Genomic DNA, 54,294 nt, shown 5'->3' with positions numbered 1-54,294 from the left:
GATACTAGGGGTGGCCCGGTGAAGAGCGAGTATTCCAGCTGCGCACAATGGGGACCAAGTCCCGTAAACGAAGGTGACGATCAACGGCGCAGTTTGTCGCAATTCAAAAGATGAAACGAGCTTTCCATTTGCCTCGGGGAGAAGGAAATCGGGGGCAGGGTCATTCGCCCTCAGCGCGCCATCAGGAACGCACGCCTCTCGCAGCCATGATGAAAGCAGCTGGTCGGCTTGGATGTCTAGCGTGCGAAAGCCGCTCAAGGTCCCTGTGGAGGCTTCGATCGGCGTACTGACCGGGCGCCCCTTCAAAACTTCGTCGTCCATTCTCGTTCTCCCCCCAACGGTGCCCCTCGCGGCGCCCGTCCGCATATGTTTCTTGCATGGTGACCGTGCGTTCTCGAAAACGAAAATTCAAATTTGGAATGGTAGTCGTTGACGAATAATCGCTAGGAATAGTCGGCGGCCGCAGATATCGCGATGTACTGCGGCGCACACGAAGCACCAAGCGCCGCTTCCGTAGAGGAAACCACGACCGATGACTCCTATAGTCACCGCGCCCGTGCTCCCGCATACCGAGCGACAGAATGAGGAGGCAGAAGCCAACCATAGAACTGGACAAACTGGTACACCATGACTAATCCTCCGAACCGACGTCCATATGGAACTTCACGGCGAATAGCTTCGAGCGAAGACGATAGGCATCGTAGCAAAGATGAAACGATATCGTGAAGTCATCGTGAAGTCGGACTGAATTCGTAGGAGCTTGAATGTGGTAAGTCCAGACATTGCTCAGTCGTTTTCCTTAGTCTGCGGCTTTCCGTTCGCGCTCTCTGTCCCAGCCAGCAACGCCGCGTGTCAGGCACGCGCTTTTTTGCGTTACGGCACCTACGAACGGCGACAGGCCCGCCTTCCTACCGCGAGATGTATCCGGCAGCGAAAGAGCACTTCTCGGATAGAAAACTGAAGAAGGCGACAGAAGCAAACTACGTTCGCCATCTGGAGTCGTCTATTAAAAGGATAACTAGAAAGAATTTTGGCCGGGTACCCAAGAACAAGCGCGACGACCTTTTCGGCTGGTATTTCGCAGGGAGTCCTCGCCCGACCTCAGCCGGTAACGGTTGAGGCTGACGACGTCGCCGCCGCGCGAACAGGCTCGTCCGCTTTCGGTCGCGAGGCTTCCGCACGGTGACGCAGTACCGCCGCCCCTCGTGCATGCCTTCGCCGTTGCCGCTCGGCATCGCGGAGAGCGCCGATTCAAAGTTCTGTTCCAGCAGTGTCAGACCCGTCGCCTGGGCCAATGAATCGACCCGGCAGATTGAAGCGCGTCCGGTGTCGATCCGCATGGCATCGTTTCGATAGCCGGCGGTAATTGGACGGTCGACCACCCGGTGCCTATCTCAAATACTGAACAAAGGAGCTTCGCGAATGCCTACCTACAGGAAAAACCCCGAAGCGGTCTCGAAGTTGACTCCCGAGCAATACCGCATCACGCAAGCTGACGGGACCGAGCGCCCCTTCGCCAACGAATACTGGGACAACAAGGAGCCGGGCCTCTACGTCGACGTGGTTTCCGGCGAGCCGCTCTTCGCATCCTTCGACAAGTTTGACAGCGGGACGGGATGGCCGAGTTTCACGCGGCCTCTCGAGGCCGCGAACGTCGTCGAGAACGCGGACAGCTCGCACGGCATGACACGGACCGAGGTTCGCTCCAAGCACGGCGACAGCCACCTTGGCCACGTTTTCTCGGATGGGCCGCGCGACAAGGGCGGGTTGAGGTACTGCATGAACTCGGCCTCCTTGAGGTTCATCCACCGCGACCAGTTGGAGGGCGAGGGGTACGGCGAGTACGCAAAGCGCTTCGCAAAGCAGGAGGCTTGACGATGACAGCGACTACAGAACGCGCGATCCTGGCAGGGGGTTGCTTCTGGGGAATGCAGCAGCTGGTGCGGCGCTTGCCCGGCGTCGTCTCGACGCGGGTTGGGTACTCGGGCGGCGACGTCAAGAATGCCACGTACAGCAACCATGGCACGCACGCAGAAGCGATCGAGATCACGTTCGATCCGAGTCAGACGAGCTTCCGCGACCTGCTGGAGTTCTTCTTCCAGATTCACGACCCGACGACGCCCAATCGGCAGGGAAACGACCGAGGCACAAGCTACAGGTCGGCGATCTTCTACACGAGCGAGGAACAACGCCGCGTCGCCGAAGACACTATCGCCGACGTTGAGGCTTCAGGGCTGTGGCCGGGCAAGGTCGTGACCGCACTCTCGCCCGCTGGCGATTTCTGGGAGGCGGAGCCCGAGCACCAGGATTACCTGGAACGCTATCCGAACGGCTACACCTGCCACTTCGTCCGTCCGCATTGGAAGTTGCCGCGGAGAAACGCCGCTTGACGGCGACCGCAGTGTCTGTGGCCTGCGGCGCACAGCCTCACGGCGTGTGCACCATAAATCGTTTGCCAAGTGTCCTCGCCGCCCCGGCGAAGTCGCTCACAACGCGACAAGGTGGCGAGTTTGGACGGCCGGACACAGCTTTGAGGTTCTCGACGTGAAAATACTAGTTCGGCCGCAACCACCACTCGGTCGGCCGCAACTGGATATTTGTTCAGCGTCTTCAATAAGGCAACGAAGATCGAACCGATCAAGACCCCAGATCAGGTTGGAGCGCGGAAGGGCTCTTCATCCGCAGGCTGGATGTCTGCGTGAGATGGCATCGACCCCGCTGTGCCGAAGCCGAGCTGATATGGGCCTGAGCGCCATAAAGGCTTCTGGACGTGGCAGGCGAGCCGTTCTGGCGTAGATCGCGACAAGACCTCGACAAGTTGATGACCACCTTGGACGTCACCTTCGTCATGCTGTCGGAGTGCGTGCTTGCGGCGGGTGCGCACAAGGTCGACGCGCACATGGCGAAGTTGACGCAACACGACCCGTCAGGCGCCCCGCAGCACCCCGATGATGTATCTGGCAGCGAGACTCACGGCTTCCTGCGAAACGTGCATCCGGATGAGATCGCCGGCGCGCAGTCCCACACATATGAGCCGACGCCGTCCATCCTGCGCGGATGGTTCGGCGGCGACGACCACATCCGGTACCTGGTGCTGCCCGGCTTCTTCTTCCACATCTCGATTGCGCACGTGATCCTCAGGCACCTTGGAGCGAAGATCGGGAAGCGCGACTATCTTTGCAACCCCACTCAACAGAGCGGCGGTGACTACTCGTGTGAGACGGGCGCGGGGCGCGGCACGGATAGAGCCCTTCAAGGCAGTAAAGCAAGTTTAAGTGATGCCGCTAGTGAGCGTGTTGCGAGAGATCATCGGCGCGCTGCAAGGCGAAGCGAAATTCGAGGCTGCCGTAAGCGAGTTGCGAGGGATCGACTGCGCTCGCGTAAGCTTCCTAGCGCAGGAGGAAATTGCAGCCTCCTGCGCAGGAGCCGTCGGCTGCGACATCACGCAGCTGCCCGGCGTCGAGATCGGCTTGAGCGACGACCGGCGACAGGTTCGCACACTTGCGACCTCGCTTGCGGCCACCGCCGTCCTGGCGGCGGCTGGTGCAGCACCCGCGTCGGCCCTGCTGGCGGGACTAGCTTCCGGGGATAGTGTGGGCGGGCTGGCAGCCTTGTTCGGCCAGCGCCACGAAGCCCACGTGCACGAGTGGTCCGAGAGCCAGATCCTCAACGGCGCCATCGTGTTGACCGGCCACTCCGCCAGTGCAGAGCAGTTCGAGGCCGCCGCTATTATGGGCCGGCACCAGAGCTACGGCCGCTGGTATGCATCTGACCCGCTGATTCCTGCATCGGTGCCTCCGGCGGAACGGCATCTGCCGGTTGCCGGAGATCACCGGCGATAAGACCATGTCCGATCGGCTGCTTCCACATCGACATCGGCGAGGTGAGGACTGAGGAGGGCAAGCTCTATCTCTTCGTCGCCGCGGACCGGACCTCGAAATGCGCCTTCGCCCGGCTCATGCCGAAGGCGACCGCGCGCGAGGCTCGCGCCTTCCTGGCGGCCTTGGTGGTGCGGTGCCGTATGAGATCAACACCGCGCGCACCGACGACGGCATTCAGTTCGCCGATCTACTGCCCAGAAACCGGCGAGGGACCTACCGCCAGATGGCGTGGCCATCCCTTTGATCGCGCCTGCCGGAGCCATGGCATTGAACATCGGCTGAGCCAGCCTAATTCTCCCTGGAGCAATGGTCAGGTCGAGCGAATGAACCGCACCCTCAAGGAGGCGACCGTCCGGCGCTATCACTAAGAGGATCCAGCTCCGCGATCACCTCGCGGCATTCCTCGTTGCCTACAACTTCGCCAACCGATTGAAGACTTACAAGGCTTCACACCCTATGAGCGAACAGCAAAGCTTGGACGGACAATCCCGGGCGATTCAGATACGATCCAATCCACCTCACATCGGAACTGAACAACTAGTTGCGGTGACTCGGCTTGTCCCCGTGCGCCCTCGCTGTGTTGTCAGGCCCATCGCGACTTTCGAACAGGATTCGTTCGGCGGCGCCCGCAAGATCGTCATATTGGCCGCTTCGCAGTGACCACATGAACGCGCCGAGCGCTATGGCGCCGAGCGCGAGCGCAACGGGAATCAGGAAGAAGTAATCTGTCATCGGGCTTTCTCCATCGCAAGTGCCCGGCCGGAGATATCGCCAGCGGGCGCGCGCCCGCGCGGCTCTTTGCGCGAGCGCCAGCCCTGCAGTCGCAGGGCATTGGCGATCACGAGCAGTGACGAGGTCGACATCGCCACCGCCGCCACCAGCGGTGTCACATGGCCGAGGATCGCGATGGGCACTGCAATGGCATTGTAGCCGATGGCGAGGATGAGATTCTGGCGCACGAGCTGCCGCGCATTGCGCGCAACCGCAATGGCCTGCGCCACGGCGAGAAGACTGTCGTGCAGGAAGACGAGGTCGGCGGCATTGCGTCCGACATCGGCGGCGGTGGCCGGAGCCATGGATGCATGGGCGGCGGCGAGGGCAGGCGCGTCGTTGAGACCGTCGCCGACCATCAGCACGCGGTGTCCTGCCTCCATCAGATCAGCGATGTGTTTCGCTTTGTCCGCGGGCGAGACGCCGGCGCGGTAGGCAAGTCCGAGGTCCGATGCAAGATGGCGTACCGGTTCGTCTCGGTCGCCAGACATGATCTCGACGCGGCATCCTTGATTGGACATGGCAAGCACGGCCTCGCGGACGTCCGGGCGAAGATCGCTATCGAAACGGAAGGTCGCGCGCAGCCGCCCGTTCTCGGAGAGGACAACGCCGGTGGTGGCCGACTGTTCGGCTGCCGCCGTCAGCGCCCAGTCCGCCCGGCCCAGCCTGTAGGTCGTCGTGCCGATGGTGGCCTGCATTCCAGCGCCCGGCTGCTCTGAAAGATCGTTCAGCGCCACAGGCGTGACGGCATTGTCGCGTCCCGCGGCGACCAGCGCGCGCGAGTAGGGATGACGTGAATGGGCCGCGATCGAAGCGGCGATCGCCAGCGCCGCGAGATCGATGTCATTGCGATTCATGAGCCGGAGCCGATCCATGGTCAGCGTTCCAGTCTTGTCAAAGATTACGGTGTCGACTTTGGCGATGCGCTCCAACGCGCCGCCGTCCTTGACTATGACGCCGCTCTCGAACAAATGCCGCGCGGCAACGACCTGCACCATGGGCACGGCAAGGCCGAGCGCGCAGGGGCAGGTGATGATCAGCACCGCGATGGCGATGGTTGCCGCGCGATGCAGGTCGCCTTCCACGATCATCCAGCCGATGAATGTCAGGAGTGCGGTGACATGCACGACCGGCGCATAAAGCCGCGAGGCGCTGTCCGAAACGCGCCGGTAGACCGAGCGCCCGGCTTCGGCCGCTTCCATCATTCGTACCATTTCGGCGAGAAATGAATCTTTCGCGGCAGCCGTCGCGACGATGGTGAGCGGGCCGGTCAGGTTCAGCGTACCCGCGGACAGCGCCGCGCCCGGTGCAACCGGCTGCGGCAGGCTCTCGCCGGAGACCAGCGCGCAGTCGATCTCCGATTGTCCTGTTTCGACGCGGGCATCGACCGGCACGCGCTCGCCCGCCGCCAGCAGGATGTGCATATTCGGCCGGATCTCGTTCACCGGCAGATAGGCGTGGGTGCCGTCGTCCTGCACCACGAGCGCGCCGCGCGAGGACAGGCGGGCCAAGCCTCGGACAGCGGTCCGTGCGCGCTCGCGCATCATGTGATCGAGCGTGCGGCCGATCAGGAGAAAGAACAACAGTGATATTGCGGCGTCGAAATAGGCGTGCGCTTCATGATGGAACGTTTCGTAGAGGCTCATGCCCAAGGCAAGCAGCACGCCGATGGAAATCGGAACGTCCATATTGGTCTGGCCATGGCGCAACGCGCGCCAGGCGGAAGAAAAGAATACGCGGCCCGAATAGATCAGCGCGGGGAAAGCGATCAGCGCGGAGATCCAATGAAACATGTCGCGGATCGGGGCGTCCGCGCCGGACCATACCGACACTGACAGCAGCATGATGTTGCTGGCGGCGAAACCTGCCACCGCAAGCGCGCGGATCAATTCTTTCAGTGTCTCCTCGGTCTTGTCCGTGCCCGCATCGTGAAGGTACGCGTCGTAACCGATTTTGTTGAGTGTCTCGATGAACGGTGCGGGCGGTTTGTCCGCCTGCCAGCGAATTGCGACCCGCTTGGAGGAGAGATTGACCCGCGCTTTTTCCACGCCGGGAAGCGCGCCGAGGGCCACTTCGACCTTCTGGATGCAGCCGCCGCAGTGAATACCCGGCACCGAGAGGTCAGTCTGGCGGACGCCGTCGCCGATGATACGGCTCGCGAGCAACACTTCCTCATTCGCGGTGTGGGGATCGGCCATCGCGAGAGCGAGTTCAGCGCTGGGCGCACAACAACTCATCGGCACTCCGTTTCTGCACTTCGCCGGCATTCCGCCGGCGGCGTGTCGTTATATTGCGGCTTCGACCGCCATCGCGCTATAGGCGTGCCAGGTGCCGTGCCCGAGCAGGGGAAACACGATGATCAGGCCCAGCATTCCAGTGGCAAGGGAGAGCAGGAACAGTGCAAGCGCAATGGCACCCCAGGTCAGCATCACGGTCAGGTTGTTCCAGACCAGCGCCATACTCGAGCCCATGGCGGTGAGGGCGTCAACGCGCTTGTCGAACATCATGGGAATTGAAAACGCGCTGATGGCAAACGAGAAGGCCGCGAACAGTCCGCCGACGGCGCTTCCGACAATGAGCATCGCCCAGCCGACCGGCGTGGTGAATAGCATCGGTGCGATATACTCGAGGCCGGGAAACGGCACCAGGCCGAAAAACAACGCGTAGATGATCACCGCCGCGCGCATCCATGTGATCATCAAAAGGCACAACAGGACGCCCACGAACAGGATCTGTCCGCCGCATCGCGGCCTGACGAAGATCATGTTCGCGAGATTGACGGGCAGGCCGGCGGCGAGGCGGCGGCTTTTTTCATACAGGCCGATTGCGAGGATCGGGCCCACCACCATAAAGCCGGCGAACGCAGGAAATAGGATGTAATCCCACTCTAGGCGAAACAGGCCGTCGACAATCGCAACGGACGCGAGAAAGATCATCAGGCCGTAGCTCAGGCTCGTCATCGGCTGCACGGTCAGGTCGTGCCAGCCTTTCGTAAGCCATGTGAAGGCATCGGCGGGAACAAGTAAGCGATGCCAGCGGTTTTTTGTGGGAAGCGGAGGCAAGACGGTCGGGATCATGGTCATGTCGATCATTCCACCTGCGCTTTGGTTGTCATGGAGGGTTTAGATGAACACGACGAGGTCGCCGCGCTGAAGCTATTGGTGCCGTTGCCTTCGCCGTGCGGGAGATGAGCGACGCAGTCCGGCTGTGAGGATACAGCCACGTAAAGCAGATGCGCATTGGCGGCGGCAAACACGATCAGTCCGATGCCGATCGACAGCCAGACAATGGACTTCGCCTTCCACCCACCATGGGATGCCGCCGCGCTGCTCATGGGGCGGGCATCCTCTCATCGAAAAGGTAGAGCGCCAGGATCTTGCGATCGAGCGGTGTCAGGCGGCCCTCCCATGACGGCATGTGGCCCTGCCGCCCATTCCACAGCGTGTTCGTGATCGTCTGCACGTCGCCGCCGTAGATCCAGAACTTATCGGTCAGGTTCGGTGCGCCCACGTCGCTGTTGCCCTTAGCGTCCTCGCCATGACATGTGGCGCAATTGGCAGCGAATATCTCCTTGCCAGCGTCCACATCGCCGGGCTTTGCGGTCTTCGCGGTGGATGGATCGGAGAGCGAGCGCACGAAGGCCACCACTTCGTCGATATCAGCTGGCTGGAGAATCTGATCATGGCCGAAAGCCGGCATCTGCGAGGTGCGGCTGTCGGGATGCGGCGAGTTGATGCCGACGCGGATGGTCTCGGCAATGGCGTCCGGATCGCCGCCCCACAGCCATGAGGTGGTGGTCAGGTTCGGGAAGCCGTGGCCACCCTGCGCGTTGAGCCCATGGCACGCGGCGCAATTGTCGCCGAACACGGTGCGGCCGGTCTGACGCACGATGTTCATCAGCGCAGGATCGGCTTGAATCTCCCGAAAGCTTTTGGCCTCGATCTGCTTAGTCCATGCGCTGCGGCCGAAGGCGGCTCGCTTCAGCGAGTCCTGTACGATGTTGCGTTGGTCGAGGCCGAGCAGTCCTTTGGTGTAGCTGACGCCGAGTGGCCACGCGGGCATCAACACCCAGTAGCCGACCGAAAAGACAAAAGCAATCAACAGGAAAAAGTACACCGCGCGCGGAACGGGTGTGTTCAATTCCTTGATGCCGTTCCACTCGTGCCCGGTCGTGAGATAACCGGTGTAGTAGTCGCGTTCTTCTACCGCCATGGTCCATCCTCGTTGTGCAGGACCGACTTCGCGGCGCGATCGAACGTGTTTTTGTTCGACGGCCAATAGGCGTAGACGACGGTGATGATCGAGAGTGCGATCAGATAGAACAAGCCGAACGACTTCGAGAACCACACCAGCGTACCGTGTCCGAGATCCATGATCACCTCGCAGCTTTTGCGACGGATTTGTGCGCCGCGTCGGTCAGGTGGCCGAGCACCTGGAGATAGGCGACCAGGGCGTCCATCTCGGTGAGTTCGCCAGGCCTGCCGTCGAACGCGCGGACGTTGGTGGCCTTGCCGTAGCGTTGGGTGACGCCATCGGCGTAGGGTGATTCCGGCGCGGCCTGGCCGTAGGCGTCCTTGCTCGCATTCGCGATCATGTCGTCGGTGTAGGGCACGCCGACGGCGCGCTGGGCCTTCAGGTGCGCGCCGAGGTCATCGGTGCGCAGCGTCGTTTTCAGCAACCACGAATAGGCGGGCATGACGGAAACGGAAAGCACATCGCGCGGGTTGTTGAGGTGCGCGACGTGCCATTCGTCGGAATATTTGCTGCCAATGCGTGCGAGGTCCGGTCCCGTGCGCTTCGAGCCCCACAGCATCGGATGGTCGTATTTCGATTCAACCGCGAGCGAGTAGGGGCCGTAGCGTTCGACCTCATCGCGCAGGGTGCGGATCATCTGGGAATGACAGGCGTAGCAGCCTTCGCGGATGTAGATGTTGCGGCCCGCCAGTTCGAGCGGCGTGTAGACGCGCATGTCGGGCGCATCTTCCACCGTCTGGTGGATGGTGAAGAGCGGCGCGATTTCTACGAGGCCGCCGATGCTGGCCACAAGGATGATGCCGAGAGTGAGGCCGATGGCTTTGCGTTCGAGCCGATAGTGCAGTCCGAACACGGCTTACTCTCCCGGTTGAAGGACGGTCCCGCCGAGCACCGGCGATGGCATGTCGGTTGCAGATTCATGCACCTTGCGAATGCCGGTTCTGATCGTCATCCAGATGTTGTAGGCGCCAACGATCGCGCCGATCAGGAACAGCAGACCGCCGATGGCGCGCGCGATGTAGTAGGGATGCATCGCAATCAGCGAGTCGACGAAAGTATAAGCGAGGGTGCCGCTCTCATTGTAGGTCCGCCACATCAGCCCCTGGATGATGCCGGAATTCCACATGGCGAAGACGTAAACAACGGCGCCGGCAAGGGCGAGCCAGAAATGCACCTCGACGAGCCGCGGCGAATACATGCGGTCGCGTTTCCAGAGCCACGGCACGATGGCATAGATCGATCCGAACGTGATCATCGCCACCCATCCGAGCGCGCCGGCATGGACGTGGCCGACGGTCCAGTCGGTGTAGTGGGAAAGCGAGTTGACGGGTCGGATGGCGAGGAATGATCCTTCGAAGGTGGTGATACCATAGAACACCGCCGCCACCATCATGAAGCGCAGCGTCGCATCGTCCCGCACCTTGTCCCATGCGCCGTTCAGCGTCAGCAGCGCGTTAGCGGCGGACGCCCACGACGGAATCAGCAGCATTAGCGAGAACGTCATGCCCAGCGTCTGCACCCATTGCGGTAACGCCGTGTAGTGCAGGTGATGCGAGCCCGCCCACATGTAAAAGAAGGTGATGCCCCAAAAGCTGATGATCGACATCCGGTAGGAATAAATCGGCCGTTTGGCGCGTACCGGCACGAAGTAGTACATCATGCCGAGGAAGCCGGCGGTGAGGAAGAAGGCGACGGCATTGTGACCGTACCACCATTCGGTCATGGCATCCTGCACTCCGGAGAACAGCGAGTAGCTCTTGGCGCTGCCGAACGAGACGGGGACGGCGAGGTTGTTGACGATGTGCAGGATCGCGATCACCAGGATGAAGGCCATGTAGTACCAATTGGCCACATAGATGTGCGGTTCCTTGCGTCGTGCGAGCGTGCGCAGATAGATGGCGAAGTATACGACCCACACCACCAGCAGCCAGATATCCGCGTACCATTCTGGCTCCGCGTATTCCTTGGACTGGGTGATACCCATCATGTAGCCAGTAACGGCGAGCACACAGAACAGATTGTAGCCGAGCAGAACGAACCACGGGCTGAGCTGATCGGGCAGGCGCGCGCGCGAGGTCCGCTGTAGTACGTAGTAGGATGTGGCGATCAGTGCGTTGCCGCCGAAGCCGAAGAGCACGCTGGTGGTGTGAACGGGACGCAGCCGCCCGAAGCTGGCCCAACCGGCATCAAAAGTGAAGTCGGGCTTCACCAAGAGCCACGCCACCCAGTCACCTATAAAGAGGCCGAACACGACCCATATCATCGCGAGAACAATGCCGAATCTCGTCGGATCGTCGTAATAGTGGTTGAGGCGTTCGTCGCCGGGTTCAGGATCGTAGTAAACCGAAATGACTTTGAATATCCCGGCAAGCGCTGCGACCCCGATGAGCGCCCCGTGAATGCCGAGCGGATCGTCCTTGCCTGCTATGCCAAATATCAATCCACACAGCGCGAGCCCGAGCAGGATCAATAGCGCGTATTGACGTTCAGCCTTGGTCAGTTGTCCGATCATTGTCTTGCTGCCTTCCAAAACCGGAATTCCGATTTGGTCCGCATTGAAAACTCAAAGGTCAGGTCAAATCGCCTGGTGGGTCCGGTCGCCTGCGTCGGCCGCAGCTGCGTAGCGACGTAACGTCCAAATGGATAACATCTTGCTGACGCCTCGCTCAACGAGTCGCTACTTCAACGTAGCAAGATAAGTAACGAGGTCCGTCCGGTCCGTCGGGTTCTTCAGCCCTGTGTAGGCCATTCTATTTCCGGGAACCACCTTCTGTGGCGATTCCAGATACGCATCGAGGGTCTTCGCATCCCACACAATGCCGGACTGCTTCATCGCGCTACTGTAGCTGAAGCCAGGAGCCGTGGCCGCCTTCCTGCCAATGATTCCTTCCAGGCCCGGCCCGACGCGATTGGCATGATCCGTCGCATGGCATGCTGCGCAAGCTTTGAAGATGGTTTGTCCGTGCTCGGCGTCCTGTGCGTAGCTGAGATTCGTGGTTACTCCCGTAAGTACGAGCACCGCGATAAACACTCCGCCTTTCATTGGGAACATCCTTTTTTAGATCGGTATCAGCGGTGGCGCAGCCGCGCAACCTAACTGTTGAGGTCGTCGTCGAGTCGACGCGCGCGCATGCCTCTAACGGCTTATCGGGTAAGGACGGATGCACCGACAACAAAGAGGTCCTCTACATTCCTCCCTCGAAATCGGTGAAGGAAAGCGCAGGCGGGACTGCGGTCTAGACCGACAACCGGTACCGCTGTCGAATTTGTCGGCGCACGCGAATAATGGCTCGCCCGACACCACCTCGGCGTAGGGTTCCGGCTCTTTGTTGTCCCAGTACTCGTTCCGAAACGAGTCCCTGCTTGCCGTCTTGATGCGTGATCCGGCACTAAGCGTTAGCGGCGATACCGCCTCGAGGTTTTTGTACGCCTTCATCCTTCGATCTCCTAGCAAACAAACAAAAAGTAGGACGGCGAAAGTCGACGGTCCAATGACTTGTGGCTATGGAATCGATGCCATCGACGTTGTGCGGGAAAATAGACGGTGCAGTACAAACATATGCTTCCCGCTGATCGGGCTTAGAGGTCTCTGTAAATAGAAACGTCGATTTCGAGGAGCCATGCGGCTGGTGGCAGTCCTCCCTACAGCAGCGCGCGGCGCGGCGCGCGGGCCGCTGACGGAGCTGTTGGCGAAAATCTCGCGGGGAGGCGTCGCATCGATCCCTACAACGCCTCAATCGCGGCGACAGAAGCTCCCGTTGTCTCGCCGGGCGCCTGCCGTCGGCGCTCAGGACCCGGCACCAGCTTCCACCTCCTGATCAATCGAAGCGAGGAGGGCTGCGATTGACGCGCGCTTGTTGCCGGGCCGCGATTGAAACCGCAGTGGGTTTGTCGTGTGCTTTAGCGTAGTTGTCGCCTCCGGCGTAGGTCGCCAACAAGGGTGGGCAATGGCCTAAGCGCGTCTTCCGTCGTCGCGTTAGGCGCCTTCGGATTCAAAATAGGCCGATCAGCGCGCGTTTGATCCGGCAGCGACCTCACCTCAGCCTCCGCAGTCGGCCTTGGCTCAGCCTTTGGCAGAGATGGAGGGGAGGCGGAAACGCCGTCATCCGCGTTCGACCTAAACTCTATAGGGGCCGCTCCGGCGACAGGGTGCCGCGTCCGTGCTCGGCGCCGCCCATCTCGCAGGCGGTATGGCGTCCGCATAAGCAGTATCGACAGAAGTCTGCGCTTCGACAGTATCGGGTTCGCCCAACTCGAGTAGCACGGCTGGGGTAGCGTTTGCCGCGGCGTCGACCTCTACCATGGAGGGTGGGGGGATCGTGCCATCGGGAGAGAGGCGGAGTCCGCCGAGCGCCGGTTTCGAAATTCTTCATAGGTCGCCTTATTCGGAGCATCCTTATAGTAGGTGATCTTCCGCACCATGAAGCCCGGCCCTATGTCTGCCTTTCCAACTCTGTTGCGTTCGTGGCCCGGCACTGGCGCGCTGTTTGATTGCCAATGGGTATCCTACACTGGGACCCTCTCCGGCCTCGAAGCGTCCAAATTCATTGAAGAACGTGTACACCACGACAACATCGCCTACCGGACGGATTCAGCTTGTCGGCGTCGCGGCCGCGATCGTTGCGGGTCTGGGCGTCTGTTACCTGCGCCGCATGCTTGGTGATGTCACACCAGGTCTTATACGTGTTGAGGCAGTGGAGCTAGCGCTCAACGATGAGCTGTGGTTGCTGATCCATCCGGATATCCGCAAGTCAGGACGAATATACGCATTCATGACGCACTGCGTGAAGTCGATCAAAAAGCTACGCGATTGATCGAGGGCTTTGGGGAACGACTTTGGCTCCGCCGATGTGGCCGAGATCACCGCGGCTTCGCTTCTACCCCGACAGCGTAGCCTTGAAGGTGATTTCGATGAGCTGTTCAGGAAAGGCCAGTCTCGTCACGCCGATCAGGTTACTGGCGCACTGAGGTCGTGCCGCGCCGTAGGCCTCCTTGTGCGCCTTGCCCGCCGCGGCGAATGCGGCGTCGACATCGAGGACATAGAGCGTCTCCTCGACGACATTGTCCAGCGTTGCCCCGAAGCGCGCCAAAAGCTTGACGGCATTGGCGTAGATCGCACGCATCTGCTGTTCCATCATCGAGAACTCGGCCGGCTTGCCGGATTCATCGAGAGAACCAGGCGCGATCAGGTTTCCCTTCTCGTTGTGGCTGAGCTGGCCAAAGACATGGAGCTCTCTCAACTTGTTCAGCTTATCGGTGTGATTATGGAGGGTATCGTCCAGGGCTTCGGAAAGATCACTGGCAATTTCGGCCCGGGCCTGCTCATCGCTTTCGATCGGTTCGCTTCGGTCAAGGCTAGCATCAGCAATATAGTCGAAGTACTTTTCGCGAGCGCTTTGAAGGGCCGCGCCCTCAAGCGTGGCATTCCTCGCAACCGGATCACGCGGCACGGCGAGCGGCAATAACCATCGTCTATCGACTCTATGGCGAAAGGTGATTTCCCTCGCCGGCGTTGCAAAGTCATTCTCCAACGCATCGTCGTACCGAAACGTCCAGTGCGGCGACCGAGACGCGATGCCGGATTGAGAAGCCGGGAGACTCGAGATGCAAAGCAACGACGTAATTGAAGTCGTCCCGCTCTCGGGGGGCAGCGAAGTTATCTTGTTCCTGGATGTAACTCCCGTTCTTGCGGGCAACTGCGGGTGTATTGGTGGAATTGGGCGGCCGTCCGGAACCTATCAATCGGTGAGAGCCACGTTGTCCTGTACGTGAGGAGGGTTGAGATCCCAGTTGTTGGCGAAGGGAGCGAAAGTGGCGATCAGCGGACGCCGCAGGGAAGTCGTCGCCAAAGTCATTCGACCGATGCAAACCGGGAGCGCCGAGATGCACGGCATAGCGTCTGATGTCGCGACGGCCGACGGCTGCGCCGCGACGCTCGAACAGGCTCTTGCCGCTCTCGCCGGCCTTGATGTCCTTGTGAACAACGCCAGCGCGGTGCAGGTCGGTCGTCGGGAGAACACGGACGGAGCCCGAGCTGCAGGCCCTAATCGACGTGACCGCACCGATCCTGCTGACGCGGGCGGCACCGCTAGTGATCCGCAACAGCGGCGACGCCATGATGGTGAATGTTTCCTCCGGTATCGCGCCGGTCGGCGCGCCGTTCTACGAGACCTATGCCACGCTAAAGGCTCGGCTTGCCTATTTCGGCGAACCGCCGCGGCGCGAGTTGAAAAGGGAGGGCATCCATGTCCTCTCTATCCCGGCGAGACGGATATGCAAATGATGAAGTCAAACCCCGCCGGGCCCGAACCTGGCTTTACGCGCCAACCGGCCTCCGCCGTTGCCGACGCCATCGCAGAAGGCATCGAAATCGGCGTCCGAGGTGATCCGTAGCGGCCGGGTCCCGGCTCGGATGATCGCGCTCAATCGCGAGAACCCGGTTGCGGTCGATGAGCGCTTGCTCGGTTTGAAGCCGGCGCTAGAGGAAGCGATAAAAGATCATTCGGCGCCTTGAGCGCCAAATAGTTCAAACATGGAGTGCAATTGTGATGCTGCAAAATGGCGATGTCTTTCCCTCTCTTACCTTTGCTCGCGTCGGTGGCGGCGAAATCCATTTGCCTGCCGATCTCGCCGGTTGGTTCGGTGTGGTCCTATTCCACCGCGGTTCCTGGTGTCCGTACTGCAATGCTCAGCTTGCCGCTTTTGCGAGAGCGGCGGACAAATTCGCTGGGGAACGCCTCAAGGTCGTCTCTGTATCGGTAGACGATCGGGAAAAGTCGGAGATGCTCGTCGAAAAGCACAAGCTCAATTTCCCGGTCGCTTACGGCGCCAACGCGCGAGCGGTTTCCGCAGTCACCGGCGCCTTCGTCAATGACGATCCCGTCTGTCTCCAGGCAACTGGCTCGTCCTCAATCCCGAAGGCCGGGTGGTGACGGCCGTGTATTCGACCCGCGCGATCGGCCGTCTGATGCCCGACGATGTGCTCGGATTTGTCCGCCACCTCAAATCTTTGGCAAAGAACTGACGAGCAGCGGCCGATTAGCGGGAGCTCGATGAATGGCACAGCCGATTCTAGAGCCGCGCAGCCGCGTTATCGATGCGGAATCGTGCCCGGGAGAGTTCGGCGGGGGAAAGCCGGGTCGGCACCGGGGCACGGTGCTGGCCGCCTGCGATCGCCGCGGCCTGCGGGAGTGAGGCCCGCGGGCCTTGAATGGGATACGTATGCTATCGGATCGATTGCGGATCGGCACGCGCAAAAGCGCAATGGCGATCACCCAGACTGAGGAGATCGCACGACGCCTGAAGGCCGTCGGCACCGAGGTCGAAATCGTCAAGTTCGAGACCACGGGCGATATCGACCAGGTTGGCAAGCTCTTGCCGCATGGCGGCAAAGGTGGGGCCTTCGTGGCGCAGATTCGCGAGGCGGTGCTTAGCGGAAGGCTCCACGCCGCGATGCATTCGCTTAAGGACGTGCCGGGCAATGAGGACACGCCCGGGCTTGTGATCGGCGCGACGCTCTCGCGCGATCCGCCCGGCGACGTCCTGGTGCTGCGGCCGGGCACCTCGGTCGACGAGCTCAAACGCACGCGTGGCAAGGGATTCGAGATCGGCACCAACTCCGTCCGCCGCGCGGCCTATGTGCGGCGGCTGTTTCCGGAGATCGAGGTCATCCATTTCCGCGGCGCCGCCGACAGCCGCGTGCGCAAGCTTGACCAGGGCGCAAAGCAGAAGCTGCCAGATGGCGGTGAGGTGGGGCCTGCGGATGCGTTGATCATGGCGCGCTCAGGCGTTGAGCGCGTCAGGCTTACGAGCCGGATAGCGTACGAATTTTCGATTGCCGAGATGCTGCCGGCAGTGGGGCAGGGGATAATCGCAGTCGAATGCGCCGCGCGCGATTTCGAGACGCGCCGTATCCTGTCAGCGATCGACGATGCGACGACCCATGCGTGCGCCGACGCCGAGCGCGAGGTGCTATGGGTGCTCAATGGCCATTGTAACTCGCCGATCGCGGGATTTGCGGAAGTCACGGGCGCGGAGATGCAGCTCGCCGCATCCGTGCTCGATCATGCGGGCGGTCGGATCATCGAGGCCTCGCGTGTTGGCCGAGCAAGCCGCCCGCGCGAACTCGGCCGCGCAGTGGGAATGGAGCTGCTCGCCAGAGGTGCTGCCGAGATTATCGAGCGCGGCCGGCCGGTGTGATGGAGCGCCGTTGCGGGAACGAAACCACGAAGCAATCCAGAGTCACAGGTGAGACTCGGGATTGCTTCGCTTCGCTCGCAATTACGGCCGGACAACGACGAGCGCCAACCGCAGCTGGTGACGGAACTTGCTTGGCTAATTCCCAACGAATTGGTTTGGCGCTTTGCCTTCTCAGGTTGCCCGAAGGACGTAAGAGAGCAGATAGATGCTTCGAGGAGACTCGACATCGATGAAGTCATCCTTGCCATTCCATCCGCAGATCTGTTCGCGTTCCGCTGTTAAGCAATCGTACCATTTCGAGGCCTGCTGATCGATGCCGGGTATAAAGATCCGGAGAGTGGCGCGGCGCTGGCAAGAGCGAAAGAGAGTCTCAACCTTCTACGAGCAACGTGATTTCCGTTAGCCTCAACCACAGGAACGGTGAAATCTGCGTCGCAGCCAATCCCCGCCTGACGCGAGCGGCTTTTCGGGGGGCAGCACGTCAAAGTCTCATATTCGAGCGCAACGAACTGGAAAGCGAGTCGCAAAGCCATGCCGCATTGTTGGTCTTGCTGAAACATCCGACCTGGCCGGGCGCTCGGCAACGGCAATGGAGCGCACCTCGAGACCCTCGCGCCCCATTTGCGAGGCCACGCGGCATGGGAGGGCTTCTCCGCATCCGACCGCGGCAAGAAGCGGGGCCCATTGCGGGCGGCGCTGGACAAGATTGCAGACCGCACACGCGGCCTAGAAGGTGGCATGGGCTGCACCATCGAAGACTAATAGCGGGCTTGTGGGGTTAAGCCGTCCCAAGGAACTACCGTTCCTTGAAGGGCGGCGCGACATGAGACCGAGTGATTCTGCCGGGACTCTCGGCGGATTCAGACGAAAAACGCCTCGCGGCAGTAGCTCGAACTAATCATTCATCCGCCCGGAGACATCGACTGAAATACTTCGTCGCGCAGATAGAAGTGGTGGAAGAGAGCCGCGGCTGCATGCACGCCGGCAACCCAGAGGATGGCGTTGCCGAGGGTGGTGTGTAGTTCCATGATCAGCTGCCCTAGGCGATGCGCCTTCGCGATCTGGGGAGCGATGTCGAATCCGGGAAGGGTGACGGGAATCCCCAAGAGCCAGGTACCAAGCACCGCCGTTATTGGAATCGCGGTGAGGAGCGCATAAAGCGCGAACTGGACGAGTTTTGCGGCCGCAGCCATCCATCGCGGCATCGGCTGCTTCACGGGCGTGCTGTCGATCAGCCGCCATAGCAGCCGCAGCACGACGACAATGAACACGAGCACCCCAAGCGTCTCGTGAATCCGGCGGAGCCCGTCCGCGCCGGCGGAATAGAGCGAATCGGGGTCGCCCTTGCTCACCACGTAAGCGGCGAGAACCAGCATGACGGTCAGCCAATGGAAGGCCTGGGCACCGGCGCCGTAGCGAGAGGAAGTGCTGCGCAAAGCGACTACTCCGATCTTGAGCCCGCCGCAGCGGTTGATGAACAGTGGCGGCGCGTCGCCAGAGATTTGAGTGCTTGGTAAGCTGGCTGGTCTCCCCAGCGCCCAACTTTAAATTATGACAAACCCATCGCCCAAGCGTACTCCATCGGTGTCCGAGCGTCCGGCACTCTTCAGCCCGGACTGCAAGAGGAGATGATCATCGCAGCGGCCGCGGAGATTGTGGGCATTCGCCAAAGGATCAAATAGTGGTTCATGTCCCTTTCAAGCACGATCCTCGATCGCGTCGCGTGCTTGCTCTTCCGGAATGACGGGCGTTGCCGGCATGGGCGGGCGCCCGGCCCAGCACCGGGCATAGGGCCAGAAGCGGCAGGCGCGCCCATCGCCGGGGCAGGCCCGGCAATCGGCGGTCGCAGAGGCCGCATCCCGGCGGCAGCGGGGGGACGCGGGGGACTGCCGCCGGGAGCGCCGACGCCGGGCGGGGGTGGGGATTCCCGGCGTAGCTTGTGCCGGCCCTTGCGGCGCCGGCGGAGTGGAGAAAGGGTTGGTGCCATCGAGCGCGGGACCGTCACTGTGGCCCATCATGTCGGCGCTCTTCGGCTTCTGCGGCCGATCATCGCGAACCTTCATGGGACCGGCCGCCGGCAGCATCTCGCCCATGGCATTCGCCTGGAACAGCGAGCACGCTTCGAGCAACAGCGGATGGCGGACCGACGACATGCCTTCCAGCGGCGCCGAGGATGAAACCGATGTCGCGGTGGCAGTCTCGATCACCAGCACGAGCAGCTTCAATTCGCTTGCAATGGTGTTCCGCTCGCCTTCATCCATCTTCGCAGCAAAGTTCGCAGAGAACTTGTCATCGAGCCGGACGGCGCGGCGGCCCGACCTGAAAGATCGCTCGAAACCCAGCCGTCCGGGTTTTCCGTGACGGCGGCGCCATCTTCTTGCACAGTTGTAGCCGGTATAAACGAACAGCTCATGCTTACTGTTCTTCAGGATGGGCATTGGATTGCCTGTTCAGTCGTGCAGAGGGCTGTTACTGAGCTTTGCGACTAGGGCGCGTACTAAAGGCGTAGATGTCAGTTTCTAATGGCCAAGCGGACAGATCGCGATCAATTTGAAACTTTACCTCTCGTGACCCAAGGGCGACGTGCGCATGACCGAGGAACGCTAAATCTCTCAATACATGTTGACGAGCGGCGGCTCGAGGGAGCCGCACGCTGCCAAGCTTTCGTGTCACCACCGGTTGTAGTCACTCCAGCCGTAAGAGAAGTCGGGGTAGTAATAGGTCGGATAGCGCCAATATGAATTATAGGTCGGATAGCGCCAGTACGAATTATAGGTGGGATAGTCCCAGTACGAAGGATAGGGATAATCATTCGGCGTGCGTTGCACGCCGCGCGTCCCCCGATCCCGCCGCACCCGATAGCGCACGTCCGTCTTTACGGCTGCTACCGCCGCCTTGATCGACGTGCCATTGATCGGCGCAGCAGACGATTTGGCCGTGGTGGCAACTGCGATAGGAACGGCAATTGCGAGCACAATCGCAAGGCTGCGGACTTGAATCTTCATGGTAGCTCCTGTTCGTGTAAAAGATGACTCCCACCACCCGACGAGAATGACCTTGCAACGCCGGCGAGGGAAATCATCTCTCGCCATAGAGTCGATAGACGATCGTTATTGCCACCGAGCCGCGTGATGCCGTAGCGAGCTATGCCACCAGCCGTATCTGCAGAAACTTCTAAACTCGTTGTCGCCCTTGGACCAATCGAGGTTGCGCGTGCCAATGCGCCGCCGTCCTTGACCATGACGGCGCTCCTACAGCGGATTTGTCGTGCGCCACGTCGCCGACCGGATGCCGGACCGATGTAAGAGAGGGAAAGACATCGCCATTTTGCAGATAGGGCAGGATGCCTACAGAGAAAATTTCAGAAAATCCGGAACTGCATGGGTAACGACCAAGCTGTTCTTGCACACTCAGGTCGTCTGGTGGCACGAAGCCAAGTCCCCCGACCCGCCACTCGATCCGAGCTGACCCGGACACGTTACGTCGCCTCTTGGCCCTTCAGAGACCTGACAACAGCCGGTCACTACGTCTGCTGTTCAGCGTAGACCGGAAGTGACGGCTTGGCCGCCAAAAAAACTGCGCTCATGACCCGTTGCGGAAGCGGTGGGCTTGAGGGGCGCGCTCCCTACACCTTCGTATCATTCCCTGGCCCCTTTGGATGGCCGGCGCATTACCCACGTACAATTGAGCGGCTGACCGCGATCGTCCTAGGCTGTACGCGTAAGAAAAGCGGACAGACCCATGCAGTGCGACGGTGGAAAAGGATGATCGACGAACGGCGACGATAGTACCAACAGGAGACTACGATGCCCCATTGCTCCGATAATCTTAGATCTGGCAGTGCCGCGCGATGCGCAGTGTGTGATGGCAAGTTTGGTCTCGTCCGGCACTACGCGTGGCGAACCCCGCTTTGTTCCAAGAAGTGCGTCGATCGTTTCAGAACCCGCAGGGAAAGTGATCGCAATTGGGTGAGCTGGCTCCAAATCACCTTCGACCAGCCGCCCGAGAACCGCGCGAGGGCTTTATGACGGTCCAGATCTCACAACGAGACAAGAAATATTTAGAGACAGCACAGACTTTGCTCCGCGCCGCCAAAAACATGACCGACTCAGCGATTGCGGGTCAGCTCAAGGCCTTGGCCGCTAACATGTCACGTTTTGAAGGGTGTCAGCTCGCGAGAAAGAAGCATGCCTCTCGAATTCTGCACCATTGAAGCGCTGAACCTGCGCCCCGGCTCCAAGGATCTGGAAGCATTCAACGTCGAGCGTGTGCGCGGCTACCTCGAGTGCAATCTCGGCTGCACAAAGAAGGAAGTGATCCACGCGCTAGGCCTGAATCAGCGCACGGTGGCCAAGGCCATCAAGATCATCCGCGCACGATCGTGAACTTATGGCCCCAGCGCGGCCAGTCACGAGCTTTTTATTCCGTCGTTACCGCCTGCAGAGCTTCAAAGTTGGGGCTGAGATACTAATTCACGATTGAATTATTATCATCATCTAATAGCAGACATGTTCTCTAACTAATGTTTGGAGCGAATATGGGCGAAGTTGTTCGATTTGTCCCAAAGTCTGAGCGCGAGCGGGCCCGTCTAATTGCAGAAGCCCGCGCGATATATGACAGCATCTTTCCGCCGGCTGATCCAGCCAGCGAGCAGCAGGACAACGCACCGATAAGTCATAAGGTCAGCGGCCCCATTGCCCATCGTAGCGACGGGGTTCTCCTGTCGTGATCAAGATCATCGCCTTGCTCTGCAGTCTCTCCTCTCCGGAAAATTGCCACGAGCAGACCGTCACCACCTCGGACTTCGCTGACGTCTCGATGCAGTCCTGCCTGATGGGCGCGCCGCAGCTTGCCGAGTGGATGAAGCAGCATCCCGCCGAGCGCCTAGCGGCGTGGCACTGCGTGATTGGCAAACAGGATAGCAGGGGAGCTTAGGGAGGAAAGCCGCTTCCACGGGTGCTTTGAAATCGCTTAATCACAATGGCTGCGATTTCAGGCCTATGCACCTGGTCTGCATCGGTCCGGCTGCCGTTGTGGCCGTTGTCCGGGTTCAGCGAGGCGTCCAGCTCATCAACTTCGTGGCCCTTGTCGTCGATGCCGTTTCGATTTGAGACAATAGCGTGGCGGCACGCTTGTCGAGATCATCGACTTTTGCGAGATTGCCGCGGTGCGAACGTCTCGTTTCTTTCGCTGGACGAAATTTTGGCAAGCAAATCGGCAAAGTTTATCATTTTGCCTCCCAGTGCCGCCGTCGCCTGTGCCCCAGGAACGCTGGCGAGCGCCACCGGAGGCACTTGCGTGATGTGGATTGTCATTCGGCGTCCAAAATTTGCACGCCGATTGACACGCCGGCACGAACTGTACTTCTTCCACTTCGGAATGATCGTTCGCGGCTTTTCACAACTGACGTCGCGAGCAAAACAACTGCCGCGGCGACAATCCGTGCCGTCGGGCTCCTGAACAAACCGAGCCGACGCTCGCCACGATCTCCGCAACGATCCGCGCCTTGTCCTCGTCGCTCCACCGCCGCCGACGCCCCAGCTCCGGTGAACACCTCAAGCCGTCGTAGTGTGCACACCGGTGGCAAGTTTCCAGCCAGCGACAGCGTAGGCCGCGCTTCCTCGCGGCGTAGCGTCCCTTCGCACAGCCGATCCACAGCCGTTTTGATGGTCAGCACCCCTGTGACAAGGTGTGCTTTCGATCTCGACGATGAGTTCTCACCGATCCGGCAGCACCCTCATCGGCACGCCGAGAGCGCGTCCCATGCGCTCGGCGGGGACCACCGTGCGTTCCGTGGTCTGCCAGTCAGCAAACAGGAGCATGGCTGTCGCGCGCGACAATGCTCAGCTCCGCCTCGCGCGTTGGTAGCTCCAAACAAGGCGGAGACGATTGAGGGGCGCCCGCTATGGGAAGTCAGCCTTGACCTTCGATCTTTGGAGGTCAGCAGGAGTCTGTTTCATCACCCGCGGCAACCGGCAAGTGCAGAGCCAACGGAAGAGACGGGAACGCCGCTCAGTGCCGGCCAAAGGTTACACTCTCGGTTAGCGTAGATGACACAGCTGGAATTTGTTGGCCCTGCGTAGCAGCCGCCACCGCGTTTCGGGTGTTGTTGAAGACCTCCTCGATCCTCTTCGAAGAATTCATCTGCGTAAGAAGAACGGTCATCAGCTGACTATGTAGTTTATCCGATTCTTCGACGACCTGGCCGGCCGCTGCTGAGCTCAGGATGAGTGTGTTCTCACTCATTTGAATGGGTGCAAGTCCGTGTGAGTAAGTCCTGAAACGTCGTTCATAGGGGTTGCGGCGTGAGGCTTCGATGACTACGAGCTGGACGCGTGCTCCGGAAGTCTTGAGTTTCGAAAGGAGGAGGTCAATGCTCACACCTTGTCGACGAACATCCTCTTCATACCAGATCTTCGCATCGACTGGGATTAAATAGTTTTCACCGTCAGATTGAACGCCGAAACCTCCGAAATAGATCAGCACAATCGAGTTCAAATGTACTTTCTTGCACTTAGATCATCGATTGCGCGGGTCATGTCGCGGCGAGTCGCATTGTCAACGGCGTCCACCAGGAAGCCGTTCTTTCGAAGAGTATCTGTCAAACCTTCCGCATCGCGTGCCATTTGGGAAAGAGGAGAGTCGGCATCGGGATAGTTTGAATTACCAATCACTAGAGCTAGCCGATTCGAGTTGTGCCGATTCACCCAACGAGTTGGGCGCGCTCATGGGTTGGCCATGAGCCTTCTCCAGCCGTATTGTCTTGCCGAGGCCGGCCGAGAGCAGGCCGAGCAGGACTGCAACGCCGACCAGTATTCTGGGAACCGTCATCTCATTATGAGCTCCAGTTCAGCGTGGAAACGCTCCTCTCCGCCGTGGCGTCCTTCAGCTGCGTCGCGCCGTCCAGTAGCCCGAGCATCGCGCAGTTCCTGAGTGGCCGTTCCAGGTCCCCTGGCCGGACGTTGCGAACAATTTGCCTGCACCCGAGGCATATTTATCCTGGACCGTCACTGAAGCGCGAACCGCGCCGGATTTTGCGACGTAACCTCGAAATCTCACGAGGTTGGGATGCGTGACAATTCCGCCGGTCACATCGACAGTAAACCTGTAACTGGACTCGCAGGTTCCTCGTTGCGTTATGAAGACGAGGTCCCGGGAGCCGTCGTATGCTGAGCGTCCGTATGCTGCCGGTGCAAAGGCAATGAAGTAGCTTGTCGCTGCGATCAGAAGCGAACGCTTTGTCACCATAGTTCTCCAAACTTGGCTAAAGCAGATCATGTGTTCGAGCGTTGGCGCCAACCGAGGTAATCGCCATCAGCGGCCAAGAGTATGCTCGTAAGCGGCAGTGGCTGAGAGACCGATTGCGCTCCCCGCATAAACGGGAAGCGCCAGTTATGGGCGAGCAGATTATTCATTGGTGAAGTCTACGACCGGAAAAATGGCGAGAGTCCCCCGCGTCTTCACCGGCTCCCCGCAGGCTCACCAGTAAGCCTGACCCACTCTTGGCTTCGAGATCGTCGCCGTCAGTGATCAGTTTCCGTTGATCCTTCAGGATAGCGATGACGCCGGTGCCGAGGTCGACCACACCGTTTTTGGCAAGTGCCTCCGTGAGTCGAAGCGACAGCGGATCAAAGCAGCTGGGAAGCGTAAGCTGCCTTGCTTCGTAAGAAAATGGAAATGCTGTAACGCGCCCTGAGCGCTCCTGACTCTTCCTCATAGCGGCAGCGCTAACCGGATAGTCAGGTCGCAATCCTCATTCCTTTCTGCCGAGATCCGTCCACGATGAGCCTCTATAATACGCCGGCTTATGAGTACGCCTAAACTCATTCCAGAGTCTCTCGCGGTGAACAATGGATCGAACAAACGATTCATATCGTTTGTGTTTGTTCCTGAGCCACCACCGCAATGACGAAATGTCGTTAACATTTCGACGTCGTCAGCACGGCACGATATTTCCAGCCTTCGCGGCCGGCCGTGCACATCCTTCATCGCATCGATGCCGTTTCGCAGCAGGTTGAAAACAACCTGCTGTAGCTGCAAGCGATCTCCCCTCAGCTCCGGCAACCCTTCATCGATATAGGCACGCACGGAAATGGATGACTTCTCGAGCTCGTCACGAAACATGCCTAATACTTCCAAAATGACGCCGTCGATCCTGATGAAGCTGAGGCTCGCATGAGCCACCGTTGGCCAGCACTTCCAATCCACCCTCGATCGCAACATCGCGCTTTCCTTTGTTTACAAACCTGGTTAGCAGCTTCGACCGCCTTGGATATCTCCATTGGACATCTTGACAGCCAACAGCGGCAGGCCTCCACGCTGGTTATCAGCACAGTCCGTGGTTGTTCACCTCGTGCACGATCGAGCCGGCAAGCTCGCCCAAAGCCGCCAGGCGCGAAGCGGTCGAAAGCTCAGGCGGAGTTTCGGCAAACAACCGTTCGGCGGCCTTCCTTTCTGTAATGTCGATGACGATTCCTCAATACAGGAGATCTCCATCCTCGTTCGTCTCCGGATGACCCTCCGAGTAGACGTGACGCACCCGTATTTGTCGCGCGAGATCATCGGTTAATCGAATGTTGGCCAGAACCGCGGCAGCTTGGATTGCGATGGCGCTGAAGCTTTCGATGGAGGTTGCTCCGAAGCTCTCGCCTTGATCCGCTTCTAGGTAGATCAGATCCACTGTTTCTCCTTGATACCTTAGAGGTATCTGCAGGACGGAAAGCTCGACGCCATCAAACCTAGAAAGAACCTCGTTCATCGAAATGGGATCGGGCATCCTGGCAGCATGCTCAAGAGCACCATCGTCCAACGCAAGCCGCGAGGAGGAAAGCCGAATACCCCTCACAGCGTTCTCTGCCCAGTTCGACGTGGCGAACCGTAAAAACTGACCGTTCTGGTTGAATAGCACAGCCCCAACCGACGCTCGTGACGGCTGAAGAGCGATTCTGAGGAGCGCCTTTGCAATATCTGCTCGGCTTCTCGCCTCGAGATGAGCCAAGGTCGCTGTTTTCTCTTCTTCAACTCTTTCGCCCTGTACACTTATCGACACCGCCAATTTGGTCTCGCGGGTTTTGCGGAAGACATCATTGCTGAAGATGACTCATGAGAAGTTTCCAGGTGATCGAGCAATATCGTCGCCCTTCTCGTTGAGAGCGAGGTGTCTCGCATCCAGGATGTCACCATCCCAGAGTGCGAGCACATGCTGAAATGAAAATTGGGAATGCTGCCGATAAGGACTGGTTATCGGGCGGTAACAGCAACTCTCAATCTACAACGGCAGTCTGAAATCTTCCCGTCAGCATTTGGTGCACGCGTGGGAAGCAGTTCAGTCAATGCCCCCGGCTCGGATTTAGCTTTGCCTTCGAACGTTACCCGCCCCGCTATAGTCGATACCGCATACTGAAGTTTCATTTTGCGAGACGTCGAGCCCGACGCACCGCGCTCATGGTAGCGCTGCGAATCGGTTGATCGCGAGAGCTCGACGATAATAGGATGACCTTAGTCCAGAATCGTCGATCGCAATTACGTCATAGTTTCCAAATTTGCATGCCGAACGACACCGTCGTGCGAACGCTGCACATCCAAGACGGGATGACGGATGACGGCTTCGGATATCGCCGGAAAGCCTGGCGCGCGTCGATGTGGTTGCCCAACAGCTCCTGGAGACGCTCCTAGAGCCCGACTGCCATGATCGAGTCGCTGTTGGAAGACGAAGTCGACCCGCGTCGGATCCTGGGGATAGATCGTCGGAGCAAAGCCGCTGCTTCGCCCGAAACACGTCTAGTCCATCCGCGCAAAAGTTTCAGGTGGATGGTCAGCTTCGAGGTCGTGCTCGGTTCAATCTCTGGCATCCAGTAATCTCCCTCGTGCTCAACCCCCGTGGTTCGCGGACGTCAAAATCGGTTAAGCCGGTCAGGCCATTCGACTGCGCTGATACGTGGCAAAATGTTCCATTCAGATGCGCCAACGGCATCGAAACGATAACCGATTGTAATTGGCGAAGCTGCTACGGATGCATTGTATCACGCGATAGGCGCGCCACCGACTTTATTGAGCACTAGCCGTTGGCAATCAATCTAGAAAGAGCTCTCGACCCACACATCCGCGGCTGTCGATTTCAGGAGATCGGAAACTTGAAGGTCAGTTTCATCGCCTACGCCAATCCCACCAATTTTCTGCACGTTGCCGCGAAGCTGCTGCCGTGGCTGTGGGGGTTGACGGCGTTAGCCTTTGCGCTCGGCCTCTTCGGTGCGTTCACGGCACCACCCGACTACCAGCAGGGCGAGATGGTGCGCATCATGTACATTCACGTTCCGGCCGCCTGGGTGGCGATGCTGGCCTATACGCTGATGGCGATCTCGGCGGTCGGCTCGTTAGTTTGGCGCCATCCGCTTGCGAATGCGGCGCAGAAGGCTGCCGGGCCGCTCGGTGCCGCCTTCACTTTTACTTGCCTCGTCACCGGCTCCCTCTGGGGCAAGCCGATGTGGGGCACGTACTGGGTGTGGGACGCCCGGCTTACTTCCGTGCTGGTCCTTTTCCTGATCTATCTTGGTCTGATCGGACTTTGGCAGACAATCGAGGACACCAGCAGGGCCGCGCGGGCCGCATCGATCATGACGCTGGTCGGGTTCATCAATATTCCTATCGTCAAATTTTCGGTCGATTGGTGGAATACCCTCCACCAGCCAGCCTCTGTGTTCCGGATTGAAGGCTCGACGATCGCCGGCCCGATGCTATGGCCACTGCTCGTCATGTCGCTTGCATACACGCTTCTATTCGCGACGCTCCACGTTATGGCGATGCGCAACGAAATCATGCGGCGCCGCGCTCAGCGGCTCGCGATCATGCTGGCGGCCGTTGGCGAATCCGCTGGGGCCCGACTGCAATCGGTCGAAACTGTTTCCTGAGCGTGCGATGGCTCAGCATGGCGGGTTCATCGTGGCAGCTTATCTGGTGACGGGCACGATCCTGATCGGGACGATCGCGGCGGTCCTCTTCGACTATCGGCTTCAGCTGCATGCGCTGGCCCGCCTTGCACCAGGCCGTCTCGGCAATCGCTCATGAACGACACGCCTCCCTCGAAATTCCTCTCACCCGATATCGCGGCCACTCGGCACCGCTTGGTCCGCATTGTGGCGGCGGTCCCGAGTCTGGTTTTCCTCGGAATTGCCGCACTGCTCGCGGTGCGGCTTGGCGTCGACAACCCGTCACTCGTGCCTTCGGCCCTGATCGGCAGGCCAGTGCCGCAATTCGCGTTGGCGCCGCTTGAAGGGCTCGCCACGCCCGGGCCGCCCGGCCTGTCGAGCGCCGACCTGAAGGCAGGGCATGTGACGCTTGTGAACGTGTTCGCGTCCTGGTGTGTCGAATGTCATAGCGAGCACGAGGCGCTCATGGCCTTGTCGCGTGAACCGGCGCTGCGGCAGCATGGGGTAAAGCTTACTGGCATCATCTACAAGGACGATCCAGGGAGTGCGCGGAGCTATCTCAATGCCAAGGGGAATCCGTTCGCACAGGTCGGCATTGACCCGTCCGGCAGGACTGGTATTGATTTCGGCGTCTATGGCGTCCCCGAGACCTACGTAGTCAAAGGAAACGGGACCATCGCCTACAAGCTGGTGGGCGGCATCTCGGACGCGACGCGTCTCGCTTTGATGGCGGCAATCGCAAGCGCGCAACGGCCATGACGGCTACTTTGCTAAGTCTCGATCCATATACGACAGGTCCAACAAGTCTGATCTTGTCCGTACGCGCGGCGTCACTGGCCTGCGCCACGGGCAGGCGATCGATCGGCTCGAAGGAGCTGCACTACAGGAGCATTTTGGTCGTAGAGAATGGCGAGCGTACCATCTTTTGCAAGGTCACGCGTTCGCGGAAGTCGGCGGTAGAGGACCTTGAGACATGCTTTGGCTTGCCTTCGCAATGATGACGGCCGCGGTCTCGCTGGCGCTGCTCCGGCCGCTCTCGGCGCGGCAGCAAGAGCGTAACCCGCGCGCTTCCGACATCGCTTTCTATCGAAGCCTATTGGTTGAAACGGATGATGATGTCCGCCGAGGCTTAGTCGCGGCTGAGGATGCCGCGGCCGCGCGAGCCGAAATTGCGCGCCGGCTGCTCGCCTCCGTCGACTCCGTGCGGAAGGATCGGCCGCATGCATCGGTGCGACCGAGGCGCATCCGCGCCGTTCTGACGATTGTTGTGGTGCTGCCGTTTATCGCTCTGGCGCTTTATCTTAGGGTGGGCGCGCCTAACCAACTTGACATGCCAGCATCACGCCGGACGGGTGGAGAGTTCAACCCCACGGCTGTAATCCCCAGGATCGGAGCGCAACACGCGGCCGACCTCAACGACGGACACGGCCTCCAGGCGATCGCGGTCGAGCAAGACGGCAGCACAGAAAAAGCGAGGCAACTCTGGGAGGCGCTACGAGCGGATTCGCTATCCGACGCGCCGTGGATGGATGCTGTGCATCCGCATTTGGCTGCTATTGCCGGAGCGCCGCAGCCGGGCGTGGAGGCCGCGCGGTCCGGCTTAGACAGTACTGGCGTTGCGGCGCCGCCTCCGGAGCAGAGGGCGGAGGTGACCAGTGCGATGGTGGAGGGACTCGCTGGGAAGCCCGCGAAGGACGATCACGATCTCGACGGGTGGCTGAATTGATCAGGGCCTACGCGGTCGCGTGTAAGCAAGAGAAGGTCGAAGAGGCCGTGGCAAGTGCGCGGGTTAGGCATTCGGACAACATGAAGCGTTGGCACGCGTTGATGAGTTCGTCAAGCAGCTCGGGCTGAAAGGACAAATTGTGGCAAGAAAGAAAAGGCGCCTTCTCCTCATCGGCGCAGCTGGCATAACTTTGGCGATCGCGATGAGTCTCGTACTCTTTGCGCTACGCGACAGCATCGTCTTCTTCTACGGGCCGACCGAAATGGCCGAGAAAGCGCCGCCGTTGGGAACGCGGCTGCGCATCGGCGGGCTGGTGGAGCAGGGCTCACTGATACATGAGGGCCCGTCGACCGTCACGTTCGCGGTGACCGACCTTAAGAAGCACATCAAGGTCATCTACACAGGATTGCTACCCGATCTCTTCCGGGAAGGGCAGGGTGTCGTGGCCGAGGGCACGGTGGAAGGTCCAAGCCTCTTCCATGCCGACACTGTGCTCGCCAAACATGATGAGCGCTACATGCCCAAGGACGTGGCCGACGGGCTCAAACGGCAGGGTATTTGGCGTGACGGCGAGCAATCCGCGCAGACACAATAGAGTTGCCGTTTATGGTTCATATCAACGTCCAGGAGTGACAGGGTGATCGTCGAAACGGGACATTATGCGCTCGCCCTAGCTTTAGCGGTCACACTGCTGCAGTCGGTTCTGCCGATCTGGGGTACTCGCCGCGGCGATCTCGGGCTCGCCTCGATGGCGGTGCCTTCCGCGATTACCCAATTTGCGCTGGTGGCCTATGCCTTTGCGGCGTTGACCTACGCTCATGTGGTGTCCGACTTCAGTCTCGTAACGGTCGTTGAGAATTCGCATACCACCAAGCCGCTCGTCTACAAGATCGCGGGCGTTTGGGGCAATCATGAAGGATCTATGCTGCTCTGGGTCTTAATCCTGGCGATCTTCGGAGCCGCGGTGGCGAGCTTTGGCCGCGGCATGGCAGATGAACTGCGGGCCAATACCCTGGCGGTCCAGGGCTGGATCGCGTTTGCCTTCCTACTGTTCATTCTGCTCACATCCGACCCCTTCGCGCGCCGATTTCCCGCACCCTTCGAGGGGCAAGACCTCAATCCGTTGCTTCAGGACCCTGGCCTCGCGATACATCCGCCGCTGCTCTATCTCGGCTATGTCGGCTTCTCGATTGTGTTCTCCTTCGCGGCGGCGGCGCTGATTAGCGGCCGCGTCGATGCCGCCTGGGCCCGATACATTCGACCATGGGCACTGATCGCCTGGAGTTTCCTGACGCTCGGCATCGCGATGGGTTCTTACTGGGCCTATTACACCCTGGGCTGGGGTGGATTCTGGTTCTGGGATCCGGTGGAGAATGCCTCGTTGATGCCCTGGCTCGCGGGCACGGCGCTGCTGCATTCTGCGGCCGTCATGGAAAAGAGAGACGCGCTCAAGATCTGGACCATCTTCCTCGCGATTCTCACCTTCTCGCTTTCGCTGCTCGGCACGTTCCTGGTCCGCTCGGGCGTGCTTACCTCGGTGCACTCCTTCGCCAGCGACCCATCACGCGGCCTCTTCATCCTCGTGATCCTTATCCTCTTTATCGGCGGGTCGCTCGTTCTCTTCGTTTGGCGCGCTCCGGCCTTGCGACCCGGCGGCCTGTTCGCGCCTGTGTCTCGGGAAGGTGCGCTCGTGATCAACAACCTGATGCTGACCATCTGTTGCGGTATCGTCCTCACCGGTACCCTTTACCCTCTGGTACTTGAGACCTTGACCGGCGACAAGATTTCGGTCGGCGCGCCGTTTTTCAATCTGACGTTCGCCCCGTTGGTTCTTCCCATCCTGCTATTAATGCCGATCGGCCAGTCGCTTTCTTGGAAGCGCGGCGACTTTCTCGGCGCAGCGCAACGGGTGATGGTTGCGGCGGCGGCGGGCGTGGCCCTTTCACTAGTTCTGGTGGCGGCCCTGCGTGGCGGGCCGGTCCTCGCTCCGATAGGTGTGGGCTTGGCGGTCTATCTGATCCTTGGATCGTCCAGCGAACTAGTGTCGCGGATCTGGGCCAAAGGGCAGGCCTGGCGGGTAACTTTGGCCCGCGCGACTGGGCTTCCGCGTTCGGCTTGGGGCACGGCTATCGCCCACGCGGGGCTCGGCGTGACACTGTTGGGGCTCGCCGCAACCGGTTGGGGCGTGGAACAGATCGCGGCGGTCAAGCCGGGGCAGACGGTCGATCTCGGACCCTATCAAGCCACCATAGTCAAGCTTGAGGAGCGACAGGGCCCCAACTATTCCGAAATAGGGGTCCGTGCGATTATCAGCCAGGATGGGTCGACGGTAACAACGATTGAACCGGCCAAGCGCACGTTTCCGGTGCGCCAGACTACGATAACGGAAGCCGGCATCGTGACCCTAGGTTTCGGGCAGGTCTACATCTCGCTCGGAGACCAGCACCCGGATGGTTCTATTGATGCCCGCATGTTCTGGAAGCCGCTCGTTACGTTAATCTGGATTGGCGCGATCGTGATGGCGATCGGAGGAATTGTGTCGTTGTCCGATCGCCGTCTCAGGATCGGCTTTGCGCGTCGTGCCATTCGCGGCCGCCTCTCTGGCGATCCTGTAGCGCCGCAGCCCGCAGAATGACCGCGCTCCGTCGCTTTCTCATCCTTTTGGTCGTGTTCGCGGGGCTCGCGCCCGGTCTGGCGAGCGCGGTTCAGCCCGACGAGATCCTCGCCGATTCAAAGCTCGAAGCGCGCGCGCGGGGAATTTCCGTTGGGCTGCGCTGTCTTGTCTGTCAGAACCAGTCGATCGACGATTCGAGCGCGGAGCTTGCGCGGGATCTCCGGCTACTGGTTCGCGAACGTCTGAAGGTGGGCGACAGCGACGCGCAGGTGCGCGATTTCCTGGTGCGGCGCTATGGAAATTTCATCCTGTTGAAACCGCCATTCGACTCGGAAACCGCCCTACTCTGGGGCACGCCGGCCCTCCTGTTTGTGGCAGGCGCGATCCCGCTTCTTCTCGGACTGCGCCGCCGCAGGCGGTCCCCGCCGCCTGATCCGCTGAGCCAAGCCGAGTGCGACCGGCTCGCGTTGGTATTGAACGCCGATATTTCTTCAGAGTGATTTTGGGATTAGTCGGATCGTTTTATCTTGCGATATGCACGTGCCGAGGCATTTCACCTCTTCGCTTCAAGCGCCGACTCGAACTGCGGCGTTAGTCATACCGCGCCACAGATTGGAGCCGTTTCACTGACGTGATCCGCTTCGGAACGAACTTATTTCCACCGCTTGCTTCCTTTATTCCGCCGCCCCGCGAAGCGCGGCGGCTGCAGCGATCGGCGCGAGCGCAAAGGACGCGAGACCAAGCGCGCAGAGGATCAGAAAGGGCGTTAGGAATGACACCGTGCCACTCGCCGCCGCCGAGGCCGCCGAGACGCTAAAGATCATCACTGGCACCGCCAGCGGTACGACAAGAATCGAGAGCAGAAGGCCGCCGCGTCGCAACGTGACGGTAAGAGCTGCCCCGATCGCGCCCAGAAAAGTTAGAGCTGGTGTGCCTACTAGCAGGCTCACGGTCACTCCCCCGAGCGCCGGGCCATCCAGGGCCAACATCAGGCCGAACAGAGGAGAGAGGATCACCAGCGGCAGCCCTGTCGCGCACCAGTGAGCTAGGCACTTTACCAGGACAACGAGTTCTAGAGGTGCCGGTGACAGAAGCATCTGGTCTAGCGAACCATCCTCGTGGTCGGCTTGGAACAACCGGTCAAGGCCTAGCAGAGTCGCCAGGAATGCTCCGAGCCACAGGATGGCCGGACCTATTCTCGATAGCAGGTTCAAGTCGGGTCCGATCGCGAAGGGCACGATCGTGACGAGACCGAGGAAGAAGATTATCGCGAGAGACCCTCCGCCGCCGATGCGGCGCGATAGCACGAGATCGCGGTAAAAAACGGCTCGAAGAGTATCTGTCATGGCCTCCATCCGCCGCCGCCATAGCGGTGTGACCGTCTCCCTTGAGGAAAAGGATCGGCCAGGCCTTGTTTCTCGCTCCGGGGCGCATGGAAGCGAAGCAGGCGGGTATGGCGCCACGGCACTGCTCTCATTGCGCCTCAAGCCTCAGTTCGAGGGTCCCTGGCAGACCGAGTGGTTCGTGGGTCGCCGCAAGCACCAAGCCGCCGCGTCCGAGATGATCGGCCACAATACCCATCAGCATGACACGTGCGGCTCGGTCGAGTGCGGTCAATGGCTCATCGAGCAGCCATAGAGGGCGGTCAGCGGCCAGGAGTCGGGCCAAGGCGACGCGGCGGCGCTGACCTGCTGAAAGGTAGCCGACCGGCAGGTCGACAACGTGCGCGAGCTCGACGCGGTCGAGCGCCTCCCGAGGGGGCAGCCGGGCCTGCCCGGAAAGGGTCAGACCGAATTGGATGTTTTCGCGAGCGGTCAGCGCGGACTTCAACCCGTCGAGGTGACCCACGTAGTGGACGCGCTCTGCGAGAGGCGCCAGATCCTTGGCTTCCCACTCGTTCAACGACGCGCAGCCGGACGCCGGGGGTAAGAAGCCGGCGATCACACGCAGCAGGGTTGATTTGCCCACGCCATTTGAGCCCGTTACTTCGCCGAGCTGTCCGGCGTCCAGCCGTAACGATACGCCACGGAGTACGGTGCGCCCACCGCGCACGACCCAGAGGTCCGCGACTTGGAGATGGCAGGATTGTGTGTGGCTCATCTTCGCTTTCAGTCAGCTATGCCCCGCGCCGTTCGCGTTTTTAGAACGCTCCCCTGCTTGCTTCTCGCTCGCCGCGGCGCGAGCCCAGGTTGGCATCACATCGCGTGAGAGATCCGACTTAGCGGCACGGGTGCCAGACGTGACGCCACGTTTGGGCCGATGACTCCGACCCTGGCGGAACTTCGGTGGCTCGGCCCAGGCTCGCCTCTTGGCCGAACCATCGGAGCGCCCTGTTCGCGTGTGGCCGAGCACCCGCTGTCGAGAACCCAACTCGCCCAGGGACACGGTTCAATCCAAAGCCAGGGTATCCCAGGTCTCGACGAGCGCGGCCGTTAGTTTGGCTATGTGTGCCGCCCGGTGTAGCGGCGAGGGCGTGATGCGCAAACGCTCGGTGCCGCGTGGGACAGTAGGGTAGTTGATCGGCTGGATGTAGATGGCGTGGTGCTCAAGCAGGTGATCGGCAGCCGCCTTGCACCGCTCTGCATCACCGACCATCACCGGCACGATGTGAGTGTCGGTGGCGAGCACCGGCAGACCGGCGGCCTTGAGCGCGGTCTTTGTTGCAGCCGCCTGTCGCTGGTGTGCCTCGCGCTCGGCATTCGAGTGCTTGAGGTAGCGCACAGAAGTGAGGGCAGCGGCGGCAACCGCAGGCGGCAGGGCTGTAGTGAAGATGAAGCCCGAGGCGAAGCTGCGTACCGCATCGCAGATTGTCGGCGAGGCCGCGATGTAGCCCCCGATGCAGCCGAAGCCTTTGGCGAGGGTGCCCTCGATTACATCTACGCGGTGCATCACGCCGTCGCGCTCGCTGATCCCGCCGCCGCGGGGGCCGTAAAGGCCGACCGCGTGGACCTCGTCGAGGTAAGTCATCGCGCCGTACTGATCCGCAAGGTCGCAGATCCTGCCGATAGGTGCCACGTCGCCGTCCATGGAGTAGACGGACTCGAACACGATGAGCTTAGGGCGGTCGCCCGCCTCCTGTAGCAACGCCTCAAGATGGCCGTGATCGTTGTGGCGGAAGATCCGCTTCTCGCAGCCCGATTGACGGATGCCTTCGATTATCGAGTTGTGGTTGAAGGCGTCGGAAAGGATCAAGCAGTCCGGGATCAGCTTGGCGATCGTCGAGATGCCGGCCTGGTTCGAGATGTAGCCCGAGGTGAAGACGAGGCTCGCCTCCTTGCCGTGCAAGTCGGCGAGCTCGCGCTCAAGGTCCACCAGTGCCGAGTTATTTCCCGCGATGTTGCGCGTGCCGCCCGCGCCGACGCCGCAGCACCGGGCAGTCTCGATCATCGCGGCCACGACCTCAGGGCGCTGCCCCATGCCGAGGTAGTCATTGGAGCACCAGACCGTGATCTCGGTGATCATCCCGTCGCGCCGGCGCCACTTGGCGACCGGGAAGCGGCCAGAAATGCGCTCGATGTCGGTGAAAACACGGTAGCGCCGCTCATCGTGCAGACGATCAAGGGCCTTGCGGAGGTGGCGCTCGTACGCTTGGTCAGCGCCCTTCGTGTCCTCCGGCCTGGACGCGACCCTTGCGGGCAAGTGCACGGCTGGCGCTCCTTGCCCCGACATCGCGCTCAAGCACGGACATGCTTCGCCAGCACGCGCGCGAGTTTGAAGTCTCGCCAGCAATTCCGCTCCTGTAACGTGATCTGCCATGGTTGTCAGGCCCTAAAGCTGAAGCCCCGGTTGTCCATGGCTCATTATCTTTCAGGCCCTCTCGGCTCGCACAAGTTATTGTTTGTATGCCCTCTGATTATTGCCATGTGCATCGGCAAAATGCGATCTTTGGTGTGAACTTGCAAAGGCAAGTAGCGCGTACCAGCCACCTCCATGACAAGAATGCAGTCCGCCGCCTTGCGCTCGGTCGCGAGACATGCGCGGCCGCGTTTGTGGCGCGTCGGCGGTCCATCAGTTTATCTAGCAGTCTGCTGAAAAAACCCGGTTCGGCGGCGGAGGCCGCAACGCCGGTCAATTCCACCGGGTGCACACCATGGCGGTCGACGAGCTTGGCGACGTCTATAAACGCCGCCCTGAAATTGAAATTGGCGGAGAACGGCATCGGCTTTTCTCTTATGGGCGTGGCACCTGGTGATGCGGTGCTTGAAGTAATTTTGCTGGGCGGGCCTGCGCCGGGACGAGTTTCGGAACGGGGATCAGGTTGTAGGCGATCAGGTTGAGCATGAAGTCGGCTGCAATGCGACAGATGACGCGATGTTTTGTTTTGCGCATTGTGCCATGCTGCTTGCCCCAACCGAAGATGCATTCGATCACCGGCCGGCGCGATTGCGGCATGCCATAGCCTTGGTGGCGCGTGGTCCGTTCGTCGATGGCGCTCCGGCGGCTCGTGCCAGTTCTGGTGATGCCGCTGTTCTGCGTCACGTGCGGCGTGACGTTGAGGGCGCGAACATTGGTGACATGATCGGCCGTATCATAGGCTTCGTCCTCACCGGCAGTGATGCGGTGACCTTGGCTTTTTTCAGCATCCTCTCGGCGGCACGATGCTCGGCGGTGCCGTTGGCGAGAGTGAGCATGCCGGTTCTCCATCGTGGCGTGGCCTTGTGGAAGAGCTTTGCCTCCCGCACGGCGGGCCTTGCGAAGGCGACCGTCGGGATTACTGGTACTCGCATGCGTGTCGTTCTTGCGCTTCCGGCCGTGAAAGTTCGCACCGCTACAGCGAGGGGTTTTTCAGCAGACCGCTAGTGAGTGCTGGACCAAGTGCACGCTCTCGACGTTAAGCGCAGAGATCGCCTCGTCGAGCTGCAACATTCACAATTGCCATCGCCTTGCGAGGCAGCAAGGTGCCTGGCTAAGGGAGTGTCGTGTCTCGAACGATAAACTGCCCGGCATCCGCATTCCCAATCGGCATCGATTTGATGCCAACATTCGATTTTCGCGGCCCAGGGCACCTGGGTTAAATCCCTCCTTGCTGGGCAGAGGAAGTCATTCTCATCGCCGCCGCGAGCGAATCGCGGTTTGACTGGAGAAAAATCATGAAGCACACGGTGTCAGTATTACTTTCCAGCGTTCTTGCTGTCGGCGCAATCACAACGGCGGTATTCGCGCAGCAACCAAAGCTTCCTCCACCGGACGACTGGCATGCGACTGGGCGCTATCTTCCGGAATACACGAGTGATGGTGCTCTCGTGCTACCGAAAAACTTCCATGAATGGGTTTATGTCGGCTCGCCTCTGACGCCAAACATATTGAACAATGGGAAAGCAAACTTCCCGGAGTTCCACAACGTGTACATCGAGCCTGGGTCCTATGAAATCTATAAGAACACGGGCGTCTTCCCCGAAGGAACCATCTTCGTAAAGGAGCTACAACTTATGCTGCCCGCCGATCGTGCGGATGGCTCGAGGCAAGAGCCCTCTGGGCGCGGGTTCTTTCCGGGGCCCTTTAACGGCGCCGATGTAACCGTCAAAGACACCAAACGGTACCCCGAGACAAATGGCTGGGGTTACTACAACTTCAACCACTTCGAGCCGAAGGCCGCCACCGCCAAAGTCAGGCCACTGGAGGAATGCGCGTATTGTCATATCGCTAGTGCTAAACGCGATGACGTATGGACGCAGTTCTACGCGTTGCTCGACCAAGTGCCGGTGCCGCCCGCCGAGAACAAGACTATAAAAAAGTAGGAGGCTGCGATGAAGATTCTCAGGCCAACGATGGCGGCTTTGTCGGCGTCCATAATCGCAACGGGCATTGGATGCTTGGTCTCGCTGCCAGCGGGCAGCCAGGCCGGCCCTGCGCGGGCTCAGGCCGGCTCTGCGCAGGCCCAGCTCGTCGATGCGGCCGGCAACATGCACATACCGGACAATTACCGCACCAGCTATGAATACCTGGGAAGTTGGTCTGTGGCAGGCGATGAGAAGGGTGCGAAAGAGATGCACACCGTTTACGCCTCACCGGGAGCTGCGGAGGCTTATCGCGCCACGGGCCAGTTCCCTGATGGATCGGTCTTAGTAAAAGAGGTCCAGAGCACAGCGACTGCAGTAATGACCACGGGCACGGTCAGTCATGTAGATCGTCTCAAAGGTTGGTTCATGATGGTGAAGGACGGCAAGAACAGCCACCCTGACAACAAGCTGTGGGGTAACGGCTGGGGCTGGTCCTGGTTTGATGCTGACAATAAGGTCAAGACCACCTCGAAGGATTTTCGTACTGATTGTCTGGGCTGCCACGTCCCAGCCAAGGCAACGGATTGGATCTATGTCTCCGGTTATCCCGGACTGAAGAAATAGGTACGAAATCGCCACAAATGGTAGTCCGGCCAACAAGGCCGGCTACGAAAGCCGGTGATCGGAGCGATTATGAAATCCAGCAAACCTCTTGGTAAATGCGTTTACGGACCGATGATGTTTCTTCTTGTGTCTTTTCTCGCAACTGAGGCGAGTTCGGCGGCAGATGCATCGACCGAAAAGAGAATCACGAAGCTGTTTCTCACCTCGGGCCAAGTCGATCTTGCAAGAGAAGTGGTAAGATTGCCGCTTCATCGCGGTCGCCTTTCCTCCGGAGAGACAGTCTGGTTCGTTCTCACCGACGTAAGCGATTTCGCCACTTCCAAGAAAATGGGCCTCACATGGGCGCCGAGCCTCAGTCAAGCAAAAGATCTCGCGAGCACGCGGGTCGCGGAAATGGATGAGTCCAATAACTTCACCTTCAAATCGGGGCGGGTTGATTTCTCACCAGTTCAAACATTGACGGCCGGAGAGACGCCAAACTTCTTCCCGCCCAGGTTGGCGCGGGCCGGGTCTGTCGGGGATGCGCACTACAGCCCGTTGGTCCGGGTGGCAAACCGTAATGACATTGTTTTCAACGCCCCCATGATCGCCTTCAACGTCGGAGCAGAGAAAATCTCGTTCTGCGGCGGCAATCCCGATTACTCGGTTGTGACCGACTCGGTGGCAAGCATCTGCCCTGACAATGGCACCGTCGATTTGAAGCTGCGCTTCGGATTTGCGGACGGCAAACATCTGCGGTACCTCAGCTTCGACGCCAACTCCGAGGAATCGGCAGCGCTCGAGGCATCCACTTTTGCGCCCGCCGAAAGCGACATCCTGCAAAGCGGCGCGACGGAGATTATCTACACAATCGTAAATGGTAGGACCGGTCCGAAGGATCCTGAGCGCCAGGGGCTTAACAGCGCGCTCAGTGGCGAAGGCCCTGCACTCGATATCCTTGCGAATTTCAAGGAGATCAGTGCCGGATATTCACCGATGTGGGATGTTCAGCTGGCGGAGTGGACCAAAGAGGCTGTTGAGAGCAATCAACGGAAGCTGATTACTGACGGTAACGACATTGCAGCAAAAAGCGAGGCTGGCTTGTTGGTAAGCCCTGTCGGAGGTCCGGTTAAAACGATCGGACATCTGGTGAACTGCCCAGTCGTGGGCTTCACCAACGAGTGATTCTTCGACGAACGAGACGTCAAATTAGTGCGACACGGTAGCTTCGTGAGTTGTTGGTCGTCCGTACAAACCCAGCAATCGGTTCGCAGCTGCAATCAAGCGCATTCCGCCAGCGTCGCGCGATGCGCCGCCGGCGATTTTTTATGAAGTGCTATGTCTCAGGCACCCCTGTGGGCGCGGGCTGAAACGAGTCAATCATTTTCCGTGCGAGAGCGAGCAGATCGGGGGCTACCAGGTTCGGTTGCGGTAGGCCTTCGATGGGCAGGATGGCATTGCCCGGCCGCGTGAGAAGGCCGCCCATGCCCGCGCTCCGATCGTGTCCCAAACATATGTCGCCACCAGACAGCATTCTTGCGGGGCACGTCGAGCTCCTGGGCCACCATCTGAAAGACGACCTGTGCCGGCTTGTAGGCGCGTGCCGCCTTTCGATACTGAACTGCCGCTCGAAATACTTGTTGAGGTTGGCGTTCTCCAGCGGCCTCTTCCCGCCGGGGGCTGGAGGCGAATTTGTCAGGGTCACCAAACGAAAACCCGCGTCCTCAGCATCTTCAACCCCTCCGCCACGTCCACGTTGGCGTCGTCATCATACCCTTCTTCAGTGCATCGAGATCCGCATCCTTGATTGCAACGCCGCGGATCGCACCAACCATGCGGAATCGTCCCTCGCCAAGGTCCCAATAGTCTTTCTATAGCCCCGAAAGCGTGATTGTCATCGAATACATGATGAGGTGACCAGGCCGTTCGCGGAGCACGTGCTTATGGCCAAACAGACGCTCGAATAACGGCGCAATGGATTCGAAGTCGATCAAAGTCTCATTAACTGTGGCAATGTAGGCGGCCTTTCTCTTAGTGCCGTCACGACCGCAGCAGTTCCGTGCCAGATCGCACGCCGCGCTCGCACAGCAACGGTGAGCAGAGCCCCAAGCTTTGACCAGAGCCGCCGGGCCGTCAAAGCAATCGGGCATTCATTGCTCATCCGGCAGCGGTGCGTTGCGTGCGTCTGCCGCCTGGCTGCACGCCTCACTGATCTCGGGCCTGATCTGCGTCACCACCCCATCGATGTTGCGCTCACCACCATGTCGCGACTGCAACGCGCGCTCATGCCGCTCAGATGCTTCAGCACGGTGCCAGCGATCTCATCGATCAGTGCATCGACATCGGTCCGGCGCACCAGTTCGTGCTTCTTGTCCATCAGGCGCAACTGCCGCATCTCGGTCTTGACCTTGACGTGATCAGCGTCGGCTTGCGTGCGCGGCGATTGCTGCCGCTCGCGCCGCAAGTATCGAGGGTAGGTAACGGGGCTCTAGTCGAGCGGGAAGCTGGCACCTAGCCACTGGATTACGCCTTCAGCTTCGAGCTTGCCAATGTACACGCGGCTGCAATCGAGGTGCAGTGCCAATGCCGACGCGCGCTGACGGTCTGGATCGCGGTCGCGAGCTCTCAGTTCGTGTTCGCTCCTCTTGCGTCGCGCTAGGATACTCCGGTTGAGCGTGAAGGCGATCTCTAACGTAGCTCCAATGCCATGAACTTCCACGTTCGGCGGCATAGCGGACCGCGCCCGGACTTGCCGCTGGCCAATTCGGTCGCGAACGGCCCGCTGCGCAAATGGCCGGCTTTAGGGGCGCGCTCGCTACACCTTCGTAGCATTCCCTGCCCCCTTTGGATGGCCGGCGCATTACCTACGTTCAATTGAGCGGCTGACCGCGATCGTCCTAGGCTGTTCGCGTAGGAAAAGCCACAGACCCATGCAGTGCGACGGTGGAAAAGTATGATCGACGAACAGCGACGATAGAGGAGACTACGATGCCTCATTACTCCGATAATCTTACATCTGGCAGTGCCGCGCGATGCGCAGTTTGTGATGGCAAGTTTGGTCTCGTCCGGCACTACTCGTGGCGAACCCCGCTTTGTTCCAAGAAGTGCGTCGATCACTTCAGAACTCGCAGGGAAAGTGACCGCAATTGGTTGAGATGGCTCCAAATCGCCTTCGACCAGCTGCCCGAGAATCGCGCGAGGGCTTTATGACGGTTCAGATCTCACAACGAGGCAAGGAATATCTAGAGATGGCACAGACTTTGCTCCGCGCCGCCAAAACCATGACCGACTCAGCGATTGCGGGTCAGCTTAAGGCCCTTGCCGACGACTACCAGCCGCGAGCTGAGAAAGCTTCGCATGTTGATGCGGATGAATGAATTTCCTGACTGCACACAGAAAATCCGGGATTGGGTGTGAGATGAACAATCGGATCTGGTATGCAGCGCTTGTTGTATTCACTGTCATGCCGCCGATTTTTACGATCGGTCACGCCCGGGCCCACGATTATCAGCGCCCTGAGTTGAACAGTTGGTATGAGAGTTTGCACAGCGGCAAGGGGCCCTGCTGCGATGGCAGCGATGCGAAGCGCATTGATGACGCCGATTGGGAAACTAAGAATGGTCACTATCGCGTACGCATTGATGGCGAGTGGGTTGACGTTCCAAACGACGCTGTCGTGGATGGACCGAACCGCGCTGGTCGCACGATGGTCTGGCCCTACTTTCTGAACGGCGCTTTCGTTGGCGTCAGATGCTTCATGCCGGGGAGCATGGGCTGATCGCGAGCGCAGGGCGATCAGCAGCTCCCACTGCGGTGGCATTGCACGGTTCGGCTGCCAACCCGAACGAGGCGATATGCTTGGCGATATGGTCATAGTGATATTCGTACTGGCGATGTGCATTGCCGCGGCCTGCGTGGTCCTGGCGTTGTTGCTCTAACGATAGATAGCCCCGACTAACGCGCGGGCCGCCGGGGCCGGTTACCTTCACTTTCCGAGCGCCTTGAAAATATCGACGAAGCCGAGACCTCCTCTCGGCCGCCAAGAGTGCTCCTCGGCAAGTCCTTGGAGAGAGACGCCACGTACACCGGCGGCGCCCCCAGGCGCCCTCAGTCATTTCGATAGCGGTCGGTTATCGACTCCATGGCGAGAGGTGATTTTCCTTTCCACCGTCATGGACTCATCTTCGATCCATCGTCGCTCGCCCCGTGTACGGGCCGCAGTCGGCGTTCCGTTGAACGATCGCAGGCCAGGAGGTCCGATATGCAGATTAAAGAGACAATCAACGTTTCATTACCCGGCTCTGTCGGAGGCTCGCCGCTGGCGGATGTCGTCGTGCTCGTGTTTAGCGCCGGCGTTGCGCTGGGAGTGCAGCGTGCGTTCAGCGCGCCGCCAGCCAACGGCGGAGTATTCGACGTCGTAAACCCAGCTGCGCCGACGTCTTAGCCGGCGCGAACAGTTGGAGACCGGTTCAGCGATGGAGCTCATGATCCCGCCCGGCCGCCTCGACCGTCCGGTCGACCACGAGACGGACCACGTGCTCGGCCCCGCCGATGCCGAGATCACGCTCGTCGAGTACGGCAGCTACGCGTGCCCGCACTGCAGGGCTGCCAACGAGCGCATCGCGCAAGCACGCGACCAACTCGGCGACCGCGTCTGCTACGCCTTCCGGCACAGGCCGCTCACGGACAACCGCCTTGCGTTTCGGGCCGCCGAGCTCGCTGAGCTTGCCCAGACACCCAAGGCGTTCTGGTCCGCGCACGTCAAGCTGATGACGAGGTCGATGCAGCTCACAGAGGACGACCTCGTCGCGGTGGCCGCCGACCTCGGCGTGAACGCCGACTTCGCGGTCGGCGACAGCGACGCCGTGCGGCGCGCGAGGACGAGGGTGGAGGCGGACACCGCAAGCGCACGCGCAAGCGGCGTAAGGTTCACGCCGACCTTTTACATCAACCGTCGGCGCTACGACGGACCCTGGGACGAGAGCTCTCTCGTCGACGCGATGCTTGGCACGCTCGGCCACCGTGTCCGTACGGCAGCCCTGGACTTCGCGAGTTGGGGCCCGTCCGCCGGCATTTTGCTTGTCCTCGCGACCGCGACGGCGATCGTCGTGACGAACTCGCCGATCGGGCCGGCGTTCGAGGCGTTCTGGCGCCAGGAGCTCGGCATGAGCTTGGGCGACGCAGCCTTTCAGATGTCCATCCTCCATTGGGTCAACGACGGCCTGCTGACGGTGTTCTTCCTTGTCGTGGGATTGGAAGTGAAGCGCGAGATGACAGTCGGCCACCTCGCAAGCCGCCGCTCCGCCGCGCTTCCGATCGCGGCCGCGCTCGGCGGCATGGTCGTGCCGGCGCTTCTGTATGCACTGATCATCCCTGCGGGGACGTGGTCGCACGGGTGGGGCGTTCCGATGGCGACCGATACCGCGTTCGCGATCGCCTTGATCGCCGTGATGGGCGCCCGCGTCCCCGTCGAGCTGCGCATCTTCCTCACCGCGGCGGCCATCGTCGACGACATCGGTGCGATCGTCGTCGTCGCTGTGTTCTACTCCGGCGATATCCATCCGGGCTACCTGGCCGCGGCCGCGACGACAGTCGTTGCGCTGGCGCTGCTGAGCCGATCGAGGGTCTATCTGCTGTCGCCCTACATCCTGTTGGGTGTCGCGTTGTGGGCGCTCGTCTACGCGGGCGGCCTCCACGCTACGCTGGCCGGCGTGATACTTGCGCTGTTCATTCCGACGCGGCCGCCCGCCAACCTGGCTGCCCTGATGACGCAGGCCAGCACCATCATCGCCTCCGAGGCCCGGCACGACGGTGAGGTTCTCAGGCACGGCCCCTCCACCCCGGCGCTGCACGCGCTCGACGCCATCTATGACAGACTTGAGTCGCCCGCCGACCGGCTGCTGCGACACGCCGGCGCGCGGTCGAGCTACGCTGTCCTCCCGATCTTCGCACTGGCGAATGCGGGCGCGGCAATCGACCCGGGCGTCTTTGTTGGGCATGGCTGGCTCATGGCCGCGATCGTCGCTGGCCTCGCCATCGGAAAGCCGCTCGGCGTCTTCCTCGCGGCCGCCGCGGCCGTGCGCGCAGGCCTAGCCGTCAAGCCGGCGGAGTACACGTGGCGGCAGTTGGCCGGGGCAGGAGCCCTCGCAGGCATCGGCTTCACGATGTCGCTTTTCATCGCCGGGCAGGCGTTTCCAAGCGCCGCCGACTTCTCGGCCGCCAAGATCGCCGTGTTCGCCGCGTCGATTCTTTCGGCCGTCGTTGGGACTGCCCTGCTCTGGGGAGCTTCCCGCCAGGAGCTTATCGAAGAGGCGCCGCAGAGCGCCAGCATGCAAGTGAATGGGAGGTCTTTCGATGATTCTACCTACCGGTACGACAGTGGCGGTCGCCGACGGGGAGACGATCCGCCTGTTCTACAACACAGGCGTGAAACCTGGGGTGCACTTGGTCGAGATCACGGCGGCTCCGCCTGCGCCCGCCCGCTCAGGCTCGGGTGCGCGGCATCACACCGGCTCTGCCAACCCTGACGGCAGGCGGCTCGTCGAGGACGACTTCGCGGCAGCGACGGCCGCGTTCCTGAACACGCTCAGCCTGGACGGGACCATAGAACACCTGGTCGTTGTCTCCGACCCCAGGACCCTGGGGGAGATGCGCAAGCACTTCCACCGCGACCTGAGGGGCAAGATCATAGGCGAGTTCGCGAAGGACTTCAGCCGCCGTCCGCTCGAGGACATCGCCTCACTGATCGCCGACGCCTGACGTGCCTCTGGAAACGGCCGCCGGCGCAAGCTTGTCCAGTCAAACTGCGCGAATAACTCAAAGTTGCCGACCACGACTACTGCTCTCGAGCAACCTGAACCAGAATTCGCCCGAGGTTACTGATCACCGCGGGCTGAGGGAAAACGGGACACGAGGAAAAGCGAAAACACGCCTGCGGCGGCTTCGACGAAGCCAAGCAAGCGCGACGCCGCGGATGCGATGCGAAGCGCGACCGAATACCTGATCGCGACAGGACAGGCCGAGCGCGCGCTCAAGGCGATGCAACTGCGCGCCGGCCTTTCGATTGCGGGACCAGCGCGGCGTCGAAGTCGCGTCGGAAACGCTGCTCAGGACGGCCCGCTGCTCCTTACCTTCTCGAACCCCGGGAAGAGCTCGCTCAATGCGCGCTGGCCACTGAGCAGCAGCGCATGGGCGTGCCGCGCCTGTGGCGTTCCCGCTCGATGCAGGGGCTCCGAGGGCAGAGTATCGCGCTCCAGAACAACGATGTTATCGAAGTGGTCGGCGCGCGCGCCTGCGGCCGTGAACCCAGCCATTCCAGCGCCGATCACGACGACCCGTTTGCCGATCTGAATTGACGCCATTGCCACCTCGCATCTGCGTGTTTCACATTGTTGTAGAGGCGACAAACCCCACCTTACCATGCACCACCACAATCAACGCGATAAAGATCAGGCAGCAATTGTGATCAGGTTAACAATCGGTACTTTGGAGATGGGCTGCCATCGTCAATGTGGGTCCGAGCGGTCGGCCTCGGGGGAGAAAGACGCCGTGGACGGTTAGGGTCCATGCTCGTAAATCCGGGACGGGCCGCTTTCGAGGGTGAAGCGGACAGGTAGCGGCGAATCCGGAATATCGCCTCCTGACCCGAAGCCGACATTCCGCAACGCAAGGAATCCTCGCCGCGAACTTCCGTCCCCACTGCGTAACGAACTTCAAACCCAAGTTCAAAGCCTTTGCCCGTCTCTGGGGTTAGCGCACCTCGCCGATGCCGCTTGTGAAAGATAGAGCTCTCCCACAATTACCGATGGTTCACTACACTTCCGCCGAAAATGCGCTCAGCATAGTTCGAAGCAAAACGATGGTGGATGCGTAACAGATCGAGTCATCGCCATGCGCCACGCCCTACTCTTGCACGCTCTTGCCACAGCCGGCCTGTTCACCGGTCTGGGATCCAGCAGCTTCATCTCAGATGCATCCGCCGAGACCGCCGGCCACGCCTTGGCTGTCTCCGTCGACGATTTTCTATTATAGAGACACGTCGAACGAGCCCACCGATCAGACGGCCGTGCATGAAATGCGATTGCGGGCTTTAATGACCGCGCTGCGGGACGATGTCACGGCAGACAGCCGTTTTGAGCTTGTGCCGTCCTTTTGCGCTTCGAATTGTCCGACCGATGGACCGACGTTGCGCGATCGGCTGCGCGCGGCGTCACAAGCCGGTGCGCAGATCCTGATCATCGGCGGCTTTCATAAGATGAGCACACTGGTGCAGTTTGCGCAGACTGTTGCTATCGATACAACATCCCAGCGCATCGTGTTTAGGAAATACCTCCAATTCCGCGGCGACAACGACGAGGCATGGCAGCGGGCGGAGCGCTTTGTATCGGAGGAGGTCCGCAACCGGCTGCTTGAAAGCAGGTCGCAGCAATGAAGGCGCGGACCACCACCGAAGCGTATTCTGCGCAACTGCGGGCACGAGCTTCGTGTGCGGCCCGATGATCTCGGTCGGCTTGGCGATTACGCCCGGGGAGGGCATCTGACCCACGAGATTTTGCGAGAGAGCTTCTTCTGTTCGGGAGGATGAGACGATGTACAACCTGATAGGACATGCCCTCCAGCAAGCGCTCACGCGCCGTGGCTTCATCGCGGGAAGCGCCGTTGGAGCGAGCCTTATCGCTCCCATGATGTGCTCCGCAGTCGCAGGCGACGACGAACTGGACACACGAATTGAGATCGCACAATCGTCCGGAGACACAGCGAGTTCGAGGACCAGACTTCTTTTGCTGGGCACGGCAGGCGGTCCCACATGGTAGCCCAATTCCGACCAGTGCGGCATCTCATCGGCCGTGGCGGTTGGAGACGCCTATTATCTCGTGGACTGCGGCGAGGGGGTCGGCAAACGCCTTCAGCAGGCGTTATTGCCGGCTAATAGCCGCGTTATGAGCGCCAATTTGAGAGCGCTCTTTCTGACCCATCTCCATTCCGATCATACAGTCGATTATCCGAATTTGTTGCTGTTCGGATTGTTCACTGGGCTGGACCGTCCCGCCTCGCCCCTCAAGGTCTTCGGTCCGGGCCGGCGAGGCCAAGTGGCGCCTGTCTTTTCGCTCCCCGGCTCTTCGACCCCGACTGCGCCAATTATCAGCCCCGATAATCCGACGCCTGGCACCAAAGATATGACAGGCTACATCTATCAGGCCTTCGCGACGGATTTGAACGATCGAATGCGCGACAATGGTAAACGGAGCCTCGAGGCGCTGGTCGAGGTGCACGACATCGATATCCCGCAAATTGCCGGGTTCAAATCGCCCAATGAAACCCCTGCTCCCCCGATGGAGCCGTTCAGGGTGTTCGAGGACGATCGCGTTCGTGTTTCGGCAATCCTCGTGGCGCACGCTCCAGTCTGGCCTGCATTCGCTTATCGCTTCGACAGTGACGACGGACAATGCGCGTACATCTCGCGCAATTCCGCGACCGGCCCGTCGCTGCCGTCGAGTAGGACCGGCGTCAGGCGAAACGTCTCGTGGTCGAACTTCCAGCCTTGATGCCCATGAGGAAATAGGCTTCTGCGGATGCGCGGAGATAAGTTAGTTCTCTGGCGCGCTTCAGGTCATCGCGGTGGAAAGGCTCGATTGCATCGTGCTTCATGTTTGCCCGGTCTCCATCTGGAATTGCTCGAACGCCGGGCGAAGCGGAATGGTGTCGCAAGAGTTATCCGTGTATAGGATGACCAAGTTATAGCCGGCGTCGATTTCCGTGCTGGCGATGCGAGGCGCAACCGCGAGCGGACCTGTGGGGCCGCGCTCACCGCGTTCGCCCTTCAGGCCTTGTTGGCCACGCTTGCCTGCGGAAGCGAACAGTTGCCAGTTTTCGCCGGGGCATGGGCCGGGATTGTCACTTAACGCTACAAAGCTGGACGACCCGTTGAGCATGACCACGTCGAGACGGCGGTAGTCCTTCCCGTTCGGATCATAGGTGCCGCGAGACCGGATTGTACGACCATCCTTGCCGTCTGCGCCGGATCGCGCCATGCAGATCCAGTCTTCGCTCTCGGGCCGGGGTGCTTTCGCGGTATCACGCTTGGCCTGATAGCTACCGGTCTGATCGGCCACCACGTTGCCGCGATAGTAGATGCGGCCTGCAATGTACGGCTCGATCATCGGCAGCGAACCGGGCTCACCCTTTTCACCGCGCGGACCCGGTACGCCATCGGCAGGCTGTTTGATCAGCGCCGCCCGCTCTGCGATCTCGGCGCGCAATTCGGCGCGAAGCTCGGTTCGGATTTCTTCCCGCATTTCCGCCTTGGCCGCGCGGATGTCGGCCAGTGCCCTTCACAATTTCGCCGAATTGCTATCCGACTCGCGCCGAAGGAATTTGTTGGTCTTGGTCTCATCGAACAGGCGGTCGCGCTGCTCGCTGATGCCCTCGCGCAATCCCGCGATGACGCCGTCACGGATCTCTGCGATTTGCTCACTTACAAGTTTCTGAACATACTGCGCCCACGAAGCCTCAATGGCGGCGTCGGTCGCGGCCGTGGCGGCGGTGATTGTGGCTGCGCTTCTGGGTTCTTCGTCGGCGGTATCGGTCCCGTCATGCCTGTTACCGCTCCCAAAGCCTCCGTATCGCGATTTGCCGGACATCGACGCCTCCTCAGTGCGACGCCTCAAAGTATAGCACCAACGGAATTCGCCAGGCAGGCAATTCTTTCGATCCGCTCCACGTTTCGGAAGGTCCCGTCGAGCGCGATATCGAGTCTGCCAGCTTCTAGACGTTCGCCTCTATCCCTTCGACGATACGCTCAATTGTTGTCTTGACATGATCGACATCCTGACGCGCGATCGGCCATGGCGAGCGCGGAATGCTAGGTTGAAGATCGCCCTCATGGACAATTTTGTTCCGGCAGTTCACGATCTGCGTAAGCGCTCCTTTGAGAACTCCAGCCTCGTTCTTGACTTCGGCGGGCGCCGCGCCGTGATGCCTCGCAATTTCGTTCCACAGTTTCGATCGGGGACACCATCCTGATCCCATCCGCGATGTCGTCCGGGAATTGATACGTGACCCGCGCAAGTCTCGTCCTTATTTCAAGATCGAAAGCTGTATCGCTCATGAGACCCGGACCGCTTGCATGAATCCTCATCAGCGTGTCGCTAGATATCTGCATCTTGGAATAGCCGGGGCAAACGGCGCGGGGTTCCTTGGAAAATCTTTAACAGGTTTTGCGCGACCACCTCGTGAACATAAAGATCGAGGGCGCTTACCCTCATTGCCCATTCCGCTCGTAGAAGTTCGCCGGGTTGAATGACTGAGGCGACGTTACTGACCATGTAAGCGTGCAAGGCTGCGAAAAGGTCGGCGCGATGCCACACTTCGTCGTAATAATCCTTGGGTGTCATGTATGCGTCAAACGGTCAACGCGATGACCTTTTTTGCGCATTCCTCGAAGCCTCTAGCAAAGGCGTCCATGCTTGCCTTTGCTTGGTCCCAGATCGCGCCCCTGCCAACGATATCTGGCGTCAATCCGTAGACTGGCTTCTGATGTTCTTGAGATTGTGCGATGAGCGAATTGAAGTCGGCGACTTCGATGATCGGCTGCCACGGATCAATTCCGGCTCGGGCTTTGAAGTCATCGACGCACAGAAGTTTAGCTTTTACAAGTTCGGGGACCAGTTGGTCCTTGAGGCCATCCACGAGTTGGTCGATCCAATGCTGAAACGCCGTACTAGCTGCGCCTTTTCGTGGGCGGTACTTCTGAATGACTGCGCCAATAAACGTAGTCTTGGGTTCTGGGAACGGATAATCCGCTGTTTTAAGGACTTCAATGCCCTGCGCCGTGTTGGCCCACGCCTTCCACCGGGGGAGAACCCGCGTAAGCGACGACAACGCCATCGCCGAGAAGTAATCGGGATGGAGTGGCACTATAAAGTGGTCGCTAGTCATCAGTAGATTTTGGTTTATCGGTCCCAGACTTGGACTCATGTCCACGAGGACGTAGTCGGCATTGTATTTTGTCGGCGGTTGCCGAGAGCATGAATCGGATCGAGCCGGGAAGATTTCTAAGCGCGAGCAGTGAGCCGCTCAGTTCCTGAGCAATACCCAATGTCGTTTCGTATTCAGCGAGACCAATGTGCCCGGGAAGCAGGAGCATATTGTCATTGCCCGGTACCGTGGTGCACTCTGCTCCGACGATCTGACGGGGTTTCGATTAAGGCTGGAGACAGAGCATCCTTGATATTGTTTGCGGGATTCTCCTTGTAAGTTCCTTCGAGGTCACGCCTCTGTAGCCCAGCACCATCCCGGTGAGATTGCATTGCGGGTCGAAGTCGGCGACGATCACCTTCTTCCCCATTGTTCCCAGCATCCATGCCAGATTGAATACGGTCGTCGTTTTGGAGACGCCGCCCTTGTGGTTAAAAAGGTTGATTATTCGGCCCATGATCGACTGTTCCCGCCCGCTGAAACGCGCCGATGTTGCACGTGCTCGCAAGTCGGTCAATCGGAGGTAGCAGGGTCTTGGGCAATCGCCGCTTTATTTGCGGTTCACCACTACCCATCCTCAACCCGCGTCATCGCGGGCGCGTTCGGGTTCTTCACCTTAATCCAGTCCGTTGCCCCGCCTGTGCGTGTGTGGCCACAAACAACGGTCGCACAGGTGTCGCCCTATTGCGTCACACCTGATACGCGCGTGGGTTCGGCAGGACGACACGTCGTCAAAACAAACACCGTCTTGGTGCATTGCCATTCACTACCGAGCGCTGCAACCGACGTGGGCTGGGGGGCAGCCATCGCTATCAACAGAACAGCCGCGCCGGCCAGCGTGAAAGTTGCGATGACGAGCGCGCGCGTTTTACGGATCCACATTGGGCCGAGCATTGTCGTCGCTCCTTTTCGAGATTGGCGGAGATTACGAGCAAACCGCTCCCTGTTTTGTGATTGAGATCACAATTCGAAGGGGCTTTTTTTGCCTGGCGGCAATGGGCGACCCGCGCCGGGTGAACAGCAGCCCGCCCCCGGGGGGCCCTGGCGGGCGACCATGAGCCGGTTAGCCGTCGTGCTTGATTTCATGAACCCAGAGCGGGCCGGAGGGCGGCCGGGCGACCTTCGACGGCTGGCAGGGTTCGATAAAGCCGGACGCCGCTGGACCATGGCGCCGGAGGATAGGGCGGCGGACGCTGCGAGAAAGTGCCTTGGCGTTAACCCTCAACCTTTGGCGGTGTGGTAGTGCTTCCAGCGGGGGAACTGCTGCATGGCAAAAAAAGAAGTCAAATTCGATCCCGACGACGGGCTGATCGTCGGCGAGGTCGGCCCGTGGGCGGTCGAAAAGCACGACCGCGTAAAGAGGTACATTCAAGCGGCGCGCGGTGCTCGCGCGAAGTTCTTGCCTCCGAAAGGAAACGGCGGCGCGACCTACATCGAGCTGTATTCGGGCGCAGGCCGGTCACTCATCAGTGACACAAATCAGATCATCGAGGGCAGCGCCCTCGTGGCGTTCAAGGCCGGACGCGATAGCGGTCATCCCTTTTCGCAGATGCACCTTTCCGATCTGGAGGCGCAGAACTCATCCGCGCTGGCTCAGCGCATCACGGCGTTGGGCGGATCGGCGACAAGCTACGTCGGCGAGGCAAGTGCCGTTGTCGATCAGGTGATGAGCGCGATCAATCCGTACGGCCTTCACCTCGCATTCCTTGATCCCTTCAATCTCGCGCAACTGCCGTTCTCGATCATCGAGCGGATGTTGCGGGTGAAGCGGATGGACATGATCATCCACGTCAGCCTGCAGGACTTGCAGCGCAACCTTGATAGGCATTCCCGCGTCGGCGGGGCGCTCGACATTTTTGCGCCCGGATGGCGTGATGCGGTTGATGTCAACCAAGCAACCATTGCGCTGCGGGCGGCGTTTATTGACTACTGGCTCCAGTCTATCCGCTCGCTCGGCACGCATCCCGCGACAGGCATACCGCTGATCGTCGGCGAGAAGAACCAGCGCCTCTACTGGCTGGTGTTCGTGGGTTCAAATCCGCTCGGGCACAAACTTTGGAATGACGTGCAAAACTTGGGCGGCCAAGGGTCGCTTTTAGAGGGACTGTGATGGCTGACACCTCGATTGAGTGGACCGATGCGACCTGGAACCCCGTCGCTGGCTGCACGGTGCTCTCTCCCGGCTGCACGAACTGTTACGCGATGCGCATGGCGGCACGGCTGGATGCGATGGGCATGCCGAAGTATCGCGGGCTGACCCGCAAGAGCGGCAAGCGCGCGGTCTGGACCGGCAAGGTCAGACTTGATCACGCTGCGCTCGGCATACCGGCGAGCTGGAAGAAGCCGCGCCGGATTTTTGTGAACTCGATGTCCGACCTCTTCCATGACGTCGTTCCGGCGACCTTCGTCGCCGCTGTCTGGGACACGATGAAGGCAACACCGCAGCACACCTATCAAATCCTGACGAAGCGACCGGATCGGATGGCTGTCATCACTGCGACGCTGCCGGTGCTGCCGAACGTATGGCTCGGCACAAGCGTCGAAAGCGCCAACTATCTCGGGCGCATTGACGATCTGCGCAAGGTCGATGCTGCCGTCAGGTTCGTTTCGTTCGAGCCCTTGCTCGGGTCGGTGGCTCGCGCTGATCTGGCGGGCATCCAGTGGGCAATCGTCGGCGGCGAGAGCGGCCCGCGCTCGCGTCCGATGGCCGAGCAGTGGGTCGCGGAAATCGAGGCCGCATGTCGCAAGGCGAGGACGGCGTTCTTCTTCAAGCAGTGGGGCGGCGTTCGCAAGAAGAGCACCGGCAGGCATTATCGCGGTCGCACGTTCGATGAGATGCCGCGCGCCGCCGCGATGTCCTGATAACTATCGCTCGCCCGGCCACCAGCTCGACGGCGGATCGCTGGCGCTGATCTTTTTCGGTCGCAGCGCGACCAGATGGCTGCGCTTGTTCCACGCCTCGCAGGCGAGCCGGTCGGCTTGCTTGCGTGCTTCGGCCGCCCGCTCTGCCGCTGCCCGGATCGACGCGCCGTAGATGGTCTCGCGTGATTTGGTGCCCATGCGAGAGAGGATGCGCCGGGCGGATCGGGTGGGGCAAGCCGCGAGGGATTGCGGTGGATAGCGTGCCGGACGCAACGGAGAGGAAACCGGCTGCGGCGCTCAAGCAACGGAGCAAGTAGCCTCGCCGATCAGCCGTCGTCCTGCCACTGCCTCGTCGGCAGCGACGGCACCCGGCGCTGCATGACTCGCGGTCGCTCGACCGTCATGGGCTTCGGCGGCGGTGATGGCTTCACCGGCTTCGGTGCGCCCGGCGGCTTGCCGAAGGTTCGATGCGGCTTCACCTCACGCGCCACTGCCGCCAGCCGCTTGGCCTCGACCTCATCAATGGTGCGCCAGCGGTTACTGAACCTGAACACGTTGCTGCCGCGCGGGCCCGTCTCGATCTCGATCAGGCCAAGATTGACGAGCATCGGCAACGCTGACGACACCACCGTATGCGTGTTGATCCAGCATGAAGGAGAGGTAGGACACGCTCGCGCTGTCGCCGCCGCCGATCGCCTGCTCGATCGCAGCGAGCACCCCGCGCGCACTCTGTGGCAGCGCCAAATAGGCCGGGCTGTCTGAT

At 60.4% G+C, this 54,294-nt stretch carries 64 protein-coding genes and 3 pseudogenes (1 of these 67 only partly in view); 33 read left to right on the top strand and 34 right to left on the bottom strand.

Features of this window, described 5'->3' with window-relative positions; genetic code table 11:
• Positions 1-321, bottom strand: the beginning of a protein-coding gene (locus ACZXDY_RS12365; RefSeq protein WP_464345669.1) for a redoxin domain-containing protein. Its footprint begins 366 nt before the window's first position; 321 of the gene's 687 nt are visible here — the first part of the coding sequence; it begins with the start codon at positions 319-321; the stop codon falls past the left edge of the window.
• Between the two features lie 1,101 nt (positions 322-1,422).
• Between ACZXDY_RS12365 and msrB the strand changes: the two genes are divergently transcribed.
• From msrB to ACZXDY_RS12340, 5 genes and pseudogenes are all read left to right on the top strand, one after another.
• Entirely contained in the window at positions 1,423-1,875 is a 453-nt protein-coding gene (gene msrB / locus ACZXDY_RS12360) for a peptide-methionine (R)-S-oxide reductase MsrB (protein WP_464345668.1), read from the top strand.
• 2 nt (positions 1,876-1,877) lie between these two features.
• Entirely contained in the window at positions 1,878-2,390 is a 513-nt protein-coding gene (gene msrA, locus ACZXDY_RS12355) for a peptide-methionine (S)-S-oxide reductase MsrA (RefSeq protein WP_028164528.1), read from the top strand.
• Between the two features lie 431 nt (positions 2,391-2,821).
• Positions 2,822-3,592, top strand: coding sequence for a DUF1993 family protein (locus tag ACZXDY_RS12350; RefSeq protein ID WP_464345667.1), 771 nt, complete (start codon positions 2,822-2,824; stop codon positions 3,590-3,592).
• Positions 3,593-3,611: 19 nt separating this feature from the next.
• Positions 3,612-3,842: a hypothetical protein gene (locus ACZXDY_RS12345; protein ID WP_464345666.1), complete on the top strand. Its 231-nt coding sequence runs from the start codon at positions 3,612-3,614 to the stop codon at positions 3,840-3,842.
• Positions 3,784-4,422: pseudogene (locus ACZXDY_RS12340) on the top strand (DDE-type integrase/transposase/recombinase); the annotation flags it as partial. The gene ACZXDY_RS12345 and the pseudogene ACZXDY_RS12340, both read left to right, overlap by 59 nt.
• Here ACZXDY_RS12340 and ccoS read toward each other — a convergent pair.
• The 10 genes and pseudogenes from ccoS to ACZXDY_RS12290 all read right to left on the bottom strand — a co-directional run.
• Positions 4,419-4,613 (bottom strand): cbb3-type cytochrome oxidase assembly protein CcoS, encoded by a 195-nt coding sequence (ccoS, locus tag ACZXDY_RS12335; RefSeq protein ID WP_035690432.1) that lies wholly within the window; start codon positions 4,611-4,613, stop codon positions 4,419-4,421. The pseudogene ACZXDY_RS12340 and the gene ccoS overlap by 4 nt on opposite strands.
• On the bottom strand, positions 4,610-6,889 hold the full coding sequence (locus tag ACZXDY_RS12330) for a heavy metal translocating P-type ATPase (RefSeq protein ID WP_464345665.1): 2,280 nt from the start codon (positions 6,887-6,889) through the stop codon (positions 4,610-4,612). Before ACZXDY_RS12330 ends, ccoS begins: the two co-directional genes overlap by 4 nt.
• A gap of 48 nt (positions 6,890-6,937) precedes the next feature.
• Positions 6,938-7,735: a DUF2189 domain-containing protein gene (locus tag ACZXDY_RS12325; protein ID WP_028164530.1), complete on the bottom strand. Its 798-nt coding sequence runs from the start codon at positions 7,733-7,735 to the stop codon at positions 6,938-6,940.
• Positions 7,736-7,740: 5 nt separating this feature from the next.
• Complete coding sequence (locus tag ACZXDY_RS12320) at positions 7,741-7,986, bottom strand: hypothetical protein (protein WP_028164531.1); 246 nt, start codon at positions 7,984-7,986, stop codon at positions 7,741-7,743.
• Complete coding sequence (ccoP, locus tag ACZXDY_RS12315; protein WP_464345664.1) at positions 7,983-8,864, bottom strand: cytochrome-c oxidase, cbb3-type subunit III; 882 nt, start codon at positions 8,862-8,864, stop codon at positions 7,983-7,985. Before ccoP ends, ACZXDY_RS12320 begins: the two co-directional genes overlap by 4 nt.
• Positions 8,855-9,025, bottom strand: coding sequence for a cbb3-type cytochrome oxidase subunit 3 (locus tag ACZXDY_RS12310; RefSeq protein ID WP_464345663.1), 171 nt, complete (start codon positions 9,023-9,025; stop codon positions 8,855-8,857). The genes ccoP and ACZXDY_RS12310 overlap by 10 nt, the downstream gene beginning before the upstream one ends.
• Before the next feature lie 2 nt (positions 9,026-9,027).
• Positions 9,028-9,759 carry a cytochrome-c oxidase, cbb3-type subunit II gene (gene ccoO, locus ACZXDY_RS12305; RefSeq protein WP_028164534.1) on the bottom strand — a complete coding sequence of 244 codons (732 nt, stop codon included), beginning with the start codon at positions 9,757-9,759 and terminating at the stop codon, positions 9,028-9,030.
• A gap of 3 nt (positions 9,760-9,762) precedes the next feature.
• On the bottom strand, positions 9,763-11,418 hold the full coding sequence (ccoN, locus tag ACZXDY_RS12300) for a cytochrome-c oxidase, cbb3-type subunit I (RefSeq protein WP_464345662.1): 1,656 nt from the start codon (positions 11,416-11,418) through the stop codon (positions 9,763-9,765).
• Between the two features lie 165 nt (positions 11,419-11,583).
• Positions 11,584-11,949 carry a c-type cytochrome gene (locus ACZXDY_RS12295; protein ID WP_028164535.1) on the bottom strand — a complete coding sequence of 122 codons (366 nt, stop codon included), beginning with the start codon at positions 11,947-11,949 and terminating at the stop codon, positions 11,584-11,586.
• Between the two features lie 204 nt (positions 11,950-12,153).
• Positions 12,154-12,258 (bottom strand): annotated as a pseudogene (locus ACZXDY_RS12290) (peptide-methionine (R)-S-oxide reductase); the annotation flags it as partial.
• A 1,195-nt stretch (positions 12,259-13,453) separates the two neighbouring features.
• On the opposite strand from ACZXDY_RS12290, the gene ACZXDY_RS12285 reads away from it, so the two are divergent.
• Entirely contained in the window at positions 13,454-13,720 is a 267-nt protein-coding gene (locus ACZXDY_RS12285; protein WP_028164536.1) for a hypothetical protein, read from the top strand.
• 63 nt (positions 13,721-13,783) lie between these two features.
• Here the strand turns inward: ACZXDY_RS12285 and ACZXDY_RS12280 are convergent, their stop codons facing one another.
• Complete coding sequence (locus tag ACZXDY_RS12280) at positions 13,784-14,368, bottom strand: Rid family hydrolase (RefSeq protein ID WP_349642665.1); 585 nt, start codon at positions 14,366-14,368, stop codon at positions 13,784-13,786.
• A gap of 316 nt (positions 14,369-14,684) precedes the next feature.
• Between ACZXDY_RS12280 and ACZXDY_RS12275 the strand changes: the two are divergent.
• From ACZXDY_RS12275 to hemC, 4 genes and pseudogenes are all read left to right on the top strand, one after another.
• Positions 14,685-14,906: pseudogene (locus ACZXDY_RS12275) on the top strand (SDR family NAD(P)-dependent oxidoreductase); the annotation flags it as partial.
• Between the two features lie 52 nt (positions 14,907-14,958).
• Positions 14,959-15,189, top strand: coding sequence for a hypothetical protein (locus ACZXDY_RS12270; RefSeq protein ID WP_028164537.1), 231 nt, complete (start codon positions 14,959-14,961; stop codon positions 15,187-15,189).
• Between the two features lie 265 nt (positions 15,190-15,454).
• Complete coding sequence (locus tag ACZXDY_RS12265; protein WP_464345661.1) at positions 15,455-15,838, top strand: redoxin domain-containing protein; 384 nt, start codon at positions 15,455-15,457, stop codon at positions 15,836-15,838.
• A gap of 289 nt (positions 15,839-16,127) precedes the next feature.
• Positions 16,128-17,105, top strand: a complete 978-nt coding sequence (gene hemC / locus ACZXDY_RS12260) for a hydroxymethylbilane synthase (RefSeq protein ID WP_028164539.1) — start codon at positions 16,128-16,130, stop codon at positions 17,103-17,105.
• A gap of 902 nt (positions 17,106-18,007) precedes the next feature.
• Here the strand turns inward: hemC and ACZXDY_RS12255 are convergent.
• The 3 genes from ACZXDY_RS12255 to ACZXDY_RS12245 all read right to left on the bottom strand — a co-directional run bounded on the left by ACZXDY_RS12255 (position 18,008) and on the right by ACZXDY_RS12245 (position 20,110).
• Complete coding sequence (locus ACZXDY_RS12255; RefSeq protein ID WP_028164540.1) at positions 18,008-18,541, bottom strand: cytochrome b; 534 nt, start codon at positions 18,539-18,541, stop codon at positions 18,008-18,010.
• A gap of 261 nt (positions 18,542-18,802) precedes the next feature.
• Positions 18,803-19,543 carry a hypothetical protein gene (locus ACZXDY_RS12250; RefSeq protein ID WP_464345660.1) on the bottom strand — a complete coding sequence of 247 codons (741 nt, stop codon included), beginning with the start codon at positions 19,541-19,543 and terminating at the stop codon, positions 18,803-18,805.
• Positions 19,544-19,774: 231 nt separating this feature from the next.
• Positions 19,775-20,110, bottom strand: coding sequence for a hypothetical protein (locus ACZXDY_RS12245; RefSeq protein ID WP_464345659.1), 336 nt, complete (start codon positions 20,108-20,110; stop codon positions 19,775-19,777).
• Between the two features lie 1,182 nt (positions 20,111-21,292).
• On the opposite strand from ACZXDY_RS12245, the gene ACZXDY_RS12240 reads away from it, so the two are divergent.
• From ACZXDY_RS12240 to ACZXDY_RS12230, 3 genes are all read left to right on the top strand, one after another.
• A complete protein-coding gene (locus ACZXDY_RS12240) occupies positions 21,293-21,490 on the top strand; it encodes a hypothetical protein (protein WP_028164543.1) in 198 nt (65 codons plus the stop codon).
• Positions 21,491-21,642: 152 nt separating this feature from the next.
• The gene (locus ACZXDY_RS12235) at positions 21,643-21,834 is read left to right on the top strand and encodes a hypothetical protein (RefSeq protein ID WP_455997464.1); all 192 of its coding nucleotides are present in this window, start codon (positions 21,643-21,645) and stop codon (positions 21,832-21,834) included.
• Positions 21,831-22,040, top strand: a complete 210-nt coding sequence (locus ACZXDY_RS12230; RefSeq protein ID WP_464345658.1) for a hypothetical protein — start codon at positions 21,831-21,833, stop codon at positions 22,038-22,040. The genes ACZXDY_RS12235 and ACZXDY_RS12230 overlap by 4 nt, the downstream gene beginning before the upstream one ends.
• Before the next feature lie 462 nt (positions 22,041-22,502).
• Here ACZXDY_RS12230 and ACZXDY_RS12225 read toward each other — a convergent pair whose 3' ends face one another.
• From ACZXDY_RS12225 to ACZXDY_RS12200, 6 genes are all read right to left on the bottom strand, one after another.
• Positions 22,503-22,589 carry a hypothetical protein gene (locus ACZXDY_RS12225; protein ID WP_245287326.1) on the bottom strand — a complete coding sequence of 29 codons (87 nt, stop codon included), beginning with the start codon at positions 22,587-22,589 and terminating at the stop codon, positions 22,503-22,505.
• 233 nt (positions 22,590-22,822) lie between these two features.
• Complete coding sequence (locus tag ACZXDY_RS12220) at positions 22,823-22,945, bottom strand: hypothetical protein (RefSeq protein ID WP_283807008.1); 123 nt, start codon at positions 22,943-22,945, stop codon at positions 22,823-22,825.
• 172 nt (positions 22,946-23,117) lie between these two features.
• On the bottom strand, positions 23,118-23,603 hold the full coding sequence (locus ACZXDY_RS12215) for a caspase family protein (protein WP_464345657.1): 486 nt from the start codon (positions 23,601-23,603) through the stop codon (positions 23,118-23,120).
• A complete protein-coding gene (locus ACZXDY_RS12210) occupies positions 23,600-23,731 on the bottom strand; it encodes a caspase family protein (protein ID WP_433994511.1) in 132 nt (43 codons plus the stop codon). Before ACZXDY_RS12210 ends, ACZXDY_RS12215 begins: the two co-directional genes overlap by 4 nt.
• 1,087 nt (positions 23,732-24,818) lie before the next feature.
• The gene (locus ACZXDY_RS12205) at positions 24,819-25,328 is read right to left on the bottom strand and encodes a sensor histidine kinase (RefSeq protein ID WP_245287319.1); all 510 of its coding nucleotides are present in this window, start codon (positions 25,326-25,328) and stop codon (positions 24,819-24,821) included.
• A gap of 253 nt (positions 25,329-25,581) precedes the next feature.
• A complete protein-coding gene (locus tag ACZXDY_RS12200) occupies positions 25,582-26,160 on the bottom strand; it encodes a GAF domain-containing protein (RefSeq protein WP_245287320.1) in 579 nt (192 codons plus the stop codon).
• 1,078 nt (positions 26,161-27,238) lie between these two features.
• Between ACZXDY_RS12200 and ACZXDY_RS12195 the strand changes: the two genes are divergently transcribed.
• The 7 genes from ACZXDY_RS12195 (at position 27,239) to ACZXDY_RS12165 (ending at position 32,870) form a co-directional block, all read left to right on the top strand.
• The gene (locus ACZXDY_RS12195; RefSeq protein WP_028164547.1) at positions 27,239-28,012 is read left to right on the top strand and encodes a heme ABC transporter permease; all 774 of its coding nucleotides are present in this window, start codon (positions 27,239-27,241) and stop codon (positions 28,010-28,012) included.
• 7 nt (positions 28,013-28,019) lie between these two features.
• Complete coding sequence (gene ccmD, locus ACZXDY_RS12190) at positions 28,020-28,169, top strand: heme exporter protein CcmD (RefSeq protein WP_063623380.1); 150 nt, start codon at positions 28,020-28,022, stop codon at positions 28,167-28,169.
• Positions 28,166-28,789, top strand: coding sequence for a DsbE family thiol:disulfide interchange protein (locus ACZXDY_RS12185; protein WP_464345656.1), 624 nt, complete (start codon positions 28,166-28,168; stop codon positions 28,787-28,789). Before ccmD ends, ACZXDY_RS12185 begins: the two co-directional genes overlap by 4 nt.
• Before the next feature lie 214 nt (positions 28,790-29,003).
• Positions 29,004-29,756 (top strand): c-type cytochrome biogenesis protein CcmI, encoded by a 753-nt coding sequence (gene ccmI / locus ACZXDY_RS12180; RefSeq protein WP_051396794.1) that lies wholly within the window; start codon positions 29,004-29,006, stop codon positions 29,754-29,756.
• A gap of 139 nt (positions 29,757-29,895) precedes the next feature.
• Positions 29,896-30,351, top strand: a complete 456-nt coding sequence (ccmE, locus tag ACZXDY_RS12175; protein ID WP_028164565.1) for a cytochrome c maturation protein CcmE — start codon at positions 29,896-29,898, stop codon at positions 30,349-30,351.
• Positions 30,352-30,393: 42 nt separating this feature from the next.
• A complete protein-coding gene (locus ACZXDY_RS12170; protein ID WP_455997467.1) occupies positions 30,394-32,391 on the top strand; it encodes a heme lyase CcmF/NrfE family subunit in 1,998 nt (665 codons plus the stop codon).
• Complete coding sequence (locus tag ACZXDY_RS12165; RefSeq protein WP_464345655.1) at positions 32,388-32,870, top strand: cytochrome c-type biogenesis protein; 483 nt, start codon at positions 32,388-32,390, stop codon at positions 32,868-32,870. Before ACZXDY_RS12170 ends, ACZXDY_RS12165 begins: the two co-directional genes overlap by 4 nt.
• A 174-nt stretch (positions 32,871-33,044) precedes the next feature.
• On the opposite strand, the gene ccmB is transcribed toward ACZXDY_RS12165, so the two are convergent.
• The 4 genes from ccmB to ACZXDY_RS12145 all read right to left on the bottom strand — a co-directional run bounded on the left by ccmB (position 33,045) and on the right by ACZXDY_RS12145 (position 37,014).
• A complete protein-coding gene (gene ccmB, locus ACZXDY_RS12160; RefSeq protein WP_028164551.1) occupies positions 33,045-33,716 on the bottom strand; it encodes a heme exporter protein CcmB in 672 nt (223 codons plus the stop codon).
• Positions 33,717-33,843: 127 nt separating this feature from the next.
• A complete protein-coding gene (gene ccmA, locus ACZXDY_RS12155; RefSeq protein ID WP_464345654.1) occupies positions 33,844-34,470 on the bottom strand; it encodes a heme ABC exporter ATP-binding protein CcmA in 627 nt (208 codons plus the stop codon).
• A gap of 288 nt (positions 34,471-34,758) precedes the next feature.
• Positions 34,759-36,015 carry a 5-aminolevulinate synthase gene (gene hemA, locus ACZXDY_RS12150; protein ID WP_464345653.1) on the bottom strand — a complete coding sequence of 419 codons (1,257 nt, stop codon included), beginning with the start codon at positions 36,013-36,015 and terminating at the stop codon, positions 34,759-34,761.
• A 525-nt stretch (positions 36,016-36,540) separates the two neighbouring features.
• Positions 36,541-37,014 carry a hypothetical protein gene (locus ACZXDY_RS12145; RefSeq protein WP_464345652.1) on the bottom strand — a complete coding sequence of 158 codons (474 nt, stop codon included), beginning with the start codon at positions 37,012-37,014 and terminating at the stop codon, positions 36,541-36,543.
• A 446-nt stretch (positions 37,015-37,460) separates the two neighbouring features.
• Here ACZXDY_RS12145 and ACZXDY_RS12140 point away from each other — a divergent pair, with 446 nt between their 5' ends.
• From ACZXDY_RS12140 to ACZXDY_RS12130, 3 genes are all read left to right on the top strand, one after another.
• Entirely contained in the window at positions 37,461-38,108 is a 648-nt protein-coding gene (locus ACZXDY_RS12140; RefSeq protein WP_028164556.1) for a cytochrome P460 family protein, read from the top strand.
• A 9-nt stretch (positions 38,109-38,117) separates the two neighbouring features.
• Complete coding sequence (locus tag ACZXDY_RS12135; protein WP_028164557.1) at positions 38,118-38,714, top strand: cytochrome P460 family protein; 597 nt, start codon at positions 38,118-38,120, stop codon at positions 38,712-38,714.
• A gap of 69 nt (positions 38,715-38,783) precedes the next feature.
• Positions 38,784-39,878, top strand: coding sequence for a DUF7482 domain-containing protein (locus ACZXDY_RS12130; protein WP_464345651.1), 1,095 nt, complete (start codon positions 38,784-38,786; stop codon positions 39,876-39,878).
• Positions 39,879-40,923: 1,045 nt separating this feature from the next.
• Here the strand turns inward: ACZXDY_RS12130 and ACZXDY_RS12125 are convergent.
• On the bottom strand, positions 40,924-41,157 hold the full coding sequence (locus ACZXDY_RS12125; RefSeq protein ID WP_464345650.1) for a hypothetical protein: 234 nt from the start codon (positions 41,155-41,157) through the stop codon (positions 40,924-40,926).
• 742 nt (positions 41,158-41,899) lie between these two features.
• Between ACZXDY_RS12125 and ACZXDY_RS12120 the strand changes: the two genes are divergently transcribed.
• The 8 genes from ACZXDY_RS12120 (at position 41,900) to ACZXDY_RS12085 (ending at position 48,238) form a co-directional block, all read left to right on the top strand.
• Positions 41,900-42,070: a hypothetical protein gene (locus tag ACZXDY_RS12120; RefSeq protein ID WP_464345649.1), complete on the top strand. Its 171-nt coding sequence runs from the start codon at positions 41,900-41,902 to the stop codon at positions 42,068-42,070.
• 41 nt (positions 42,071-42,111) lie between these two features.
• Complete coding sequence (locus ACZXDY_RS12115) at positions 42,112-42,471, top strand: hypothetical protein (RefSeq protein WP_464345648.1); 360 nt, start codon at positions 42,112-42,114, stop codon at positions 42,469-42,471.
• Positions 42,472-42,954: 483 nt separating this feature from the next.
• Entirely contained in the window at positions 42,955-43,137 is a 183-nt protein-coding gene (locus ACZXDY_RS12110) for a hypothetical protein (RefSeq protein WP_464345647.1), read from the top strand.
• Between the two features lie 31 nt (positions 43,138-43,168).
• Positions 43,169-45,220 (top strand): Na+/H+ antiporter NhaA, encoded by a 2,052-nt coding sequence (nhaA, locus tag ACZXDY_RS12105; RefSeq protein ID WP_464345646.1) that lies wholly within the window; start codon positions 43,169-43,171, stop codon positions 45,218-45,220.
• Positions 45,120-45,452, top strand: a complete 333-nt coding sequence (locus ACZXDY_RS12100) for a baeRF12 domain-containing protein (RefSeq protein WP_464345645.1) — start codon at positions 45,120-45,122, stop codon at positions 45,450-45,452. The genes nhaA and ACZXDY_RS12100 overlap by 101 nt, the downstream gene beginning before the upstream one ends.
• Before the next feature lie 428 nt (positions 45,453-45,880).
• Positions 45,881-46,048, top strand: coding sequence for a hypothetical protein (locus ACZXDY_RS12095; RefSeq protein WP_464345644.1), 168 nt, complete (start codon positions 45,881-45,883; stop codon positions 46,046-46,048).
• Positions 46,049-46,662: 614 nt separating this feature from the next.
• Positions 46,663-47,124, top strand: a complete 462-nt coding sequence (locus tag ACZXDY_RS12090; RefSeq protein WP_464345643.1) for a DUF2380 domain-containing protein — start codon at positions 46,663-46,665, stop codon at positions 47,122-47,124.
• 415 nt (positions 47,125-47,539) lie between these two features.
• Positions 47,540-48,238 carry an MBL fold metallo-hydrolase gene (locus ACZXDY_RS12085; protein WP_464345642.1) on the top strand — a complete coding sequence of 233 codons (699 nt, stop codon included), beginning with the start codon at positions 47,540-47,542 and terminating at the stop codon, positions 48,236-48,238.
• Between the two features lie 99 nt (positions 48,239-48,337).
• Here the strand turns inward: ACZXDY_RS12085 and ACZXDY_RS12080 are convergent, their stop codons facing one another.
• The 5 genes from ACZXDY_RS12080 to ACZXDY_RS12060 all read right to left on the bottom strand — a co-directional run bounded on the left by ACZXDY_RS12080 (position 48,338) and on the right by ACZXDY_RS12060 (position 51,126).
• Positions 48,338-48,988, bottom strand: coding sequence for a hypothetical protein (locus ACZXDY_RS12080; RefSeq protein ID WP_464345641.1), 651 nt, complete (start codon positions 48,986-48,988; stop codon positions 48,338-48,340).
• 36 nt (positions 48,989-49,024) lie between these two features.
• Positions 49,025-49,333, bottom strand: a complete 309-nt coding sequence (locus ACZXDY_RS12075) for a hypothetical protein (RefSeq protein ID WP_464345640.1) — start codon at positions 49,331-49,333, stop codon at positions 49,025-49,027.
• A gap of 507 nt (positions 49,334-49,840) precedes the next feature.
• Positions 49,841-50,086, bottom strand: a complete 246-nt coding sequence (locus ACZXDY_RS12070) for a hypothetical protein (RefSeq protein ID WP_464345639.1) — start codon at positions 50,084-50,086, stop codon at positions 49,841-49,843.
• Between the two features lie 7 nt (positions 50,087-50,093).
• Positions 50,094-50,669 carry a ParA family protein gene (locus ACZXDY_RS12065; protein WP_464345638.1) on the bottom strand — a complete coding sequence of 192 codons (576 nt, stop codon included), beginning with the start codon at positions 50,667-50,669 and terminating at the stop codon, positions 50,094-50,096.
• 226 nt (positions 50,670-50,895) lie between these two features.
• Positions 50,896-51,126, bottom strand: coding sequence for a ParA family protein (locus tag ACZXDY_RS12060; protein ID WP_464345637.1), 231 nt, complete (start codon positions 51,124-51,126; stop codon positions 50,896-50,898).
• Between the two features lie 810 nt (positions 51,127-51,936).
• Here ACZXDY_RS12060 and tcmP point away from each other — a divergent pair.
• On the top strand, positions 51,937-52,779 hold the full coding sequence (gene tcmP / locus ACZXDY_RS12055; protein ID WP_464345636.1) for a three-Cys-motif partner protein TcmP: 843 nt from the start codon (positions 51,937-51,939) through the stop codon (positions 52,777-52,779).
• Complete coding sequence (locus tag ACZXDY_RS12050) at positions 52,779-53,531, top strand: DUF5131 family protein (RefSeq protein ID WP_455998667.1); 753 nt, start codon at positions 52,779-52,781, stop codon at positions 53,529-53,531. The genes tcmP and ACZXDY_RS12050 overlap by 1 nt, the downstream gene beginning before the upstream one ends.
• A 3-nt stretch (positions 53,532-53,534) precedes the next feature.
• Here ACZXDY_RS12050 and ACZXDY_RS12045 read toward each other — a convergent pair whose 3' ends face one another.
• From ACZXDY_RS12045 to ACZXDY_RS12035, 3 genes are all read right to left on the bottom strand, one after another.
• Positions 53,535-53,729, bottom strand: coding sequence for a hypothetical protein (locus tag ACZXDY_RS12045; protein ID WP_464345635.1), 195 nt, complete (start codon positions 53,727-53,729; stop codon positions 53,535-53,537).
• Between the two features lie 128 nt (positions 53,730-53,857).
• Positions 53,858-54,139 carry a hypothetical protein gene (locus tag ACZXDY_RS12040; protein WP_464345634.1) on the bottom strand — a complete coding sequence of 94 codons (282 nt, stop codon included), beginning with the start codon at positions 54,137-54,139 and terminating at the stop codon, positions 53,858-53,860.
• The coding region (locus ACZXDY_RS12035; protein WP_464345633.1) for a hypothetical protein at positions 54,069-54,294 on the bottom strand (226 nt) is incomplete at its 5' end. The genes ACZXDY_RS12035 and ACZXDY_RS12040, both read right to left, overlap by 71 nt.

Source organism: Bradyrhizobium sp. LeoB3 (genome assembly GCF_055456055.1).
This window is presented reverse-complemented; position numbering and strand designations above follow the sequence as displayed.

Excerpts from the sequence above, each read along its gene's own strand:
- ACZXDY_RS12045 (WP_464345635.1), bottom strand. The coding sequence starts at position 53,729 with ATGGGCACCAAATCACGCGAGACCATCTACGGCGCGTCGATCCGGGCA.
- ACZXDY_RS12110 (WP_464345647.1), top strand. The coding sequence starts at position 42,955 with ATGCAGATTAAAGAGACAATCAACGTTTCATTACCCGGCTCTGTCGGA.
- ccmD (WP_063623380.1), top strand. The coding sequence starts at position 28,020 with ATGGCTCAGCATGGCGGGTTCATCGTGGCAGCTTATCTGGTGACGGGC.
- ACZXDY_RS12140 (WP_028164556.1), top strand. The coding sequence starts at position 37,461 with ATGAAGCACACGGTGTCAGTATTACTTTCCAGCGTTCTTGCTGTCGGC.
- ACZXDY_RS12070 (WP_464345639.1), bottom strand. The coding sequence starts at position 50,086 with ATGACACCCAAGGATTATTACGACGAAGTGTGGCATCGCGCCGACCTT.
- ccoS (WP_035690432.1), bottom strand. The coding sequence starts at position 4,613 with ATGACAGATTACTTCTTCCTGATTCCCGTTGCGCTCGCGCTCGGCGCC.
- ACZXDY_RS12065 (WP_464345638.1), bottom strand. The coding sequence starts at position 50,669 with ATGAGTCCAAGTCTGGGACCGATAAACCAAAATCTACTGATGACTAGC.
- ACZXDY_RS12060 (WP_464345637.1), bottom strand. The coding sequence starts at position 51,126 with ATGGGCCGAATAATCAACCTTTTTAACCACAAGGGCGGCGTCTCCAAA.
- ccoP (WP_464345664.1), bottom strand. The coding sequence starts at position 8,864 with ATGGCGGTAGAAGAACGCGACTACTACACCGGTTATCTCACGACCGGG.
- ACZXDY_RS12205 (WP_245287319.1), bottom strand. The coding sequence starts at position 25,328 with ATGTTGCGATCGAGGGTGGATTGGAAGTGCTGGCCAACGGTGGCTCAT.
- ACZXDY_RS12250 (WP_464345660.1), bottom strand. The coding sequence starts at position 19,543 with ATGCCCATCCTGAAGAACAGTAAGCATGAGCTGTTCGTTTATACCGGC.
- ACZXDY_RS12210 (WP_433994511.1), bottom strand. The coding sequence starts at position 23,731 with ATGGCACGCGATGCGGAAGGTTTGACAGATACTCTTCGAAAGAACGGC.
- ACZXDY_RS12325 (WP_028164530.1), bottom strand. The coding sequence starts at position 7,735 with ATGACCATGATCCCGACCGTCTTGCCTCCGCTTCCCACAAAAAACCGC.
- ccmB (WP_028164551.1), bottom strand. The coding sequence starts at position 33,716 with ATGACAGATACTCTTCGAGCCGTTTTTTACCGCGATCTCGTGCTATCG.
- ACZXDY_RS12350 (WP_464345667.1), top strand. The coding sequence starts at position 2,822 with ATGACCACCTTGGACGTCACCTTCGTCATGCTGTCGGAGTGCGTGCTT.
- ACZXDY_RS12240 (WP_028164543.1), top strand. The coding sequence starts at position 21,293 with ATGCCTCTCGAATTCTGCACCATTGAAGCGCTGAACCTGCGCCCCGGC.
- ACZXDY_RS12095 (WP_464345644.1), top strand. The coding sequence starts at position 45,881 with ATGGGCGTGCCGCGCCTGTGGCGTTCCCGCTCGATGCAGGGGCTCCGA.
- ACZXDY_RS12185 (WP_464345656.1), top strand. The coding sequence starts at position 28,166 with ATGAACGACACGCCTCCCTCGAAATTCCTCTCACCCGATATCGCGGCC.
- ACZXDY_RS12265 (WP_464345661.1), top strand. The coding sequence starts at position 15,455 with ATGCTGCAAAATGGCGATGTCTTTCCCTCTCTTACCTTTGCTCGCGTC.
- hemC (WP_028164539.1), top strand. The coding sequence starts at position 16,128 with ATGCTATCGGATCGATTGCGGATCGGCACGCGCAAAAGCGCAATGGCG.
- ACZXDY_RS12165 (WP_464345655.1), top strand. The coding sequence starts at position 32,388 with ATGACCGCGCTCCGTCGCTTTCTCATCCTTTTGGTCGTGTTCGCGGGG.
- ACZXDY_RS12330 (WP_464345665.1), bottom strand. The coding sequence starts at position 6,889 with ATGAGTTGTTGTGCGCCCAGCGCTGAACTCGCTCTCGCGATGGCCGAT.
- ACZXDY_RS12080 (WP_464345641.1), bottom strand. The coding sequence starts at position 48,988 with ATGCGGGAAGAAATCCGAACCGAGCTTCGCGCCGAATTGCGCGCCGAG.
- ACZXDY_RS12115 (WP_464345648.1), top strand. The coding sequence starts at position 42,112 with ATGAACAATCGGATCTGGTATGCAGCGCTTGTTGTATTCACTGTCATG.
- ACZXDY_RS12295 (WP_028164535.1), bottom strand. The coding sequence starts at position 11,949 with ATGAAAGGCGGAGTGTTTATCGCGGTGCTCGTACTTACGGGAGTAACC.
- ccoN (WP_464345662.1), bottom strand. The coding sequence starts at position 11,418 with ATGATCGGACAACTGACCAAGGCTGAACGTCAATACGCGCTATTGATC.
- ccmA (WP_464345654.1), bottom strand. The coding sequence starts at position 34,470 with ATGAGCCACACACAATCCTGCCATCTCCAAGTCGCGGACCTCTGGGTC.
- ACZXDY_RS12090 (WP_464345643.1), top strand. The coding sequence starts at position 46,663 with ATGCATCCGCCGAGACCGCCGGCCACGCCTTGGCTGTCTCCGTCGACG.
- ACZXDY_RS12145 (WP_464345652.1), bottom strand. The coding sequence starts at position 37,014 with ATGGAGAACCGGCATGCTCACTCTCGCCAACGGCACCGCCGAGCATCG.
- ACZXDY_RS12235 (WP_455997464.1), top strand. The coding sequence starts at position 21,643 with ATGGGCGAAGTTGTTCGATTTGTCCCAAAGTCTGAGCGCGAGCGGGCC.
- nhaA (WP_464345646.1), top strand. The coding sequence starts at position 43,169 with ATGGAGCTCATGATCCCGCCCGGCCGCCTCGACCGTCCGGTCGACCAC.
- ACZXDY_RS12120 (WP_464345649.1), top strand. The coding sequence starts at position 41,900 with ATGACGGTTCAGATCTCACAACGAGGCAAGGAATATCTAGAGATGGCA.
- ACZXDY_RS12130 (WP_464345651.1), top strand. The coding sequence starts at position 38,784 with ATGAAATCCAGCAAACCTCTTGGTAAATGCGTTTACGGACCGATGATG.
- msrA (WP_028164528.1), top strand. The coding sequence starts at position 1,878 with ATGACAGCGACTACAGAACGCGCGATCCTGGCAGGGGGTTGCTTCTGG.
- msrB (WP_464345668.1), top strand. The coding sequence starts at position 1,423 with ATGCCTACCTACAGGAAAAACCCCGAAGCGGTCTCGAAGTTGACTCCC.
- ACZXDY_RS12320 (WP_028164531.1), bottom strand. The coding sequence starts at position 7,986 with ATGAGCAGCGCGGCGGCATCCCATGGTGGGTGGAAGGCGAAGTCCATT.
- ACZXDY_RS12050 (WP_455998667.1), top strand. The coding sequence starts at position 52,779 with ATGGCTGACACCTCGATTGAGTGGACCGATGCGACCTGGAACCCCGTC.
- ACZXDY_RS12135 (WP_028164557.1), top strand. The coding sequence starts at position 38,118 with ATGAAGATTCTCAGGCCAACGATGGCGGCTTTGTCGGCGTCCATAATC.
- ccmI (WP_051396794.1), top strand. The coding sequence starts at position 29,004 with ATGCTTTGGCTTGCCTTCGCAATGATGACGGCCGCGGTCTCGCTGGCG.
- tcmP (WP_464345636.1), top strand. The coding sequence starts at position 51,937 with ATGGCAAAAAAAGAAGTCAAATTCGATCCCGACGACGGGCTGATCGTC.
- ACZXDY_RS12040 (WP_464345634.1), bottom strand. The coding sequence starts at position 54,139 with ATGCTCGTCAATCTTGGCCTGATCGAGATCGAGACGGGCCCGCGCGGC.
- ACZXDY_RS12245 (WP_464345659.1), bottom strand. The coding sequence starts at position 20,110 with ATGAAGATTCAAGTCCGCAGCCTTGCGATTGTGCTCGCAATTGCCGTT.
- ACZXDY_RS12075 (WP_464345640.1), bottom strand. The coding sequence starts at position 49,333 with ATGTCCGGCAAATCGCGATACGGAGGCTTTGGGAGCGGTAACAGGCAT.
- ACZXDY_RS12310 (WP_464345663.1), bottom strand. The coding sequence starts at position 9,025 with ATGGATCTCGGACACGGTACGCTGGTGTGGTTCTCGAAGTCGTTCGGC.